Raw genomic sequence first — 57,671 nt, 5'->3', positions numbered from 1 at the left:
AACATCGAACTCAAATCCCGCCAAATATTAAAATGGTGGAAAAAGAATGGATTTTTTATGGTTTAAATGGATTAGGTTATTATGTGAAACAAAAAGCAATTAATGATGCCAAAATTGCTAAAATGAAACAAGAACGTGATGAAGAAAAAATTATATTATTAAACGATCACAAACATAAAGTTGAATTGGAACAAATCGGAGTAGAAACTTATGGCAAGGATTTTTATCAGCAAATTGATGATAAATATATTACTAATCACAAAACAGAAGCAGATATTCAAAAACTAAAGGGGATCAAATCAATCCAAGAACGTTTACAAACTCAAAAAGAGCCCAAAGATTTATTAATGGGAGAAATGGATGATGTGTTTTTGGATACTCCTTTTTCAGAATGGAAAGGTTACTTTGGACGATCAGGGTTTTATCCAGCCGATGGTAGTTTATTAATGGCTGATTACCCTGAAATGGATAGGGCGTGTGCTCTTGAAATAGAACATCCCGAAGACCCCAATATTGTCAAAATAAGTTATAAAGGACCTAAATATTTACTTGATTTAGATAAAGATTATTTTATTGGTGAAACTATTTTACACACTAATCAATTTTATTATGATCGTGGTGTAAAAATGCCTGTAAGCAAAAAATATCATCTCCATTTTAACCCAGTCCGCAATATAATAAGTGTCTTTACTGAAAAATTTAATACTGGTAGAACTGATTTATAAAAGAAAGGAAAAAGAAAATGGGAGCAAAAACATTGAAGAAAATTGGTTTAATTTTAAAAATATCATTTATAATTAAAAATGGTTAAAAAATAAACAGGAATGAGTTTTTAATTGTTAAAGAAATTAAACTTTTACTCCCTAAAAATTAAACTTAAAGCCATTTTTATGAAAGAAAGTGGAAAATCAAACCAAGAAATTCAAAAAGAATTAAAAATTAAAAATCGCAGTCAAATTTATATTTGGGTTAGATTGTATGAAAAAGAAGGGGCGAGTCGATTAGAACAAACAGTTGGTAGGAAGAAACAATTACACACAACACCCAATGAAGATGTTTTAATTAAAACTAAAATTAAAAAGAAACTCGCCACTACATTTAGAAAAAACAGAAAATTATATTTAGATATTATTAACCAATATAAACAAGATATTTCACTTAATCAATTAATAAAATGGCTTAATATTTCCAAAAATAGTTATTATCGGTGGCTCGAACAAAGTATTAATCCTAGGCCACATAATGACTTGGAAAAAACATTGTTTCAAATATGCAAACAAAACTCATATATTACAACAGATGGAAGAAGAAAAAGACGTTTGGGATATCGGGTGGTTCATCAAAAATTAAAAGATGTTGATTTTAAGATCAATCCTAAAACAGTATTAAAATTGATGCGTAAATTTGGTCTATTATCTGAAAGAATCAAACATAAACCTCAATATTATTATGATTTGGCCATTAAAAGAGAAAATAACTTAAAAAATTTTCTTCAAAATAATTATGAAGCGAAATATTCATTAGAAAAATTATGTACTGATATCACTTATATTCCTTTTGGGGTTGATAATAAAAAATTATTTGTGTCAGCTGTTATGGATTTACACAACCGCGAGATTATTAGTTATAATATATCTAAGACGGCAGATATTAATTTCGTCTTAGATATTTTAAAAAATATTCCTAAATTAAAAAAACCTTGTATTATCCATTCTGATAGAGGTAGTGTTTATACATCTAAAAGATATCAAATTTATTTAAAAGAAAATAAATTAATTGCAAGTTATTCAACAATAGGTACGCCAACTGATAATGCATGTATGGAATCATTTTGGGCAAATATGAAGTGTGAAACTATCCATTATGAAAAAATGCAAAATCTTAATGAATTTCAAGTTAAAGAAATTATTAATGATTATATCAAGTATTATAATACTTATCGAAAAATAAAAACCTTAAACTATTTATCACCTTTAGAATATAAAAATATTAATAAATAAATGATTAAATTTCATGCCCTCAATTAAGGAGGGCAATTTGTGTTGGTTTTTCATTCTTATGGTTAAAAAATGGTTTACATTCAACAACTATAATACCTCTAAAACACATTATTTTGCCCCTATATGGAGTTTTAAACTAAAATTAGAAGTTTACCACTAACTATAAATATAACCTAATTTAAAAGGCATTATTTTGATTATTTATTTTTTTATTAGTTAACTTATTTTCTTAATTTTTATTTTTTAGATAATTGTGTAAAAAAATAATTTTATTTAAATTTTAATATTGACAAGAATCTAAATATAAGAGTATAATATATTTGAAGTAATATATAAGAAAGAAATAAAAACTATTCAAAAGTTTTTTATTTCTTTCTTATATTATATATATACTTATATTATACTCTTATATTATATATATACTTATATTATACTCTTATTTAGATTATGTCTTTAAATACTATTAAAATAAATTATAAATAATTTTTATGTTGACATAAATCTATTTTAAGTTATAATAAAAGTAATCAATAGACAATTTGTTTTTTTGAGAAAAAATTATATTTTTTTTTCTTAAAAAGTGTTGTTCTTAACTGGTTCCATTTTTTTGGGTCAGTTTGTTAACCACTGAATTTCAACAAAAAGAAACGGAATATCAAACTATCATCACTCAAAAAGAACAAGAAATAACCCAATTAAACCAAATAATCAATAACCAAGCTAATGAAATCAACCGTTTAAGTGATGATACTCTAAAAACAAATTGATAAATGGGTGAAACAAGGTATCAACATCTAATCTTTAGAAGGAACCATCAAAACCTTAGAATCAGCCTCAGGCAAATACCTCCAAGAAAACGCTGAACTCCGACATGAAATTGAAACCCTGAAAGAAAAACTAAAAACCGAAAAAAAACAACACGAAGCAACTAGAATAAAGTTGGAAAAAAATAAGAAAAAATTAATCTCCACAACCGCCAAATACAAGAAAATAAAAAAACAATTATAAAATCAAAAAAACTTGGTCAGGCTCTTTCCAGCCTATCCGCACAAATATTAATAATAAAATTATCGAACCAATAACTTCTTGGCTCAAAAAATGGTTTTAAGGTTAATTAAAAAGTTAAATATGTTAAAATACTTGTATATTGAAAATTCTTCCAAAGGAATTAATAAATATGATCAAAATTAAAAAAATAATCAAATGGTTTTTCTTAATAATTATTTTTATCATTATCGCTTTGATTGTTTTTATCATCTTAAATGAAACAGGGGTTATTCAACTTCCTAAAAATCCTATTCCTAACTTAAATAAAACTGACATTAATAAAATCAGAGAATGGGAAGAAAATGATCATAACGGCCGAACTAATTATATGATCGAATTTTATTATAATAAATTCGATTGCTTAAATGGCATTGGTTATTACCAACAACAACTTAACGATAAAACTAATAAAAGTTCTTTTGAAATAATGACTATCCAAGACCGTCTCCCTGTTCTCTGTACTTTATCCATCTTCATAAACACAATAATGATAAAACTAAAGAAGCCGAAATGAACAAAAAACACCCTAGTGGGTGGTAAAAATAAAAATTAAAGGAGATTTGATTTATGGTTAAATTAAAAAAACAATTTAAAACAATTTATTTTTGTTTTATTAGTTTTATAGCAATATTATTTACAATTAATAATCACCAATTAATGGCAATGGAAAATGATAAAAATAAACAAAAAAATAATTTTGATATTTTTGAAGAAGTTGTAGAACAATTCAGTGAGGGAATTGAATATTTTAATAAAAAAGGAATACAAATTAATTTAAATAAAATAACAAAATTATTATCTCAAAATGAAAAAAGAAAACAAAAAAACGAAGAAAAATCTATAAATTCTAAAAATAATAAAAAAATGACAAAATAATTAAAAATAAAATATTTACCAATCAAAGACTCTTTTTAAGGGTCTTTTTTTATTTCCCAATACTTTTAAAAGAAAGGAACTATTAAATATGTTCATTAAAAAAAAATATTAACATCTTTACCGAATAACATCATCTTTTTCATCATTATCTTTATCTTATTAATCCCCTTAGTTTTTATTAATTATTTAATCAAATTCTGTTTTTTGACTTATCAATTAAACATCCAAAGATTAAAATAAAGAACAGTAGTTCAATTTTATCAATATCTAATCACTAATAAAACTAATAATCATATGGAATCTAATTAATACTTGGTTAACAAAATTAAATAATGGCCTTAATAATGTCAATAATCATTTCTTCACCTATCAAAATCAATGGATTAATTTAGTTTTATTAACAATTCTTTTATTATTTTTACCTCATCTATTATGTTTAATTGATTTTATTTCAAAATCTTTTTATTTTATTCTTAAATTTATTTATTATTTCTTTAAATATATTATCTCATTATTTAAGAAAGGGTAATAACGATGGAAATAAAAAAAAGGAGTACCTATTATTACTGGTTAAAAACAAAAGAAAAATTAAAATTAAAACAAGAAAAATATCTTTTACAACAAAAACGTATTGAATCTTTATGTAAAATTCATGAATATTTATTAGGACATTGAAAAATCACTGATTTATACCAAAAAATATTTAATGAAACTATCACTAAGAAAAAAGTTTATCTTATTATGAAAGAAAAAGGAATTTGTTGTCGTTTAAGAATTAAAAAGAATAAACATCATTATCGTTCTTTAAAAGAAAATTTAAATATAGTCCCTAATTTAATTAAACAAGACTTTAAAACAACCCAAACGATGCAAAAACTCTTTACGGATATTACTTATTTTCAAACAAATGAAGGTTTTTTATATTTTTCATGCATTATTGATTCTTTTAATAATCAAATTATTGCCTCATATATTTCTAATCGTCAAAATAAAGATTTAATTCTAAACACTATCAAAATAATTCCTAAATTAAAAAACCTTGTATTATCCACTCCGATCAAGGTACAGTTTATCAATCTCAAAAAATACAACAAATTTTAGTTAAAAAAGGTTTTCTTATCAGCATGTCAAAAAAAGCCAATCCGAGAGATAATGCAGTAATTGAAAACTTATTTGGCCAAATGAAAAGTATTTTATCGCGATCCTTTTTTATTCCAAAAATCTCCAGCAAAAATAAGCAAAATCATTAACCAATTCCCTTCTTTTTGGAATAAAAAATGGCTCTTAACTAAATTAAATCATCTTTCGACTTTTCAATATCCTCAAAATTTAAGATAAATCATTTTAAAATATTATCTAAAACCAGACCTTTTAAAAAAGGTAACTTTTTTGCTCTTTTTTTGCATAAAATGTTTTTATTAACAATAAAAATCATTTTCTTTTTCATTTTCTTAACACTTTTTTTTAACTTTTTTTACCTAACTATATAATGAAGAGGTAAAATATTTAAAAAAATATCTTTTGAAACTAACAAATTATGAAAAACATTAGACACATTTTAATCTAATCAAAATACTTTGTTAGTTTGAAAAGATATGCAATTATCAACTTAATTTTAAGTCTTAAAGAACAATTTTAAAGACAAAAGTTGTATTAAAAAACGAAATAGCGTACAATTATATTCTACCCTTTAATTTTACTTAAAACTAAAAAGAAAACAATAAAAATACGGAAAAAAGTAATAAAAAAGTATTAACTGCAAATATTATTTTATCAATATGAATAAAGAGGGGAATAAAATACAAGATAATAGAGAAAATAAAACAAAAGAAAAAGCAAAATAAACACAAGAAAATAAAAAGAAAAAGAATAAAGAAACAAAAGAAAAGCACCAAACAAATAATTTAAATAAAAGAGTGTTTAAATTATTTGTTTGGTTTTAATTATATGAATATATAATTATAGTTTGGCTTTTCTTATAATAACTTGTAATAGTTTCATAAAAGAAAGGAGGTCAATATGCATAAGCCATGTTTTGTCTTGTTAAAAAACAAGTGTGATCATTTATCTGCTACTATAAAAGTAGTGTAAAACTGACTTCATTTCATCGTTTTACATGCCCCTACCATTTTTTTGGGTTGTTAGCTTGAGGGGTTTATCACGTTTCACCTAATTATTTCTAATTAACTCGTCTCTGTGACACTTTCAGCTTTTATTTCATAAATATAATTATAAATTAATTTATAATTAATCCTTAGAAATAAAAAACGCCGTTACTTTGCTTTCAAAGTACTCTAAGTTATGAATTCCTTAGACACAAACACTACATGCAATCGCAGCATGTGCCAACATGGACTTTCCTAAATTTAAAAATAATAATATTTTTAAATCTCGATCACCTTCTATTGACCCTTTTTATTTTATCAAATTTGATTAAATTGATCAAATAAAAGAATATTATTTAATGCATTTAGCTATTTTCTTTTTATATATTGATTCATTATTTACTTCGCTCCAATAAAACAGTACTTTTAAAAAAAATTATTGTTATTATATAAAAAAATTATTAATATAAATTGATATAATAATAGTATGAATTCTATAAAAAGGAGAAATTTATGTCTGTAGTTGCACAACAAAAAATTAAAATAGTTTATGATGGCTTATTCAAAGGTCAAGTTTATGAAATGGCTCAAAGTTTAGATGCTAATGTCAAACATGTCAATGATTATAACAAAGATAATAGTTCTTGCGAAAAGCTTTTTTTATTAACTCGTAGTGTTAAATTTGGTGAAGTATCAAAAGACACTAAAAACTTTTTAGATAAAAACATCTCTTTAGTTATTGGAGTGGCAGTTTCTGGAAATAAAAATTGGGGTTCCAATTATGGCAAAGCTGGTGATATTATAGCAACTACTTATAATATTCCTTTAGTTTTAAAATTTGAAGGATCTGGTTTACAAGAAGAAAAATCTTTTTTAAAAAAATGGCTCTTAGCATATAGCAATCAAAAAAAACTACCATCTTTACCCTCCCAAAACACCCATCAGACATCTCCTTTAATAGAAAAGAAAGCAAGTAACTCCCATATTCAAAAAACTTTACCTCCTTGGATTATCCTCAATAATCAAATTATTGACGAAAATGGTTATATTAAAGATTTACAAAAAGATCAAGAAGCCCTAACAAGTTTTATCTTAGAAGAAATAGAACCTAAATTAAAACGTTTCCCTACTTTAAAAGAAAAACTAACTTTTTTGCAAAATAATGAATATTATGAAAGTGATTTTTTAACTAAATACAATGATAGACAAATTAAAACTATTTATCAAATAGCTTATCGTAAAAAATTTCGTTTTCCTACTTTCATGGGAGCTTTTAAATTTTATCATGATTATGCTTTAAAAACAAGAGATAAGCAATATTATTTAGAAACTTATGAAGACCGTTTGGCTATCAATGCTCTTTATCATTCTCAAGGAAATTTTGAAATTGCTCAAAGAATGATTACTTCTTTAATTCACCAAGATTTTACTCCCGCAACCCCTACTTTATTAAATACCGGCAAAAAACATCGTGGCGAATTTGTTTCTTGTTTTTTATTAGAAGCAGGGGATTCTTTAAATGATATCGCCCGCATTAATGAATTTTCTATGCAACTTTCTAAAATTGGCGGCGGTGTCTCTATTAACATCACTAACTTGCGTGCCAAAGGAGAAACAATTAAAGGAATTGAAGGAGTTTGCAAAGGAGTAGTTGGAGTTTGTAAATTATTAGACCATAGTTTCCGTTATGCTGACCAAATGGGACAACGAACAGGAGCAGGAGCAGTTTATTTAAATGTTTTCCACGCCGACATCAAAGACTTTTTAAACACTAAAAAACTAAGTGCTGACGAAGATGTCCGTATTAAAACTTTATCTTTAGGAGTTGTTGTCCCTAATAAAATGATTGAATTAGCCCGTCTTAATCAAACTATGTATACCTTTTATCCCCACACTGTCTTTTTAGAATACGGCCAAAACTTTGCTGATATTGCTGTTAACATGGATCATTGGTACGATATTTTAGTCAATAACCCTAAAGTCCGCAAAAAAGCCATTAACCCCCGTAAATTATTAGAACTAATCGCTCATATGCAAGGAGAATCAGGTTATCCTTATTTAATGTTTTGTGACAACGTTAACCAAAAAAATCCTCTTGATTTACAAGTTAAATTTTCTAACCTTTGTACTGAAATCCTACAACCAACTATTACCTCCCACTATACTTCTTATCACCAAACTTCCCAAGACCAAATTGGTCTTGATATTTCATGTAATTTAGCATCAGGTCATATGGGTAATATGATTAAAAATAATACTATTGCAGAAACTGTCTTTATGGCTATGGAAGTGATGAATACTGTTGCTAATAACACCAATATCAATTATGTACCCGCTGTTGCAAAAGCAAACCGTCTTAATCGTAGTGTTGGTTTTGGTATCATGGGACATCACGGTTTTTTAGCTCAAAATTATATTACTTTTGGAAGCTCTGAAAATAAAGATTTAATTGATGTTTTTTTCAATGCTGTTAATTACTATAGTATCTTACACTCTTGCCAAAAAGCTCGTCAAACAGGACAAAAGTTTTATCGATTCGAAAAATCAAAATATGCCAATGGTTCTTATTTTAACAATCGTGGCGAAATCCTACCAAAAACACCTAAAGTAAAACAAATCTTTTCCAACATCAACCTACCAACCCAAAACGATTGGCAACAGTTAAAGCAAGACGTTCAACAGTTTGGGCTTTACAATTCACATCGTTTAGCTATTGCTCCTAATGGTTCTATCGGTTACATCATGGGTGCTACTCCTTCCCTAACCCCAATCAAACAATTAGTCGAAGAACGTACTTACGGTAATTCTAAAACTTATTGTCCAATGCCTGGTTTAAAAGAAGCTGCTTTTATGTATACAACAGCTTATAAAATGAATAAATATGATTTAATTGATGTCATTGCAAATGCCCAAAAACACATTGATCAAGGTATTTCCTTTGAATTAGGAATTACTTCTGATATCACTACCAGAGAATTACAAAGATATTATCTTTATGCTCACCATAAAGGAATTAAAACCCTTTATTACACTCGTACCCAAAAATTAAAAATTGATGAATGTGAAGCTTGTGGCATTTAATCTCATTAATTTTTCTCTTTAACTCAACAAGGCTATCTTCATTAGATAGTCTCTCTTTTTGTATCACTTTCTTTCTTATTTCTTTTATCATCACTTTTTTTACCAATTACCCATTTATCCTAAATATGAAAAAATATGAAAAAGCAAAAAAAAAAAAAAGAAACAATAACATAACTCTTCTAAAAACAAAAACTAATCTAATAAAATCAAATATCTTTATTATAAAGGAGTTCAAATGCTAAAATTTTTATCAAAAATATACCAAGGAGCTAATTGGAATCAATTAGAAGATCAATACACACATTTTTTTTATGAACAAAATTTAAGCCAATTTTGGCGCCCCGAAGATATTAGTTTACAAGGAGATCTTGCTTGCTGGAACCACCTAACCCCTGAAGAAAAAACTGTATACAATCGTAATCTTTTAGTATTAACTTTTTTAGATACTTACCAAGGAGACTTAGGAATCCCTGTTATTGCTCTTTCTTTGGATGAAAAAGAACATCAAAAAAAAGCTACTCTTAATTTTATGGGAGCCATGGAAAATGCTGTTCATGCTAAAAGTTATTCTAATATTTTTATGAGTTTTTTAAGCAACCAAGAAATTAATCAACTTTTTTCATGGGGGAAACAACAAATTAATTTACAAAATATTATGAAACAAATTATTCAAGTTTATGAAACCCTAGAAGAACATATTTATCTTAAAAAAATAAAAGACCTACAATTTAATCAACTTGAATTCCAAAAAAAACAATGGCAAGCTATGGCAATGTCTGTTTTTTTAGAAACTTGGTTATTTTATAGCGGTTTTTATTATCCTTTATATTTTTATGGCCAAGGACAATTGATGCAAGCAGGAGAAATTATTAATTTAATTATCAGAGATGAAAGCATTCATGGTGTTTATGTCGGACGTTTAGCAATAGAATTATATCGTTTTTTTGATATCCCAACACAACAAGCTTTAAATAAATGGCTTGATAAAATAATGCAAATTTTATATCAAGAACAACTTTTATTAGTTAAAACAATTTATCATCAATTAAACTTAGAAAATGATGTTAATAAATTTGTTCGTTATAACGCTAACAAAGCTTTAATGAACTTAGGTTTTGACCCTTATTTTCCTACTGAAGATGTTAATCCTGTGATTATTAACGGTCTTAATACCGAAACTAAAACAATGGATAATTTTTCCATGAAAGGGAATGGTTATCAAAAAATGCGTTCTGAAACTTTAAAAGATGAAGATTTTTATTTTGATAATTGTTAAAAAAAATAAACAAAATAAATCATCAAGGGATTTTTCATAATAACAATGTCCTATTTTCTTTTAATATTCTTTAATATTCCTAATTTCTAATAAAACATAATTTTTTCATATTAAAAAATGTTATAATAAAGGAGTTAAAATTTATTTTACTCTCAAAAATAATTCCTCAATTGATTAATTTGTCTCATTTACTCTTTAATCATAATTTTATTCATTTATTTCTCTCTTTCACTTTTATTTCTAGTTATAGCGACATCATTTCTCAACTTATATCATATTTTAAAAATATATATTTTTTTATATAAAATATCAAAGGAGTTTTTTTATTATGATCGATACTCATAACTTAGCTGAAAAATCTTTAAAGTTCACCAAGGGTTTTAAAAATTTTATTACTCGCGGTAATGTCATGAATTTAGCCGTTGCTGTTGTCATTGGGCAACTATTTGCTAAAATAGTAAGTTCTTTGGTGGTGGATATCATTATGCCTCCTTTTTCTTTATTATTTGGTTATACCTCTGCTTTAAAAGACTTAAGGTTTAAAATTAAAGGTGATGTCTATCTTAATTATGGCAATTTTTTACAAAATATTTTAGAATTCGTAATGCTTTCATTTGTTATTTATAGTATTTTAACTATTTTTATCCGTACATCCAAAAAAACATCAGATACAAGCAAAAATGAAACAGCCACTATTTTAAAAAGTTTAAAAGAAGAAGTTACTTTATTAAAAGAAATTAAAGAAATATTACAACAGCTCCCCAATAAGAAACAACTAATAAATAACAAAAAAACAAAAAAAGACTAGCAGTCAACAAACATCATCAGAGGGACTATTTAATAAATAGTCTTTTTTTTATTGTAAATTAAAACAATTATTATATCATCTCATATTCGCATTTCATCTTTTTTCAATGAAAATCTTTTTATTTCTTATTTTTGCATAATTTTCCATCTCTTTTTAATAAAAGGTAAAAAGAAAATGCAAACAAAATAAGCAAAAGTAAGAAAAATTAAAAATAAAAATATCTTTTCAAAATTTATCAAACAAAGGAATTATAAATTTAAACTTATGAAAATCATTTGGAAATATTTAATAAAATATAAAGTTTTATTATTTTTAAATTTAATCGCTGTATTATTAGTATGTTGTGGCGAATTAGGGATTCCTTTTATGATTGGTAAATATATTGTGGATTACACTAACAATAAATTAGACCCTTTATATTTATTACTAATTTTAATTTTATTTGCTTGCTGTGGTTTTATTGGTAATTTAATTCTTAACTATTGTTCTTCCCGAGTTTCATCACTCTTATTTCGTGATTTAAGTGGCGATATCTTTAAAAAATTCCAAACCTTTTCTCCTACAGAAGTACAACAATTAGGAATCGCTTCACTCCTTAATCGTACTACTTCTTGTGTTTATCAAATTATGAATTTTATTTCTGTCTTTTATCGTACTGCAGTTGTTTCGCCCATTATGTTAATTATTAGCGTCATTGCTATTTGTTATGTCGCCTCTTTCTTAATTTTAGGAATCCTTTTTATTTTCCCTTTTTTAATTTTAGTACTAATTATCATTATTAAAAAATGCTATCGTCTGTCCCAAGAACAACAAAAAAAATTAGATAATCTAAATGTTATTATCCGTGAAAACTTAATTGGGATTAAATCTATTCGTGCTTTTCGACAAAGCAATTATGAAACTCAACGTTTTGCTAAAATAAATAAAAAATATAGTCTTTTTTCTATTAAATTATTTAGTTTTATGGTATCAATTGACCCTATTTTTTATTTTTTCCTTAATTTATCTATTTTAATTAATTTTGGAATTGGAGCTATTATACTCACTAATTCACATTACCGCAACTTATTTCCTAATTTTACTATCGGTCAATTATTGTCTTGTATTGATTATCAATTACATGTTTTATTTTCTATTTTAGATTTTTTACTTCTTTTTATGATGTTCCCCAAAACTTTAGTTTCTATCAAAAGAATCGAACAACTATTAAGCATTACTCCTACCATCAAAAACACTATTTCTCCTTTACAACCACAAATACCATTTCACAAATTATCTTTTGAAAATGTGACTTTTTCTTATCCCAATACTTCCAAACCAATTTTAACAAATATTAATTTCACCTTGAATCAAGGAGAAGTAATTGCTTTTGTTGGAGCAACAGGAGCAGGAAAATCAACTTTAATCGGTTTAATTCCTCGTTTTTATGATGTTAACCAAGGAGTGATTAAAATTAATAACATTAATATCAAAGAATATGACCTTTCTTATTTAAGAAAAAAAATTAGTTTTATTTCCCAAAAAAATGTTTTATTTAAAGGAACTATTAGGAGCAACTTAGCATTTGGTAAAAATGATCCTCAAAAAAAACAAATGTTAGAGGCTTTAAAGTTAGCCCAAGCCCAAAATATTGTTCAAAATAAAAGCCATAAATTACAAGATAGAGTCAGCGAATTTGGCGCTAATTTTTCTGGCGGACAAAAACAAAGACTTTCTATGGCTCGTGGTTTTATTAAAAAACCAGATATTTATATTTTTGATGATTCTTTCTCAGCCTTAGATTATAAAACAGAATATGAAATTAGAAAGGCTTTTTTAGAAATGAAGCAAAAAGCTTTAGTTTTAATTGTAGCTCAAAGACTTACTTCTGTTTTAACCGCTGATAAAATCGTTGTTTTAAACGAAGGATGCATCGTTGCAATAGGTCCACATGAAGAATTAATTAAAAATTGTCTTTTATATCAAGAAATTGCCAAATCGCAAAATTTAAAGGTGTCCTTATGAAATACATTTTAAAATACCTAAAACCTTTTAAAACCAAAATTATCATCAGTATTTGCCTCATTTTAATAGTTACTGCTGTGAGTTGTTTTATTCCTTTTTTCGAAGGAAAATTTATTACTGATAGCATTAAAAATCAAATACAATCACCTAAAATAACCGATTTTACCAAACATATCCTTCAAGTTTTAATTTTAAATTTATTACTTTATTTATTTATAGTTATCTGTCGTTTGATTTTTAATAAATTATTAATCCAATCTATCCATCAAAGTATGTGTGGGTTAAGACAAGATGTACAAAGAAAAATTCATAATTTACCCATCAAATATTTTGATCAAAATACTTTAGGAAATATTATGAGCCGCATAACTAATGACATTGAAGTTATTTCTAACTGTTTACAACAATCATTTTCAATTATGATTTCTGCTTTTTTATTAATTTTTATGATTATTAGTTTTATGTTTGTCTTACATTGGTTTTTAGCGTGTATAGTTTTTATTATGATTCCTTTATCTTTTTACACCACTTATTGTATTTTTAAAAATTCACAAAAAGTATTTATTCAAAGATTTGAATCAACAGGTAATTATAATGGTTTTTTACAAGAAAAATACACTGGATATAAAGAAATTATCCTTTACAACCAACAAAAAGCAACAATCAAAGAATTCAATGAATATAACACTCATTTACAACAATTAATTTTTAAATCCAATTTTTTATCTGGATTATCAGGTCCTATAGTTAGTTTATTTACTTATTTAACTTTGGTTGTAGTAAGCATTACAGGATATTTTCTAATCCAACCCCAAACACCTAATTTCTTAATGAATTTAGGACTTACAGTAATTAAAATTGGATTATTTAGAACTTTTCTACAATATGTATGGCGCTTAGGAAATCCCATTATTGAATTAGGACATATGTCAGTTCTGATTCAATCTGCTAATGCTGCTTCTAAAAGAGTTTTTTCTTTCTTAAATGAAATCGAAGAAGCCCCTGAAGTAACTAATCCCTTAGTTTTACCTAAACCAGAAGGACAAGTTATTTTTGAAAATGTATCTTTTAGTTACAATAATAAAGATATGCTTTTAAGGAATATAAGTTTTACTGCCGAAAAAGGGCAAACTATTGCTATTGTAGGACCTACTGGCTCTGGGAAATCAACTTTAATCAATCTTTTAATGAGGTTTTATGATGTTAACTTAGGTTCTATTCAAGTTGATGGCATTGATATTCGTAAATTAAAAAAAGATAATTTAAGAAGTATCTTTGGCATGGTCTTACAAGAAACTTGGTTTTTTAAAGATACTATTTGGAAAAACATTAAATACGGAAATCAACAAGCAAACGATGAAGAAGTTTTAAAAGCTGCTGAAAAAGCCCAAGTTAATTATTTTATTAAAAATAAACCTGGCGAATACCAAATGGTAATCAATGAGGAAGCCGATAATTTATCACAAGGAGAAAAACAACTAATTACTATCGCAAGAACTGTTTTAAGCAATCCTAAAATTTTAATTTTAGATGAAGCCACTTCTAATGTTGACACTCGTATTGAAATTTTATTACAAAAAGCTATTAATAAATTAATTCAAAACAAAACATCTTTTGTTATTGCTCATCGCTTATCAACTATTATCAATGCTGATAAAATTTTAGTATTAAACCGTGGTGTTATTATCGAACAAGGCACACACCAACAACTTTTAGCTAATAAAGGTTTTTATTATAAACTTTATCAAAGCCAATTTCAAAACTAAACTATTTTAACAATTCAACCAAGAATCCAAAATATAAAAAGAGAGACCCTTATTAAAAGGGTCTTTTAATTTTATATAAACGTACTAAATAAACAAACGCATATTTATAATTATAAATATTGATGAAATTTATGAATAATATTTCTAAAATTACATTTAGCAATTTTTTTTAAAATATCAGAACCATATTGTTTAACAATCCAAGCAATTTGATGATCAACTTCCTTATTGGCTCCTAATTTTAATGAAGTGGCAACCAACTTCCCTATTTTATCAATAGCTATTAAAAAAAAATAACGAGCAATAATAGATGCAGCAGCAACACTTAAATAATGACTATCAGCTTTTGTTTCAAAATGAATTTTTTGATAAACTGTTGTTTCATCTTTTAAATATTGAAAATAATTTTGAGGATTGCAAAATTGATCTAAAATAACAACTACTTGATGAGGTGTTTTAGCTACAGTTTTTTGAATAGCCTGATTATGCAACAAAGATTTTATTTTGTTAAGATTATATTTATGAATAACCTTATTATAATCTTCAGGCATCATTGTTTCTACCGAAAATAAAAAATTTTTAATCATTAAAGGGGCTATTTGAAGAATTTTTTGATCTGATTGCTTTTTAGATTCCAAAATAGAATCTACTTTTTTCAAAAAAACAATATTTTGGGGAGAAAGATATACACAACAAACAACAATAGGGCCAAAAACATCTCCTGTTCCGACTTCATCAGAACCAATAGATTCCAAATAGTAATTTTTAGATAAATGATTAGCTTGAGTTTTTTTGAAAAAAAAATTATCTAAATGGTGAAAATTATTTGTTTCTTGAAGAGGGATTTGTAATAATTTTTTCAAAAAATTCATTTTAACCAAGGCTTTATTGCCTTGTACAAGCAAAGTATAATTACGATACACAGTTATTTTATCATCAATATCACAAATGACAAAAGCTACATCCTTATTAAGAGTCGTTTGTAATTGCTTATGATAAAATTTTTTTATTTTTAAGAATTGTGATGCATCTAATTTTAAAACATAATTTAACATATATATATATTAATAATTTCCTTTTATTTATGAAACAACGCAATCAAATCAAAATAACTAAATATCATTATTTATTATCAGATAACAAAGGTTTGTAAAAATTCCTTTTTTCTAAAACAAGAATAGATTCTGTAAATGTTTGTACATCTGTTTTTTGTAACATTTCGCTCAAAGATGTTAATTTACAATCAATATTATCTAAATACCATAACAAAAGAACTTCTCCTATTTGAGGTTTTTTCACTGAACCATATTCTAAAAGTCCATGATGAGCAATTAGCATATGTTTTAAAAGTAAAATTTCTTCTTTTTTTTGATAACCTAACAAATTAACTTCTACTTCCACATCACAAGCGATCATCACTAAATGTCCTAATAATTTTCCTTCTTTAGTATATTCTTTTTTGTTAAAATCTATTTCTTGAATTTTGGCCATATCATGCAAAATAATACCTGCATAAAGTAAATCACTATTTAAAAAAGGATATATTTTTAAAAGCGGTTCTGCCATTTTTAACATAGTTAAAGTATGATATCCTAAACCACCATAATAATTATGATGTATTTTCAAAGCTGCTTTAGAAATTAAAAATTTATTTTTATAACGTAAATATAAATTAGTAGTGACTGTTTTTAAAATATGATTTTTAATTTTAGCAAGGTATTTTTCTAAATCAGTTGCAACAACTGCAAAAGAAATAGGGGCACATTTATAAAAACTTTGAAATACTTCATATAAAGTTTGCATATCCAAACTATCTTGTGCTAAACTAAATTTTTGATTCATAAAAATTAATTCTGTATTTTTCACTAAGCAAATAGTTTCAAAGCAATATATCTGTCCTAAAATAGGTTTAGAGGAGGGAATATCTTTATTTAATTTAATATTAACATCACTTTTATCAGTTAATTGAATATTAATATTAGCAAAATGATAACCTTGATTTAAACTAGTTACTTTTCCTATAAAATAATTAATTTTTCCTGGTTCTTTAATTGGTGTAATAATATTTGAATTTACGTTCATAATGTCGTTTTCTCTTTTTTTAATTTTTAAAATTTTTTTGAAACAAATTATATCAACTTATTTTTTAATATAATTTATGATAAAATGCATGAGTGCCTCTTTTTGATTAGGTAATTGTTGGTTTAAAACTTTACCAATTAATTTTTTTTTAAAATTTTTTGGCAATATAAAGGAATTATAACTCATTTGTGCAAAAACTTCTTTCAAGCAAATTTTTAAATCAGTAATTTTTTTTAAAGGAAGATTTTTATAAATGGTTTGAAGCTCTTGTATATACATCAAAAAAGAATGAATCGATGAATAAGAAGAAGGATTTAAAAGATAATTGATTTTAGCAACTAATAAACAATTTGCAAGCCCATATTGAAATAAATTAAAGGTTAATTTGTATTTTGATGTTATTTGGTCTTTTAAATGAAGTAACAATTGAGATTGCTTTTTTTTGGCTTTTGGAATGGAGTAAATAGTAAAAATATTTGAATTAAAAGTTGAAGCTATGCTCCAAAAAATACTTTCTGGCAAACTAGTTTCTATTTGTAGTTCTTTGAGAGTGTCAGAATTTAAAGACGCAAAAAAAGCAATTGTAGGAGTTAAAGAGTTACAAAAGAAGTGAGATTTAGTTTGCATCATATTTTGAAAACTAATGTGCCAATAAGGATAAATTATTATTTTTTGTAAATATTCATAAATTCTTTGATAAGAGATTTTAGTCAGTAAATAAGATTGTTGAAGTAAGGCTTGTTGAGTGTTGGTTTCTATGTGAAAACCTAATTTAGCCTGGAAATAAAAAGTTCTCATAATTCTTAAAGCATCTTCTTTAAAACTGACAAGGGGATTTTTGACAGTGCGCAAAATTTTTTGTTCTAAATCTGTTATACCTGATGCAAAATCAAAAATTTGTCCGTGTTCATCCATAAGTAAAGTATTAACAGTGAAATCGCGTCTTAAAAGGTCTTCTTGAATATTTTTGATAAAAACCAGTTTTTTAGGGTGACGATGATTTTGATATTCATCTTCTTTTCGATAAGTAGTAATTTCAAAGGTGTTATTTCCTATCATAAGTTTCATACTACCATAAGATACAATTAGTTTTTGTTGTGGAAAAAACTGAATTATTTGATATGGTAGAGCATTGGTAGTAAGATCGATATCAGAATTTATAGGAGTGTTTAATAAATAATCTCTGACCACACCACCAACTATAAAAGCTTCGAATCCTTGGTTTTTTAATTTTTTGATAATGTTTTGAGCTATTTTAATTTGTGAAAATTGATTTAATTGTAACATATTTTAATTTATCATTCTTTTAAAATATAGGGAGGGGATGGATGAGAGGAGGGACTTCGAAAAAATGACTTTCTTTTTTATTTTTTTATTTAAATTGTTTATCAAACTGTTATCATTAAAGACAAAAAAACAAATGTAAAATGTAAATTGTGCAAACAAAACAAATAGAGAAAAGATAAAAAACAAAAAGACCATCAAATGATGATCTAGATAGTAATTGTAAATAATTTTTATGTTTTTTGAAAATCATCTTTTTGTCTTAATTTTTGAAAAAAGTGTTTTAAAAGATCTGAGCTTTCTGGAGCCAAAAAACCTGATTTAGCAATAACTTTATAAGAAGAAAAAATACTTAAAGAAGAATTCATATTTTCCATAGAGTAGGTTTTAAAATCACTAGCTCCATAATATAATTTTTTAACTCCTGCTTGGATTAAAGCGCCAGTGCACATTAAGCAAGGTTCTAAAGTAACATAAACTGAAATATTATTTAAACGACGAGTTTTTAATTTTTTATTAGCTTTAATAAGGACTAAAAATTCAGCGTGACCAAAAAAAAAGTTTTTTTGATGACGATTATTGTGAGCACGAGCAATAATTTTATCATTTAAAACTACTACCGCTCCTACAGGAACTTCTTTTTTTAAATAAGCCTTTCGGGCTTCTTTTAAAGCGGCTTTCATAAAGAAAATATTTTTGCTTTGGTTTTCCATAAAGAATTAAAACGCATCCAATTTTTTAAGTTTTTTTATTTTTATAAAGCGATAATGGTTTTATCTATATCCAATAAACTATGATATTTACGAGTGCGAGGTTCGTGGGATTCTCTAGCTCCCACTAAGATAATAGGATCACTGCTTTTAGCCGGTTGGCCATCAATTAATCTTTGAGTTTTGGTAGCTGGTTCTCCGCTAATGGCGCAAACTGCTGTTAATTTAGTAACCTTTTCAGCTAAAGCTAATAAATAAGGCATTGGTCCAAAAGGCTTTCTTCTGAAATCTAAATCTAAACCTGATATAATCACTTGAATATTGCGATTAGCTAAATAATCGACAATAGCAACAATATCATTATCTAAAAATTGAGCTTCATCGACAATAACTACATCAGTTTTTGCATTAATAAAATTAAGAATTTCGCTACTTTTATCAATTAAAATAGCAGGAATAGTGTTAAAGTTATGAGATACTATCTCTTCTTTAATAGAATAACGATTGTCTATACGAGGTTTAAAGGATAAAATATTTTGATTAAGTTGTTGGGCGCGTTGACTACATTTTATAAGTGTTTCTGTTTTTCCTGCAAACATTGGGCCGCAAATAACTTCAATAAACCCTTGTTTTTCTTTAGTCATTATATTTTAATTCCTTTATAAATTTGAAAAGTAACTAGATTAAGATATATTTTCATGTCATTTAATTAATTATGTTTACTTAAAATCCTCATCATTATTATTTACTTTTTTTGATTTTACACCGTAACGTTTGTTGAATTTGTCAATTGGACCTGCTGCTACCACAAAAGTTTGAGCTCCAGTATAAAAAGGATGACAATTAGAACAAGTTTCTATTTTAATACTTGCAACTGTTGTCCCAATAATATGTTTTTTTTGACAAGTGGCGCAAGAAATTTCAACTTTTTGAAATTGAGGATGAATCTTAGCTTTCATATGGTTACAAATGCTCCTTGTTTTTTAATTATAATTTAAAAAAAATATAAAATGATTTAACATCGTTTTAGAAAAGAAAAATCAAGAAATGTTATTAAACTCTTTGTAATTTAAGTTTTTTCAAAGCACGAGCAGAAATTTTTACTTTTTGGACTTTCCCTTTTTCATCAATAATGCGGATATTTTGTAAATTAGATTTCCAAATTCTTTTGGTAGCGTTCATGGCATGACTACGACGATTGCCAAAAAGAGTAGTTTTACCAGTAACATAACATTTACTCATTTGTTTATCTCCTTTTTGTTAATATTTACGTATTTATTTTACATATACTTTAATTATAACATAAATAATAAATCTATAGATAAAAATATATTTTTGTTTTATATTTTTTGGTGTTTTTTTGTTTACATTTTTTTCAATTTTTAATGCTTTTGTTTAATATTTTTGTGATTACTGATTTTTTTAATATTTTTTTAACACACGTCTTTAAAAATTTGATATTTGCTATTGACAAAATAAACAACTACATAAATAAAGATTATATCCCATATCTCACATATCTTACTTTTATTTTTTTTGTTGTAACAGTGCAAAATTAAAATATGTTATAATTAAAAAGAGGTTTTTATTATGATCATTTATTAGTGGTTTATTTGTTGATATCAATATAAATAGTACAAATGCAAATAGTAAATAGAGAAATTCTTTAAAATCATCAATAATGAAAGAATAGCAATAAAATGTTATATCAATTTTATTTGAAATAATTAAAAAAAGAAAAAATTAAAAAAACTAATTATTAAAAAATTTCAAAGAAAGATTAAAACTATGAAACAAAAACAAATGATTAAAAACATTGATGGTCAATTATTTAAAAACATGATTATCAATGGAGCTATCAATTTACAAAATAATTACCATCAAATTGATAATTTAAACGTTTTCCCGGTTCCAGATAGAGATACAGGAACCAACATGAAAATTACTATGATGTCAGGAGTGAAAGCAATTCAAAATTTAACAACTAATTCCATAGTAGAAATTTCACAAATCTTATCCAAAGCTTTATTAATGGGAGCTAAGGGCAATTCAGGAGTTATTTTATCACAGTTTTTTGCAGGAATGGCAGCTACTTTTATTCAGTTACAAAAAAAAAATATTAATTTAGTAGAATTTGTACAATCACTTGAAAATGGTTATCAAAAAGCTTATCAAGCTATTATTAAACCTACCGAAGGCACTATTTTAACTGTTTTTCGTGAAGCAATTAAAGAAACAGTTAAACATACCAACCAATTTAAAACTATTACTGACGTAATCGCTAATTTTTTATCAAATGCTCAAAATACATTAATTCAAACAACTGATTTATTACCTGTTTTAAAACAAGCTGGAGTTGTTGACAGCGGTGGTGCTGGTTTTGTTGAAATTTTAAAAGGTATTTTACGCTTTTTGCAAGAAGGAAAAAACATAAAAATACAAGATCATGCGTCCAGTAAGTATGAAACTGCTCATCACATTAAACACTTAGGACAAATTGATATTAAATATACCTATTGCACAGAATATATATTTAAATTAAAAAATAGCGATCAAATAGATATGGAACAATTAAAAACTTATTTTTTAAAAAAAGGTGACTCTTTAGTTTTGGTACAAGATCAAGAAGTTTTAAAAATTCATATTCACACCAATAAACCAGGAGCTATTTTAGAAAAACTTTTAAAATATGGCGATTTACAAATTAGCAAAATTGATAACATGAAAGAACAGCATCATCAAGTCCTTCATGAAAAAAGTAATATATTAAATCAAACCACCATTTCAAAATCAAAAAATGGCATCTTAACACAAGAACAACAAGAAAATAAATACTATTTGATTGCCTTTGTTAAAGATTCCAAAACAAAAAAACTATTAGAAGAATTTAAGGTAAATCAAATTATTAAACAACAAGATTTTTCCAAAACAACTTTAGTTAATTTAATTAACCAAAACAAAGTGCCATATATTGTTGTATTGCCTAATAGTTCTGAAATCTTTACTTCTTTAACACAAAACAAAATCAAGACCTCAAAAGAACAACCACAAATAATTATTTTACCAACTAAAAACATTGCTCAAACTCACAGTGCTCTTTTAGCCTTTGATCAATCATTGACTTGGGATCAAAATTATCAAAATATTAAAGCTACTCTTAAAAATATGAAAACTGGGAAAATTATTGCATCTTACCGTGTGAACAAACAAATTCAAATAAATAATCAAATTAATATCAAAAATATAAATGAAAAAGATTATGTATCTATTTATGAAGATAAAGTTGTATCAACAAATCCAAATAAATACAAAGTTATTAGTGAACTTTTACAAAAAATGATTACACCTGATCATACTTTTTTAACTATTTTTTATAATACTTCTATCACTGATCCTCAAGAATTAGAAAAAATAGAAAAATATTTAAACCAAACATATGATTTTATAGAAGTAGAAACTATCGAAAACGATCATGATAGTGATCCTTATCTTGTATCTTTAGAATAAAGATGATTATATAAATATCATCTTTATCTTTTTTGCTGCGGGTATGACGGAATGGTAGACGTGCATGTTTGAGTAACATGTGAGATATTTCTCGTATGAGTTCAAATCTCATTATCCGCACCATTTTTAATTTCAACAAATTTTAATTTAATAAAACTTAACACTTAAAAAAACAAGAGTAATCTTTTATTATAAAAAAGATTACTCTTGTTTTATATATTTGATAACATTATATTAATTAAAATAAATACATTATCATTTAAAAAAACACGGTAGTACAAAATAAATAGTTTAACAAAAAAATCTCATATCTTTATAAATTGATATAATATTATCAATTTTTTATTTGGAGCGGGTGAGGAGAATCGAACTCCCGTCTCATGCTTGGCAAGCACGTGTAATAACCACTATACAACACCCACATTTTAAATAACTATTGTTTTTGGTGCCCTTAACAAGAATTGAACTTGTATTTCAGCATTACCATTGCTACGTTCTGCCATTAAACTATAAGGACTTAACATTTGTTATTATAACATAATTTTAATTATTATCTCAAATTATCTTTTTTTCATAAAAAAATAATATTATTCATGTTATTTACGATATTTTCGTAAAAATAAACACAATAAGTAAAAAAAGTAAGCAAAAAAAGATTGACTCAGAAAATAAATAAGTTATAATAGATATTAGGTTGTAAAACCGAAATATTTTCAAAAAGGAGTATTAGTAATAATGCAAGAAACAAAACAACAAGGAACATGCAGATGGTTTTCCAAAGATAAAGGTTATGGTTTTATTTGTTCATCTGACGAAAAAGATATTTTTGTGCACTATAGTTCTATTCAAACAGAAGTTTATGGACGTAAAGTATTAAACGAAGGTGATAAAGTTGAATTTAGCGTTAAAGAAGGAAGACAAGGAGGTATTCAAGCAGTAGATGTTATCGTTATTCAAGAATAAGTAATACCATACTCACAAAAAAAAGGATTTAAATCCTTTTTTTGTTATGTCAGTTATATCAAATATACCAAAAACATTGATTTTATTGTTTAAATTTTAACCTATATAACTTTATTAACAACAATTTGTTGATTTCCTACTTGAAATTAGTTAAAATAAAAATATGGGGATGTTTTGGATTTGCCAAAGTCATTAAAATTTATATAGCATATCTTGGTTACGCAAGTAAAAACGTCGAGGTTAAAATAACCGGAAAAAATACAAATACAATTGGTGTAAATTCAAGCACAGAACAAAACATATATAGTTATGTTCCTGCTTCTTACAGCAATTATTCTTCAACTCTTGCTTGTTATTAATTAAATAAAGTAAAACCTAAACTTAAATTAGCTTAAGGTTTAAGTTAGGATAACAAAAGTAAGCTTGCTCAAATGGTTTGTTTTTGGCTTTTTGTTGCAAAATTAACAAAGACTCGTAATTTATATTTTTGTCTATTTTGTAATAAATTATCAAATATTTAAAATAGACTAAATATGTAGAATATATAAATGAAAATGGTTTTGTACATGGGTTCGACTCCCATCATCTCCACCAAAAAATTTCTAAAAATCTAAAAATTCGATTGTTTTTCTTAAAAAGAATTTTTTTAATACAAATTAAGAAGTTTCTTTTTGGGAAAAATCATAAAATCGGGTTAACTCGTTAATTTGAGTAATAATTTTAGCAATTTTAATATAATTATTATCCGTTATATTATTGGATAAATGTTTTTCTAATTGCAAAAAATTATAATTACTACTAATAAAAATAGGTAGTTTATTTTCAGATCGATAATGTAAAAGAGGTAACAATATTTCATCTCGAAACCAAGGATTCATATTTTCAACCCCTAAATCATCTAAAATTAAACAATCAATTTTTTTTAATTGTTGAAATCTAGTTTCTAATGAATTATTATGAAAAAAACTCTTAAATTTACGAGTTAAATTAGGCATAAAAAGAAACATAACAGGAATTTCTTTTTTTAATAATTCATGAGCTAACACTTTTAAAAAAAAGGTTTTTCCAATTTTAAAAGAACCATAAAGATAAAAACCTTTTTCAGCAGTTGCAAAATTTTTAATAATTTTTTGCATAGCTTGTGATACTTTTTTTTTATTTTCGTTATCAACTATTAATTTATTAAATGAATATTGATCTAAATTACATTCACCTTCAAATAAAGCATTTTGACTTTGCCAATATTCTTGAAATTGTATTTTTTTAGATTTTTCAGTAGGAACCCAAACAACTCTTGTAAAAGGAGTTGTTTTTAATTCTTGACGATACCCATATTCATTATCTTTTTTATTGTTTTGCAAATAATAATAATAAGTTAATAAATCTTCATCAGCAATATTTAAATTTTTATTATTTTCATCTTGAGCAAGCATTTTTCTTATTTGTTTTTTGATATCTTCTAAATCCATTATTTATCACTCCTTTTAAATTGATGTTGCTTGTATCCATTTTTAAATTAGATAAAATTAATCATATTATCTTAATTCAATGAATTATTGTTCTTCAAACAAATATCGAACACAACGCAACACAAAACCTACTTTTAACCATTACTACATTAATTCTTGTATTTTGTTTTTTTAAGTTATAACAATAAAAATTAACTAAATTATGATTGCCAATTTTTTTTAATATTATCTATCCACTTAGGTTTATTAGATTTTTTTTTAAGATCAGATTGATTTTGTACTTTACTTTCAACCAAAAAATCATAGGCTGTTTCTGTATCTATAATTCCTTTGTAAGCCCATGATTGTAATGTTTTTTCTAAATAAACCACAGAAGGCAAAATCCCTTCGCGATATCTTAAAATATAAATTAATAAAGCATTAACCAATCCTAATTCTAAATCATTTCTTTCCAATAATTGAAAAACTGTATCACTTGCCATAGATTGAATATTTTTTTGACAATAATCTTTAATAATTCTTTGTGTCGAATTAGCTTTTTTTAAAAAAGAGATCATTTCTTGATCATCATTTCCTATTTTAAGAGAAGACACAATTTTTTGATCAGAATTGTTTTGATGGTTATTTTTTTTCACATTCAAACGTAATTTTAATAAATTAATATCATTTGCATTAAGAAAAGTTTTTTGATATATATCAGCCATTTTTTTAGGAGTTAAGTTATATACTAAACTTAATTTTTGAATAAAATCAATTGTTTTCCATTCAATCAAAAAAGGTTTTTTAAATCGCTCAGGAAGGTGTTTCAAAAAAAGTTCATAATCAAAATTAGTTTTTAACACCATTTTTGTAGAATTACTTATATTTTCATTTTTATTTAACAAAGATTGATTAAAATTAATTTTTTGAAATTGATAAACATCAGAAAAATTTTTACTTATATCTTTAAAACCTTCTAAATTGGTAATTTCGGGTAAAAAATGATTTTGCAATTTAAAATAATGTTTTTCACCAATTTCACTTAATAAAAAATCACTTAAAAGTGGATCTTGTAAGAAATCTTGAAATTTATAAGGAGCAATTAAAAAATAAATTTTGGGTTTTTTAATTTGATTAGCATCAGCACCTTGACTTTGATAAGTAGACAATAAATGCAAAGCTTCCAGTTTTGCTTGTACTTCATAAAAAACATTTTCCGAAATATTTCCAAGATCAAATAAAAACTGATGTTGATATTCATAATTATTTTTTAAAGATAATAAAATATGATAAATCCCTAAAGCTTGAGGTCCTATTAATGGTTGATAAAGCAAATTTAAAGCTCTTTGTTCTTCCAATGATAAAAAGATTTGATTTTGAATTTGAAATAAATGTAAACGACTAGACATAACTACCTCTTTTAAAAAAAATAATAAATGAATTGAATTAGATATCTAATTCTTGTAATAAATATTGAATAAATTGACATTAGCAATTTGGTAGGTTTTATAATAAATCGTTATTTTAAAAATTAAAAAATTAATTAAGTGATTTTTTTTGACACAAAGGACAAAGATAAGTTCCTCTACCACCAATTTTAATTTTAATAATTTTAGTATCACAATGACTACAAAGCTGATCTTTTTTACCATGAACTAAAAGGTAATTTTGAAAATAACCTTGTGACCCTTGTTGTGCTTCAAAAGTACTAATAGTGGTTCCTCCTAATTTAATAGATTTTCTTAAAACTTTTTGAGCAATTATTAAAATATTTTTAGTTTGTTTTAAAGTTAAAGAACTAGCTTTAAATTCAGGATGTAATTTGGCTAAAAATAAGATTTCATTGACATAAATATTACCTAATCCAGAAATTATTTTTTGATTTAGCAAAACTTTTTTTAAAACACTTTTAGTTTTTAAGATTCTTTGATAAAAAGTATGTATATTAATTTCAAAAGGATCTAAAGCTAATTGATGGAGAGTGGTTTGAGTTAAAAAATTATTTTGATGATAAACTTCAAACCTTCCAAATTTACGAAAATCATAATATCTTAAAGACGTGTTATCGTTTAAGATTAAAGCGAAGTGTTCATGTTTGTCATGTTGGGTTTGAATAGGTTGTATAAATAATTTTCCTTCCATTCTCAAATGGCCAATTAAAACCAATTCTTGTGTTAAAAAAAATAATAAGAATTTCCCTTTTCTTTGGATATCTAAAATAATTTGTCCTTCGATTTGTTTAAATGTATTCTTATTTTTAATAATGGGTTCATAAAATACTTTAGTTGCAATGATTTTTTTACCTTGCAACTTATTTTTTAAAATACGAACAATAATTTCAACTTCAGGCAATTCTGGCATAATCATTAATTCCTTTTTTTTGTTTTTCAATATTTATTAGATAAAATTTTTTTAAAATTAAAAACAATATAAAAAAAACAAAAAATAACTAATAAAATTATTAAAAATTTTAACTTTTTTTTAAATTGTTGTTTAAATATAATTTTTAATATCTAAAAAATAGTTATAATATTGAGAAACTAATGGCATATTATTTTGGCAATATTTAAGCAAAAAAGAATAAGTAATTGGGGTATCATCAGAATAATTTAAATTATTTACTTTTATATTGCCCAAACTACTATTATTTTTAGTTAAACAACGAAATGATTGTAATATGATCATTTTATGAACATCTAACATGTTTTCCTGCAAAAAGAAATATAATATTGATAAACCATGATCTTTTGTTGTTAGCAAAAGAGGAGATTTGAAAAAAATTTTTCTTTTTAATAATGTTTCTAAATATCTATTTTGATTAATTTGATCCAATAAACGCTTAATATATGCCAATATTTCGCCATCAACATGTAAATATTGATTTACCAACATTTGAGATTCTGTTTCAGAAATATTTAACTCTTGAGATAAATGAAAAGTGATATCGCAATTATCATGATTGGTTTGATTAATTTTGTTATTCATCAAATCTGAATTATTATTGGGAGTTGAAGTTTCATTAATGCCAAAAAAACGTAATTTATCCTGATTTAATCCTTGAAGATCAACATTATGAAAAAAAGCTTTAATCTTTTGAATATTACCTAAAGTAGCTAATGTTTTTAACAGTATATAAGGCATCAGGAAAAAATATGAAGTTTTTTTTTGTGCTAAATCATTGATAAAACGTGTACCTGATATATAATAATGCTGTTGAAACAAAAAGGATTCTAATAAATCATTTTGTTTTGACTTGGATGTAGATGCAGATGACTTTTTTACATGAGTTGCCATTTTTTTAGGAGTTACTTGTTTTAAAATGTTTTGATATTCTAAATTAGCTAAAAGATTAGATAAAGGCAACTCTATTTCTTGAAATAAAAATAACTGATTTTGCAATTTTAATTGATAATAAACATTTTCTTTAGTTTTTGCTATAACAAAAGCTTTTAAAGATATACTTTCTTCTAATTGAGAAACTTTGTTTGATAATTGCTTATAATAATTAGTATTATTTAAGATATCTATTTGAACAACTATATTAATAAAATCCCGTTTTTCCAAGGGAAAAAGTAGATAAATAGCTGATAATAAATCAAAAATGACACCAGCAACTTGTTGTTGTTGAAAAGATAAAAATAACTGTACTTTATGATAGTTAAAAATATGTTTTAAATGATTTTCATCCTTTAAATAAGCAAGAAAAAGGTGATTGTTTAAAGCTATATTAGGATCTAAGTAAAAATTATTAATGCCATCAGAAAAGCCAATTCCTAAAAGCGAACTTGGAGAAGTTGAATTATCGTTTGTGATAGCATCAAAATCAAAATAACAAGACCAAATTTGTGAAGGGGTAATCCACACTATCAGATTATTTAAACTGATATCATCCTTAATTATCTTATACCTGAAATCATCTTGATTATGATAAGAATTGGAATTGGTTGTAGATGATGGGGGCGTCATCGGATCTTCTTGTTCAAAACGAATATATTTAGTAATAGCTAATCTTCGAAAATCCATTTCTTCATAAAAGTTTTTAAGTTGATTGTAAGACACTGGTTGCATTTGAGTTTCTAAATATGTAAAAGGTAAAGGAACCAAAGTATCAATTGTTGTTAGTTGTTTGCTCAAATTTAAAATAACCATACTATTATTAATTTTAGTTTTTAAAACAGGTTTAATTTGTTCTAAACATTTGATTAAATTATCTAAATTATCATAAGTTTGAAGTAATTTTTGCGCTGTTTTAGGGCCAATTCCTGCCACTCCTTTAATATTATCAGAAACATCTCCTACTAAACTTTTATAATCAATCATTTGATATTCTTTCAGTCCATATTCTTCTAATAAAGTTTGTGGTCGGTAATATTTAATTTCTCTTAATCCTTTTTTAATTAAACAAACAGTAATTTGCGAATCTACTAATTGCAATAAATCCTGATCACTTGAATAAATCAAAACTTTTATGTTATTAAGACTAGCTGATTTGGCTAAAGTACCAATAATATCATCAGCTTCATATTCATCTTGAAAATGATGTTTAACCCCAATTAAAGTTAAATATTGTTTAATTAAAGGAATTTGAATAATTAATTCTACAGGAATAGGAGGCCTTCCTTTTTTATAATCATCATATATTTGATGTCTTTTGGTAGGTTTATGAGTGTCAAAAGCTACTAATATATAACCTTTAGTTTTTTGCAAAATTTTTTCAAACATTTTAATAAAAGCCAAAAGAGCATTAGTATAAACCCCTTTTTTATTTTGTAAAATTTTTTTACCATTATTAGCAGTTGCATGATAAGCTCTAAATATTAACGAATTGCCATCAACTAAAACTAAATGTTTCATATTTATTTCTCCTATTGTAATCATTCCTTAATTATTTTGTGTGGCAACCAAACCAAAAAAATCATTTCTTAATAATTCAAGGATGAAGTTAACATAAAAAAAAGAAAGTTTCAAAAACTTTCTTAAAATACCTTGTTTAAATTTATTATTGTTTTTGTGAAATAATATTTTTTCTTGACACAAGAAAGTTATTATTAAATTAAAAATATTGATATCTATAAATATTTTTTTTAAAAAGATTAATTATAAGCAATTATTATAAATTATTAAAAAAAGATAAAGGGTCATTTTGTAATTTTGACATATCTTTATTATTAAATTTTTTCATTTGTTTAGTCATTTTTTTTTGCTGTTCTAAAATATTAATTAACTGGTTAACATCGCTTAATTTATTGCCAGAACCCGAAGCAATTCTTAATCTTCTTCGACTACTTGAAGTAATTAACTGTGGATTTTTCTTTTCTTCTAAAGTCATACTTTGAATTAAAACTTCAAATTTTTTTAACCCTTCATCATTAAGGTTGGATGAAATATGCTTCATTTTTCCTCCTAATCCAGGAATAAAATTTAAAATTTTACTAAAAGAACCCATTTTTTTTAAAGTTTTTAATTGTTTTTGAAAATCATAATAATTATAGCTATCCTTAAAAAATTTATCTACCATCTTTTTGCCTTGATCAAGATCAATTTTTTCTGTAACTGTTTCAATTAAAGTCAAAATATCTCCCATACCTAAAATTCGAGAAGCCATTCTGTCAGGGTTAAACTGCTCTAAAGAATCGATAGTTTCAGAAGATGAAGTAAATTTTAAAGGAAGTTGTGTCATAGTTCTTACAGATAAAGCAGTTCCTCCTTTAATATCAGCATCCATTTTCGTTAAAATGACCCCTGTAGCACCCACTTGTTGATGGAAAGATTGCGCATTTTCAGCCGATTGTTGTCCTGAAAGAGCATCTATAATTAACAAAACTTCAGAAGGTTGGCATTGAGATTTAATTTGTTGTAACTCTTGCATCATTCTCTCATCTATAGTTAAACGCCCTGCAGTATCAATAATAGCAACATCATGTCTTTGATTTTTGGCATATTGCAAACCTTCTTCAATAATTTTATTCACAGAAACGTTAGTAGTTTCTTTTTTTGAAAAAACATCGATATTAATTTGTTTACCAATGGTTTTTAGTTGTTCTATGGCTCCTGGACGATAAACATCACAAGCAATTAATAAAACTTTTTTATTATTTTTTTTTCTTAACCAAAGAGCCAACTTTCCTGCTGTAGTTGTTTTCCCACTACCTTGTAATCCGATTAACATCATAGTAGTTACGTGGGGTTCAGGCATTAATGATAAATCAGCACGAGTAGCTCCTAAAATTTGTGTTAAAGTTTCATTAATGATTTTAATAATTTGTTCTTTAGGTTTTAAACCTTTTAAAACTTCTTGTTTTAAATTTTTTTGATAAATAATATCATGAAATTTATCAATAACTTTCAAATGTACATCTGCCTCTATTAAAGACAAACGAATATCTTTCATAATGGTTTCAATATCTTTAGGTTCAATTATTTTTTTACCATTAATTTTATTAATGATTTTTTGCAATCCATCTCCTAATATACTCATTTAAAATGTTCAACCTCCTTGTAGGTTTTTAATTATTTCATTTTAAATTTAAAATGAAATAATTAAATAATTTTTTAATATTTTTAATTGTTTCTTGTGTTCTATTGTTGGGCGCAACTGAAAAAGACTCCCAAAATTTTCAAATAATTATTTTGTGAGAACGCTAAATAATTATTTGAAACCCTAAAGTAAATGTGATTTAGGGAAAAAATTTTCAAATAAATGAAAAAGATAATTGTGAATCTCAAAATCAATAAGGTCTTCTAGTTTTTCTCCTAATCCAATATATTTAATGGGCAAATTATATAAATATTTAATTGAAAAAACTATTCCTCCTTTAGAAGTGCCATCTAATTTAGTCAAAATAGCCCCTGTTAAAGGAACTACTTCATTAAAAACAGCTACTTGATTAAGAGCATTTTGCCCTGTATTAGCATCTAAAACTAATAAAGACTGCAAATTTTCTAAAGGCAAATGTTTTAAAACAACTCTATTAATTTTAGCAAGCTCTTGCATTAAATTCATTTTATTTTGTAATCGACCAGCAGTATCACACAAAACTACATCATATTGTTCTTTTTTAGCCAATTGTAATCCTTCAAAAATAACATTTGAAGGACTAGTAACACCATGTTTCGCAAAAACTTTACTTGCAGCACGTTTCCCCCAAATTTGAAGTTGAGTAACTGCCCCTGCACGAAAAGTATCTCCTGCAATCAAAAGCACTTTTTTACCTTTGTTTTTTAACTTAATAGCCATTTTACCAATAGTTGTGGTTTTCCCAACCCCATTAACTCCTATAAATAAATATACTTGAGGAAACATAGGATTTGCCACTTTTGGTTCTAAAGTATTATCAAGATTACAATTTGAAGCGAGTTTGTCAGAGGTAACATCATGACTATTAACACTTTTTACAGATGATAACTTAGATATTGCACAATTCTCATATAAGTGAAGCATTTGTTTTAAAATAATTGATGGTAATTTTAAAGCATCTTTAATATTTGTTTTTTTCAAATAATCTTTAATCGATTGCATCAAAAAAAGAGTAGTTGTAACACCAAAATCACTTTGAATCAAAATATTTTCTAAAGATTGTAACAAAGATTCTTGAATATTTTTAGTTTCTTTTAAAAGTGTTTGAAAATTAGCAAAATTATTTTTTGTGCTTTGAAGACTTAATTGATATTTATCTTTATCTTTATTGGGAAAAAAATTTTTTTTCAACCATTTAAACATTTTAAAATCTCCCTTTTATCTTTATTTTATCTATTTAATCACTAAAATAATATTAAAAAAGGTATTAAAAATAAATACCAAAGGTATATATACTCATGAAAAAATTCTACATCTTTATTATAACTTAAAAAACACTTAGCTTTTAAAATTAATTTTTCATTACTAAAATATGAAGCAAATAATAAATTTCAAACTTAAATATTTTTTTAATCGTCATGTTACCAAATTTTTTCAAAACAGTATAATAAGAAATAACAGTTATTAAATAATATTATGGGATATTTCTTAATTATATATTCTTTTGATCATTTTGTGTATTTGCAACCAAAAAAAACTTACTTTACATTTTTTACAACAACAAAATATTATATATTTTAATCTATATTGATATTAACAACATCAAGGGAAAAATAAACATATTTCAAACAATACTTCTATATAAATTAAAAAAAACTAACTTTGATAAAGTTAGCCTTTGAATTTTTATACTTATGTTATATTGATTAAATAAAATATTACTAAAGTAAATAAATAAGATAATTAAATTATAAATTATATTTTATTTTAACTCTAAATAACGTTTTTCTGAATGATTAATTGTTATTTTAGGAATAATTAATTTTAATAATCCTGCTTCTAAACTTCCTTGAACATCTTCTAAAACAAAATCTTTATCTAAATAGAAACTACGTTTAAAAACCCCTTGAAATCTTTCTTTTATAATGAAATTTAATTCTTTTTTATTATTTTCTTGCGAATTCTTAGCTTCAACAGTTAAATAACCATTTTCTAAAGCCACTTTAACATCTTCTTTTTTAAATCCTGGTAATTCCATAGTTATAAGATATTGTTTATCTTGTTCTTCAATATCTGTTTTCATAATATTACTCATTCTATTAAAAGAATTAATTTTGATATCATCAAATGCATTTTCAAATAAATCTTGATTTTTTTGAATTAAATTAAATAGCATTGTTTATTACTCCTTTTTATTATTTTTTGATATAAAACAAAAACTTAAAAAACAATTTTTTTTAAATTAAACATAAAACTAATAAACTTAAAGGTTTTGTTCTGCAATTCACATGCATAAAATTTACATGCATGAAAAGAGCTTAAATATAAATGCTTAATACTTTGTTTTTTTAAGTTCATTTTTATTCTAACAAAAAAAATTGGCACTGTCAATATATGAGTGCTATTTTTTTTAAGATCGATAAATATCATTTTAAGGTACAATATTATTGTAAAAAATATTAAAATCAAGAAAAACCATCCAAAAACAAAGCAAATATAAATTAATGTTTTAAATCATATAAATTAAATAAATATTTGATAACAAATCAAATTGATCTTAATCTGAATCAAAACTATATAAAAAACTATATAAAAATAAATAAGCGAGTATAAATAAAATTGAAAAAAGTTAATTATTATAAAAAATTTATAATTTTTTTTGGTATATCCATTGTTTTTGGTATAGGATTAATTCAATTAATCATATATCCTAAAAATATCTATTATAAAAATAATTTAATGCCTGCTAATAATCAATGGCAATCACTAAATAAAAACGATAGAAAACAAATAACCAAAGAAATAAATATCAAAAGTAAACAATTAGAAATATTAAAAAATAAATTAAAAAGCGATTTACAAGAAAAAGAAAACATAAAATCAAATCAAATCCGTCAAAATAAAAATAAATTATGTCAAATTAAAACATTAAGTCAAAACCAAACATTAGGAATCATAATATTGACTGATAATAATAAATATTGGATAATTACCCCTAAAAATGAAGAAATACCAAAAAATAAAATTCAAATCCAAGTCAACAATACTTACGAAATAGGACAAAAAGAAACAAGTAAAGATCTGCCACAAGGATTAAACAAATTATCCAAAGATTTTGAAATTATTAGTTTTTCATCTAAAAACAAGTATCCTATAATTGCTTTAGATAGCCAAAAAGGTAATCAAAAATACTATCAAGGACAAATGCTATATTCTTTTGTTATCAGTCCTTCAGGAATAATAGCTTTTCAAGAAAGTTTTATTAGTGAAAATATTAATTTAACAAATCAAAATATATCAACAAATGTGCAAATACCTATTTCCAGTCGTAATGATTCCACTAATCCACAAACTGTTTTTTTCACTGAAAATGGCAATTTATTAGGATTTTTAACCAATGCTAAAAATAAAAATGAAAAAGGGATTAAATATTTAAAAGTTATTTTGCCAACCTCCTTTAACAATGAAATTATTACCAAAAAAACACCACAGGTGGAAACACAAAACCAACAAAAATCATCACACATCGAAACCTTAATTCCTGAATTAAATACCATTACTTTGTTTATTAATACAGGATATAATTTGGGAACTGGTATAATTGTTAAACAAGAAAAAATACTAAATCAAAAAAAAATAAAATATTACGCTTTAACTAATCGCCATGTAATTGAAAGTTTTTACAACGCACAGAATCATCCAAATAAATCAAAATCAATTTATGTCGAAAACGAAATTATAGGAGAAACACCAGCTGAATTATATGCTTTTATTGGAAATAAGCGTGAATATGATGATATAGCTATTATCACTTTTACCCTAAATGAAGGGAAAGAAGTTAAAATAATCAACGAAAATATAAAAAAACATGTTGATTTTGATGAACAAAATCTAAAACAAGAAATTAATATTGAACAAGGAGAAACTATTTATGCATTAGGTTGCCAAAAGGGTTTACAAACACAAATACAACCATTTACTTTCTTAGATTTGTATTTTCAAAACAAACAAAAAGTTCAAATACAATATAAAAAAAATTTATTTAAACAAGGTATTATTTCTTATTTAAACGAAAAAGAAATTAATTTAGATATCACTTTAGATGCTGGAAATAGCGGTGGCCCTCTTTTTAATGCATCAGGGAAACTAATAGGAATTAACAAAAGTTATTATAAATATTTACGAATTTCACAATCAATTAACATTAATCACGTGAAACAGTTATTTTATCATTTGTTAAAATTAAAACAAAACAAGAAAGAAGAAACGAAATTTAAATTATCTGAAAATATTCCACAAAAAATTAAACAATTACAAGAGTTATCTCCTGCAAAAACACAAATTATTTTAAAAGATTTATTTAAATATTTACAAGATCAACACGAACATAAAATTATTTTTGAATCTTCCAATAGAATTAACCAAATTTTAACAATTAATTTACATGGTTCCGAATCGTTACAAATTGTCAATTGTGATTTCAAAACATATCATAAATTAGAATTCACCGTTGAAGAGGATCCTCAATCAGAAACATTCCTTTTAACCTTTCAATTATTTCACAATCAAGAAGAAACAAAGCCAACTTATCAAGAAACAATTTCTATATATCCACAAGATATTGAAAAAATATTTTTAACATTTGAAACTAAAGAACTTTCTTATGAATCGTTTTTAACCAAAGAAAAAACAAATTTAGAAGCGAAAATAGCTTTAATTACTCAAGAAGAAAACGAAAAAGACCCAAGAGAAAAACACCAAGATCAAGAAGAATTTATTAAAAAAGAAATGTTACAAACTGTAGTTTTGTGTCAAAACATTGATAACCAAAAAGATCCTAATTTAGGTATAATCATTAACAAAAAACAATTAGATAACGAAACTCCTAATTTTTTATATACAGTTATTTTCAAACAAAATAATAATCAAATAACAGATGTTATCTATAATACTTTTAACAATAAAGTCAAAATCACTATTCAAACACCTTATGGTTTGCAAGATGAAGAAGGACAATATCAAAATATAGCAATTTTATTTAATCCTTTTGTTTACATAAATTTTACATCTGATAAAGAATATTTGGTTACTAATCTAGCACAAAATAATCCTATATTAGGAGAAACTATTTATTTAATTAGTGATTGCAATGATATTTCTAAAAAAGCTTTAGCCCCACATATTTTTCATAGTCATTTAGCTAATGACATTTATCATCACAGCCAAGAAATTATGGTAGATACTACTTTTTTAACAGGATGTTTGCAAGAAGAAGCATCTTCTACAAATTCTTATTATAACAATTGGTTTCTTTTTGATTCCCAAGGAGATTTAGTAAATATTTGTTCTAAGCAAGATATTATTAATTATTCTATTCCCGAATTTCCTTTTATTATTTTTCCTAAATTAAATATCACTTTTAATAAATTATTACAGATTAATTTCGTTAAAGTTTATATTTTTATTATTTTGTCTTTATTATCTTTTGCTATTTTTCTAATCATTGCTTATTTTAATAACCAAGAAAATAAATATCGCTGTTTACAACAACAATTATCACTTTATAATTAAAAAAAACACCCTTCTTTTTAATAGAAGGGTGTTTTTATTTAAAAGGGTAATAAAATCTCTTAAAACGATATAATAAATAAATACTTAATAATAATAATATAAATCCTAAAAAAAGAGTGCATAAATCTAAAAAACTAAATTTTTTGTAATAATACCAAGTTCTTTTTGGATTTTGTCCAAAACGTCTTAATTGCATAGCATTAGTAATAATATCTATTTTTTCTAAATTCCAAAAAATTAAAGAAATAATAGTAAATGTGATTTTTTGAATCTTATTAATTATTTTAATAATAAAATTCTTCTTAGAAATTCTTTTTAAACCACGCGCTTGTTGCATTAAATTCATATTTTGATAATCTTTTTGAATTCCAGGAATATAGCGAATTGTTAAAGCCAAAGCATAACTAGTTTTATAATTAATACCCCATTGATTTAGACTAGCAGCTAATTCACTAGGATTAGTGGTTAAAACAAATACCAAAAATAAAGGAATAATACAACAATATTTTAAAAATAAATTAAGATGATAAAACAATTGAGCGCGAGTAATAAACCAAAAAAGAGGAGGAGCAGAATCGTGATACACTATAGCCCCATATTTATGAAAAAACAATAAAATCATCAAATTGTTAAGACACAAAAAAAATACAATTCCCTTAACTATTTTTGCTATTTGATACCACTTAATTTGCGAACAAAACAACAAAAACAAAGATAAAATAGCAATTCCTAACAAAAACCAAATATGATAAACAAACATAGAAGCAATCGATATTAAAATAACAAAAAATAATTTAGTAGCTCCTTGGATTTGATAAATAAAATTATTTTGACAACGATATTCTAAAATACGATTTTGATACATTAGTTAACCAATCTCCTTATTTAAAGTAGTTATTTTTTGAAACAAACTCATTTTATCACCAATACTTATCGATAATTTTTGCAAAAAAGTTGTCATAGTCATAGGTTTTATGCCTGCTTTTTTCATTAAAACATTATTATTTAAAATAGATATAGGAGTGTTATTTGCCATAATGGTTCCTTCAGATAAAAGCCATGTTTTGTGAGTATATGTTAACGCCAATGAAAGATCATTTGTAATAATGACAATAGTAGTTCCTGTTTGATTTAGTTTTTCTAAAAATAACATTAATTTGGTATAATGGTAAAAATCTTGACCCATTGTTGGTTCATCTAAAATAATAATTTGCGGCTGCAACGCCAAAATAGCAGAAATAGTTAGTCTTTTTTTTTGTCCAAAACTAAGAGAATTGATCAAAGAATTAGATAAAGAGGTTAAATCACAAATATTTAAAACAAATTGAACTCGCTTTTGAATTTCTTGATGTGTCAATTTTTGGGCAAGCAAACCTAAAGCTACCTCTTCAAAAACAGTTTTTTGTGAAATCATATGATAGGGATTTTGAGAGACAAAACCAATTTTAGTAACTTTTTGATACCACGGTATTTTGCATAAATGTTCACCCTGCCATTTAATTTCTCCTTTTGAAGGGATTAAAAGACCTGCCATAATTTTTGCCAAAATACTTTTACCACAGCCATTTTCTCCAAGAATACTAATCATTTCACCTGCATGTAAAGTTAAAGAAATATCATTTAAAATATTTGATTTTTCCTTTGCTTGTGCTTGTTCATTTTCGTATGAAATATTTACAAGTTGTAACAAAGGTTCTAAACTATAAGGAGTTGAAGGTTGTGATATTGGAACAGATCTTGTTATCTTGTCAAGAAAAATCATAAATTCTTGTGCCAAATCAGCCACTTGCATTTTTTCCAAATTTAGCAAATTATTAATTTTGGTTAAATTAATCTCAGTATACCTTAAAAGATTAAGATAAGTTGGTTCTTGAACACCTTGTTGCAATAAAATTTTAGATTGAATAATTTGATCACTTGACATGTCAGCAATAATTTGACCATCATTAAAAACTATAACACGGTCAAAAGAATCATCTAACACATGTTCTAAGCAATGTTCTACCACCAAAATAGTATTTTGATTTTGATCATGAATTTGCTTAATTAAAGTAGTTATTTTTTTTTGCATCCAAGAATCAAGATTCGATAAAGCTTCATCAAACAATAAAATGGCAGGATTATAAATCAAAACTCCAGCCATAGCCACTAATTGTTTGGTGCCTTCTGATAAATCTTGAGGCTTTTTATCTAAAACATATTTTAAATTTAATTTTTCTGACCATTGATTTACTTGTTGCTGCATTTGAGAAACAGTAACACAGTCATTTTCTAAAGCAAAAGCCATATCTTCTGCCACTGTTAATCCTACAAATTGATTATCAGTATCTTGCATAATAGTTCCTACATCAGAAGATAAATCAAAAATACTAGTTTGAATCAAAGATCTACCTTTAATCATCACACTACCTGTCATTTGACCAGGATAACTATGAGGAATTAACCCATTAATACATTTAAGAAAGGTTGATTTACCACTGCCATTTTTACCAATAATCAAAGTTTTTTCCCCTTGATAAATTATAATATTAAGGTTTTTTAAAGTATTTTTTTTTTGATTATAATATCTGAAACTAAAATCTTTAAAAATAATTAATGGTTTTTTCATAAAATCCTCTTTTAGTAATGGGAGTGGTAATAGTAACGGTTTTTTTAATAGCATTATATTGTTTCATATATTTTTTTTCTTTTCTATAAACTTCAAATAACAATGCGTGTGTAAGAAACTATATGGTTATTGGATTGCAAGAAGTTTACAAAGTAATATGAGTGTGGTGGTGATTGTAACACAGCATCAAAGGAATCCCTATAAAACTACAGGCAATAATATTAATGATAACTATTAAAAAACCTTGAAAAAAAACTAATTGCCAAGGTTGATGATAAATCCATAAATCAGATATAGGAGCAAGAAAACCCCAAACTGAAAAATTTACCAAAACTTGATAAAACCAAAATCCTACTATTTTTTTTTTGTTCAAAGGTTTATATTTAAGATTAATGATTTTTTGTAACAAACCATAAAGAAAACCAATGACACCAGAACAAATAATCCAATTCCAAAACACATTACCAAAAACAATAAAATCTTTAATAGTGTGTCCAATAATTCCTACATAAAAACCCACAAAAGGTCCAAATAATACAGAAACGAAAGCCAAAAAAGGAGAAGCTGTTTCAATATCAACATTAGGAGCAATAGGAATTGAAGCCAAACAACTTAAAATAACAAAAATAGCAGCATTAATGGCAATAGTAACGGTTTTTTTAATAGCATTATCTTGTTTCATATATATTTTTTTTCTTTTCTATAAATTTCAAATAACAATGCGTGCGCCTAAAGAGCAAGATCACAAAGGAATTAAGGTTATGAATGTTTACCATTGTGACTTGCTAATAATTTATCATATTGCATACGATAAGTATGATATTTCTTTTTTTCGATTGCAATTTTTTGAGGAGAAGCTTTGCTCAAAAACAAAGGATTATTTAAAATTTTTTCACTTCTAGCAAGTTCTTCTAAAAGCATCTTTTTTTGTTTTAAAAAATTATTTTGTACTTTAATTTGATTAAAATGTTGAAATACTGCTTGATCAATATAAAGATTAATTTTTTTTTCTAAAAATAAAAGTATTTTATTAAAATCTGCTACTTTTTGAGCAATAGTAAGACTATTAGCGTGTAATAAAGTTTGTAAAGGTTTAGTTAAAGGGGCCAAATCTTGTTGAAGCTCGCTTGTTGTTTCTAAGGTAACATTTAAAAAAATATCATTTTCAATATTATATTCATTTCTAAAATTTCTCATTTTAACAACTAATTGCTTTATATCTTCGAAAGCACTTAAAGCTTGAAGATTATGATATGACATGGGTGATAATAAAGTTTGGGTAATGTTAGTAATAGTATCAAAAAAAGAATAAAGAGCATCGGTTACAAAAGGAATAAAAGGATGTAACAATTGTAAAATATTTTTAATAAGGAAAACTAAAAAATTAGAAGTATTTTGGTTATTAGTGGAATTATGTTCATTTAAATCATGTTTGGCAAAAATTAAATACCAATTAGCAAAATCTTCCCAAATAAAATGATATAAAAGTTTTCCAATTTCTTTTAATTCATATTTTTGATATAATTTAGTAATTGCTTGTGTTATTTCATGCAATTGATGCAAAAGAACTTTTTGAGGCAAAGATAATTGTTTAATATCAAATTTCACATCAATTGTAGTTGTCTTAATATTTAATTTAATAAAACGACAAATATTCCACAATTTATTAATAAAATTCCAAGCGGCTTTAACTTTAATTTCATCATAAAGCAAATCATATCCAGGAGCAACATTAGTAGTTAAAAACCAACGCAAAGCATCGGTACCATATTGATCAATCACATCCAAAGGATCAACACCATTGCCTTTAGATTTAGACATTTTTTGACCTTGACTATCTCTTACTAAACCATGTAACAAAACATCTTTAAAAGGGTCTTTCCCTGTTAATAAGATGCTTTGAAATACCATTTTAGAAACCCAAAACGTTAAAATATCATATCCTGTCACTAAAACATCAACAGGAAAACGTTTTTGAAAAACCAAAGAAGTTTCATCAGGCCATTCTAAAACGTTAAAAGGCCATAAAGAAGATGAAAACCATGTATCTAAAACATCATGATCTAAAGTCCAACCTTTACCAGGAGAATGAAGTTGCACTTTAATTTCTTTCCCCTTATGCCAAGCAGGAATTTGATGACCCCACCATAATTGACGCGAAATACACCAATCTTCAATATTTTCTAACCAACGATTAAAAACATAATTAAAACGTTGAGGATAAAAATTAATTTTATTATCTTTTAAGGTTTGTTTAGCAATATCTTTGGTTTTTAAAAACCACTGTAAAGAAAGTCTTGGTTCAATCACAGCTCCTGAAATACTTGAATATCCTAATTGATGGACATGATTGATAATTTTAGTAATTACTTGTTTTTGTTGTAAATCTTGAATTAATTTTTTACGACAATCAAAACGATTTAAACCTTGATATTGATTGGCTAATTGATTCATTATCCCATCTTCATGCATACATAAAACAGCTTTTAATTTATGTCTTTGCGCTACTTCAAAATCATTAAGATTATGACCTGGAGTAACTTTAACCACTCCTGTTCCAAACTTAGAATCAACATGGTAATCACTGATAACAGGAATTAAAATATTAGTTCCAGGAATAATAACTTGACACCCAATAAAATTTTGATAACGTAAATCATCAGGATGAACCATCAAAGCTTGATCAGCAAACATAGTTTCAGGACGAGTGGTAGCAATTTCTAAAAAAAGATTGTTTTCTTTCAAACAAGGACTATCATTTTTAGAATGACTGACTAAATAATATTTAATATAATATAATTTCCCTTGTGTTTCTTGATAATTAACTTCTACATTAGATAACGCTGTTTTAGTTTCAGGATCCCAATTAATAATTTTATAACCACGATAAATCATTTTTTTTTGATACAAAGTAATAAAAACATTTTGTACTGTTTGACTTAATTTATCATCAAGAGTAAATTGCTCCCAATTATAATCTAAATGTAATCCTAAAGCTTGCCACTGTTTGCGAATATTAGCCGCATATTTATCTTTCCATTGCCAAGCATATTTTAAAAAAGTATCTTTATCCAAAGATAAAGTCAAAAGTCCTTTTTCCTTTAATCGCTCTTTCACCTTGTTTTGAGTAGCAATCCCTGCATGATCCATCCCTGGTAAAAAAAGAACATCAAAACCTTGCATCTTTTTAAAACGAACAATAATATCTTGAATAGTATTATTCCAAGCATGCCCTAAATGCAATTTACCAGTAATATTAGGAGGAGGAATGACCACAGTAAAAGTTTTTTTGACGTTATTACTAGTAATAAAATACCCTTTTTGTAACCAATTTTGGTATCTTTGGTGTTCCACTTCTTTAAAATTATATTTATTTTTCATAAATAATTTTTCCTTTTGTTAATTTATGACTTGTTCTTGTTCTTGCATCTTGGAACAAGATGGCTTTACTTGGACTCTATTAATTGGACTAGTTTTTATTATTTTAAAAACCACTAACTCAAAAACAAATTGCTTTAAAAATAACATTTAGCACGACAAAATTATTGCTGCGTTAAGTGTACTAAAAATTCTTTTAATTCTTCAAATCCTTCTAATTTAGTTGATGAAATCAAAAAAAAATATTGAATATGATTAAAATGATTTATTAATATTTTTAAACGATGTTGTTGTAAGTTTTTTTTAATTTGATCTTTTTTTACAAAGATAATAATTACCTGAAATCCAGCTTGAAGCAAAGCTTGATGAATTTGATCATCTTGCCAAGTAGGACCTATTTTAAAATCAATTAATTGCAAAATAGTTTTTAAATTAATAGTGTTTTTCAAAAAAGATATAATCATAGGCAATAATTCTTGTTTAATTGTTTTATTTTTTTGAGCATAACCATAACCAGGAGTATCTATTAAATAAAAATTATGATTAATCATATAATAATTCAAAGTGATTGTTTTACCTGGAGTACGAGAAGTTTTAGCAAGTTTTTTTCTTTGAGTTAAAGCGTTAATAAAAGTACTTTTACCAACATTACTACGTCCCATTAACATAATTTCAGGATATTTTTCTAAAGGGGCGTCTTTAAAATTAGTAATACTGCGCAAAAAAATAGCATTTTTAATCATATTAATATTTCCTTTGTTACAATTCTTGACAACATATTGTTATTTTATTTTAGGGGGGGGTAATTAAAATCCCAAACTAGCAGTTAAAATCTTTAATTTATTTAATTTAGCAAATATCGTTATAACAAAATTATGCTTCGTGATTAATTTTTTACATTTTTGAAATAATTTATTTTTTGCAATAATCTTCTTTTATAAAACATAATTTTTTTGATAGAATATTAAATAGATCAATTATAAATTCTCAGGATTATCATAAATTTAAAAAATGTAGCATTCTTAAACAAATTGAAAATGAAAAAAACAAAAAAATAAAAGTGAGATCTTGACATGTCAAACAAATACATATATTTAATCATAGGACAACAAAAGTTTTTTCTTGAAAACAAAATGAAAGCATTGATAAACCATTATCAAAAACAATTAAAAGATGTTATTTGTTATCAATCCCAAGACATTTTTCAAGGAGGAGTTTTAGAACAAGAAATAGAAGCCACTTCTTTCATTCAAAATGATTCTCATAAAATCATTATTATTAAGCAAAGTGAAATTTTATTACAAGCCAAAAGAGAAGAAATAGCTTATTTAATATCTTATTTGAAAACACCTCGTCCAAACATTTTTTTATATTTCTTAGCAGAAAAAAAAAAATATAATACAGAAACTTATACAATATTTCAAAAACATTGTTTTTGTGAAACACTTCCCTTTTTAGAAAAAAAAGATTTTTATAATTATGTTAATAATATCTTTGAACAAGATGGTTTTCGAATTGAAGTTCAAGGTATTCAAATGTTATTGCAACAAACCGATTATGATCTTTATTTTTTAGATCAAGAAATTAAGAAATTAAAATTATGTCAATTTGATCAAAAAATCATAACTTGTCAATTAGTCAATCAATTAACTATTTTTCATAAAGAATCCCATGTTTTTAAACTAATTAATCTTTTTATCAATCGTCACACAATAGAAGCTTATCAAATGTATCAAAAATTAAAAAAACAAAAAATTAATCCATTCCAAGTAATTTATCAAATGACCAATAAAATTAAAGATTTATTGTTAATTAAAGAAATTGCTCCTAATTTGCGATATCCTGAAACAATATCGCAAATATTAAAATGTTCTACTAATAAAGTGTTTTTTTTATTAAAAGAAATAAAAACCATTACGAATATGGCACATTTAAAAAATTGTTTATTAGATTTAATCAAATTAGAAGAACAAGTTAAATCAGGATTAATCCATCTTAATACTGGTTTGGAATTATTTTTATTAGGCCAAAACAACATTTTTGAATAAAATATGGATATATGGAAATTATAGTTTCTTTAATATGTGTTTGATGATGGATGAGTCAAGAGCTCCTTCTCTTAAAATAGTGCTTTTAGCATTGGTTAATTTTACAATAGTTGAAGATATTTGCGCCATAGGATAATTATTAGGATAAATAAAAGATACTTTTTGTTGATAAATTTGATATATTTGATGATAATCGTTTAAAGGTGGTTGTTTACTTTCATTGACAGAAGTAGTTTTTAAAGGGCCGTATTTTTTTAAAAGTTGTAAAGCTAAAGGATGATTAGGAACTCTTACTCCTAAACTCATTACTTTAGTTTTTTGAAAATAAGAAGGAGTTGTTTTCATAATCAAAGTTAAAGACCCCGGCCAAAAACGAGCAGCCAATCGTAAACTTACTGATGAAAATTCAACCAAAGATTGAGCTTGTTCTAAAGAAGCACATAATACTAAAATATCTTTATTAATAGGTCTTTTTTTAAGTTGATAAATTTGATCAAGTCCAATTTTGTCATATAATAAAGTTCCCATTCCATAAACTGTATCTGTTGGAAAAATAATAATATTGGGTTTGTTATTGGCATAGGGGAACTGAGAAATTTTATTCATTATTATCCAACTTTTCTTTTTGCATTGTATTGATTAAAGGTTCAATAAGAAAATCTAATTTCCCTTCCATAACGATATCTAGGTTTTTCAAAGTTAATGCAATTCTATGATCTGTCACGCGATTTTGCGGATAATTATAAGTTCTAATTTTTTCACTTCTTTCGCCAGTTCCTACTAAACTTTTACGATGTTGATTTTGCTCTTCTTGTTTAGTGGTTAACATTTGATTATAAATCCTTGTTTTCAGCAAAGTAAAAGCTTTTTCTTTATTTTCATGTTGACTTTTTCCTTCTTGACAAGCAACACTAATTCCTGAAGGAATATGCGACAGTCTAACTGCTGATTTAGTAGTATTTACTGATTGTCCACCAGGACCACTAGAATTAAAAGTGTCTATTCTAATGTCGTCCCAATCTACTTTAACCGCTAATTCTTCTGCTTCAGGAACGACTAAAACAATTGCAGTAGAAGTGTGAATTCGACCTTGTACTTCAGTTGCAGGAACCCGTTGCACCCGATGAACTCCTGATTCATACTTTAAAAAAGAATAAATATTTTGACCTGAAATCAATAATTCTACCGAAGACAAACCCCCTTTAATACTAGGATTTAAATTAAGAATTTCGACTTTCCATTTTTTGCTTTCAGCATATTTCATATAAGTTCTTAATAAATCGGCTGCAAAAAGATTAGCTTCGTTTCCTCCTACAGCTCCTTTAATTTCTAAAATAACATTTTTTTTATCATGAGGATCTTGAGGCAATAACAAAATTCGCAATTGTGATAAAATATTTTCTTTTTGTTCCATAAGATCATTTTTTTCTTGTTGTGCTAATAATAATAAATCTTGATCTTGATTTGTTTGCAAAAGAATGCCTATTTGACCTAATTGTTCTTCCAAAGCTAAATATTTTTGATAAAGTTCTACTGTTGGAGTTATTTTACTTAAATTTTTTAAAATTTCAATTTTATCAGATATATTTTGTGATTGCAGCAAAAGTTTTTGCCAATCTTCATATTTTTGATACATTATTTTTAATCTTGAAAGCATATGTACCTCTTTTTGTTTTTTCAAAATTTCATTATTTAATTTAAATAGGAATGATAAGATAAATTAAAAGATAAATTAATTTTCACTAATATAAGGTTCTATTTCAGAAAAAAACATAAAATCAAAGTTAAGATTAAATTCACGAATACCGATAGCACCTTGACGATTTTTAGCCACAATAATTTGTGTTTTACCAGGACTTGTTTTTTTATCTTTTTGATAATAATCTTCTCGATATAAAAACATCACAATATCAGCATCTTGTTCAATCGATCCTGAATCTCTTAAATCAGCTAAAATAGGTCTTTTATCTTCTCTTTTTTCAACATCTCGCGATAATTGAGATAAGGCAATCACAGGAATTTTTAATTCACGCGCCATTTGTTTTAAGTTTTGTGAAATTTCAGCTACTTCTTCTTGACGATTATTTTTTTTAGTTTTACGGATTAATTGTAAATAATCAATCATAACAACATCAAGTTTATTTTGACTTTTCAATTTACGACATTTAGCTTTAATATCTAAAATATTAACTGTTGCTGAATCATCAAAATAAATATTTAATTTATTCATAGTATAAATAGCTATCTCTAAAAGTCGTTTTTCATTAGAATTAACACTGCTTAATTGAATTTTTTTATGTTCAATTTTAGCAACAGAACTAAGCATTCTCATAGCTAATTGTTCATTCGACATTTCTAAACTAAATATAGCAATGTGTGGGCTTTGTTGATTATGTTTGATGTTGGCAATATTAAGAGCCAAATTAATCATAAAAGTACTTTTTCCCATCGAAGGTCGTGCTGCTACAATAATAAATTCTTCTGGTTTAAATCCTAAAGTAATATTATTCAAATTTTCAAAACCTGTTGAAAACCCTATTAAATTTTTTTTTTGTTGAGTTTGAATGTTTTTAGTTTTAATTTCTTGTAATAAATTTTTTAGTTCTAATAACTCATTAGTTTTTTTTCTTTGAGTTAAATTAAAGATTTTTTCTTCTGCTTCATCTAAATAAGTTTGAACATCAATATCTTCATATCCTTTATTAGCTAAATAAGAAGCTGTATCTATAATTTCTCTTTTAAGAGCTGTTTCTTTAATTAACTCAATATAAGTATCTAAATATTGTGTTGAAGGGGTCATTTCCACTAATTCAATTAAATAATCAATGCCACCAATTTTTTGTAATAATTTTTCATTATCTAAAGTGCTACTTACTGACACATAATCAATCTTTTGTTCTTCTTGATATAATTTTTTCATTGCTTTAAAAATATCTTGATGTTTAGTATCATAAAAAACATTTTCATTAATCATATCAACAGCAAAAGCTATTTTTTCAGGATTTAAAAGCAATACTCCTAATAAAGCACGTTCGGCCTCAGGACTAAAAGGGATATTTTTATAATATTGATTCATTTATTTTTTTCTTTCAATGATATTTAAAAAGAAAGTAGCTTTAATTTCATCTGTTAAAATAACATCAACAGAATAAATACCAGTAGAAACAATCTCATTTTCTAGGGTGATTTTTTGACGATCAATATAAATATTGTAAATTTTATGAAATTGATCAGCTATTTGTTTTAAAGTAATTTTACCATAAATTTTTCCTTTTGGTCCTAATTGAATATGTAGGGTAATTTTTTTATCATCAATTTCTTGTTTCAATTTATGCATTAAAATTTCATGTTGTTGTTGTTGTTGTTTTTCTAAAAGTTTATTTTTTTGAATTTGAGATAAGTTATTTTTATCAGCTAAAAGAGCTTTTTGATGTTTAATTAAAAAATTACCATAACCATTATTAACTTTAATAATATCATGTTTTTTGCCTTTATTAGGAATATCGGCTAATAAAATAATTTCCATATTCTTTTCACCTCTTTCATATTCTAATTTTAAAAAATGTTTTAAATTGTCAACTATTGTTTGAATATTATTCCCTTCAATTTGAGTAGCAGCACTATTAAGATGTCCTCCACCTTCCATTTGTTCCATAATAGTTTGCACATTAACTTGATTGTAAGAACGAGCACTAATAGCTATTTTATTTTCAGATATTTTAGCTATCATAAAGGCAGCATCAATGTCATTAATATTTAAAACATTTTCAGCTACTTGTGCTAAAAAGGAACGATTATCATAAACTTTATTACTGCAAATAATAGCAAAATGATCCATAAAAATTTCCATTTTAGAAATCAATTCGTTAATTTCTAAAACATTAGCAAAATTTTTACGCAACCAACTTTTAACTTCGATAGCATCAGCTCCCCAATCTTTTAATTTAGAAGCTACTTCAAAAGTTCTTGAACTAGTACGATAGATAAAAGTATTAGTATCAATTAAAATACCTGCATACATGATGCTTGCTTCAAAGGAAGTTATTTTCACTTCTTGTTCCAAGAAATCAATAATTTCAACTAACAATTCTACTGTTGAAGAAGCAGAAGATTCCACATAAGAAAAAATAGATGGAATAATTTCTTCAGTAGCACGATGGTGATCAATAATCACAATGTTACTAGTTAAAGTAAGTAATTCTGGACTATTTACCATATCTTTTGTTTGGGTATCAACGATGACCATTAAATCTTGGAAATTAATTATTTTTAAAGCTTTTTGAGTGTTAATGATGTTAATGGTAGGTGTTGTTTCTTGTTGAAGAAAACACTGATAAACAGGGATTAAACTTTTATCTAATTTTTCTTCATCAATCACAATATAATGATTAGCTTCAGGTTTAAGAGCTAAAGCTATTTTATAAAAAGCAATCATTGATCCTAAAGAATCAAGATCGCTGTAATTATGACCCATAATAAAACAATGAGGATGATTTTTGATAATATCAAATAGATTTTGAGCATTAACACGAGCACGAACTTTGGATTGTTTACTTAAAGAAGCAATTTTGGCTCCAAAATATTTAATTTTTTCATTCTCAATATTAACAACTACTTGATCACCGCCTCTTTTTTGTGCTAATTCAATCGCATTTTGACTATAAATCGATAATTTATCATAAGATAAATTCCAGCAAGCAACCCCCATGGAAAGAGTAACTTTTAATTGATATTTATGAGAAATAGTTCGCACAGTATCTAAAATACTAAATTTGTTTTCCATCATTTTATCAAGATTTTGACGATTTAAAAGCAACAAAAAACGATTATCAACTAATTGCTTTAAATAACCTTCATAAGGTTCAATAAAATCAGAGAGAGCACTTAAATATTCCCCTTGAATTTGGCTTTGATCCGAAAGATCATAACGAATCAAAGATTCTTCTAAGTTATCAAAAGCAATCATGGATAAAGCTAAGGTTTTTTCTAAAAATAATTGTTTAATTTTTTCTTTTTCAGTTGCATCAAACAAATAAAAAACACTTAATTCTTTTTTATAAAAACACTCAAATTTTTGTTTTTCTAAAGTAATAATAGTTTTAGTGTCATCATTGTTAACTAAAAGCGCCATTGCTTCATTAATTTGCTTTAAAGGAGTGTTGATTTCAGGATGCTTTAAAAGTGAATTAGCATAAGGATTAAGCCAATTAATTTCTTGACTATTAACATCGATTAACACAATTCCAATTGGCAATTCATTTAAAACCTCTTCCCCAATTTGACTCACATGAAAAGATAATTTAGACCATAAAGATAATTTAGATTTTAAATGTTTAATTTGATGATGTTTTTTAATATGTAATAAAACACTAATAATACAAGCACCTAAAGTAATTTTTCCAAAAAACTTAAAAATAAACAAGATAATTTTTTTATCAAGTCCCTTAGGTTCCAAATATTGTGTTGATTTTGGAGTTGCATTTAAGTTTTTAATAGTATCAAAAATTTCTTTGATATTTTTATAATCATAAACAAAACCTATGACAAATAAAACAATAATTAAACCAATTATAATAAATTTAATATTGTGTTTGTTTTTAGGAAACATAAAGAATCTCGCCTTCATTCGTTTATTTGAAAACAATTAATAATTTGTAAAAGATAATTGGTTAATGAATAAAATCTTTTAAATAATAACCAAAAATGAATGGGTGTAATAATTAAAAAAAAGGAATTCATTAATCATAATTTTTTATAAAAATTAATATTTAAAAATATGAGTGTTAATTTGTAAAAAGTTAAAAAGATTCAACATTAATAAAAAAAACAGGATCATACCTGTTTTTATTGTTGGACAAAAGGGATCAAAGCCATATGACGCGCTCTTTTAATAGCAATTGCTAAATGACGTTGCCATTTCGCCGAAGTATTAGTAATTCTTCGAGACATAATTCTACCGCGGTCAGTTAGAAATCGTTGTAAAAGTTCTATGTCTTTAAAATCAATTTTAGTAAAATTATTTTCCGTAAAATAACAAACTTTACGACGTTTTTTGAAAGTATTTTTTTTAATATGTTTCATATTTAAATTTTTATTCCTTTCTTAAATGTTAAAAAGGAGAACCGTCATCTATTGGTTGATCTTGTTGTGTGTTTTCGTGATATGATATTTCATGAGAATCATATTCATTTTCAAATCTTTTCTTAGGTTCTAAAAAGTGAACATTGCTACAACTAACTTCAGTTGACCAATTAGTACGACCGTCTTTTTCCCATTTTTCTACTCTAATACTACCTTCAATTCCTAATAAAATTCCTTTGGAAACATATCTACTTAAATTTTCAGCTTGCTTACGCCAAACTATGCAATTAATAAAATCTGTCTTTCTCTCTTCATCAGAAGTACCAAAGTTTCTATTAACTGCTAAAGTAAATTTAACATAACTAATATCACTATTATGAAACTTTAATTCAGGATTTTTAGTAATTCTACCTACCAAAACAACTTTGTTAATCATATTAAAATCACTCCTTGATTGGTTTTTTTAAAAAGATGAAAAAAGATAATGACATCAAAACAACTAACTATTATTTGATAATGATAAAACGAATAATTTCTTCAGTAATTTTAACAATACGATTAAATTCTAAAACAGCTTCATTATCTGCCTTGACCGTAAACCAACCATAATAACCTTTTTTATGATTATGAATAGCATAAGTTAAATCTTTTAAAACTGTTTCTTTTTGTTCTAAAACTTGATTAGGGTTTTTAGCAAAAACATTTAATAAAATATTGTTAATTCTTTGAACTTCCTTATTCTCTAAATTAGGACGTAAAATATACATAATTTCATATTTTTTCATTTTTTTGCTCCTTGCGGTCTGTGCGGTCTTTAAATATAATAAAGACAAGGGATAAGCATCTATCTAGTACCTATTTATAAGACATTAATATTATAACAAATTTTTTAGTTTTTATATTTTTTTATTTATTTTTTTTATTGATCACCATTTAGCACTTGTTGATAAACATTTAATACTTTTTGACCAAAAACCTCTTGATTATATTGTTTTATTGATTCTAACGCTTTAGCAGATAAACTTTGGCATTGCGCTTTATTGTAAGATAATTGAGTTAATTTATTAATTAATTCATTCTTTTGGTAATAAAAAAAACCATTTTGACCATCTTTAATAATGTCTGATAAAACCTGATCATAACGTACTATCAAAGGCAATGAAGCAGCTAAAGCCTCAATATAAGTTAATCCTTGAGTTTCAAACAAAGAAGCGTTGATAAAAACATCTCCTAATTGATAATATACTCCTAATTGCTCATAAGGAATGAAACCTAAAAAAATAACTTTATCACTAATACCTAATTTTTTAGCTTGTTTGATTAAATTTTTCTTTTCAGGACCATCGCCAATAATAAGAAATTTGGTTTGAGAATTGGCACGATTAAGTGCCGCAAAAGCATCAATTAAATAATTAATTTCTTTCTCAGACGAAAGTCTGCCAACATAAAGGCAAACGAAGAAATCTTGCAAATTTAATTTATCTTTTAAAGCGTTAACGTGATTTGGTTCTAAATTATCTTTATAAAAATTAGTTAAATTTAATCCTGTAGGAATGATTGAAGCAACAGAAGAAATAGAAGCATGATAATTAGCATCCATATGAAAACATTTAACAGTAAAATCTAATACTTTTTGAGTAGGAAAAATAATGGCATTAGCATTTACCAAAGATCTTCGTACAATTTTATTAGCATAATTTAACATTGTTTGACGAAACATTTTAATCAAAAAAGAATTATTAATTTCAAAAAAAGAAACATAGAGCGTATGCATAGTATAAACTAAAGGTAATTTTAACTTTTGCTTAGTATAAATTCCAAATAAACCTAATCCAAATTCTGTATGAATATGAATAACATCTAAATTTAAAGCTTTAATTTTAGGCAAATGATGTTTATATTTTAAAACCCAACGATAATTTTTAAAAATTTTAAAAGGCAAAGGGATCCCTTTAATTCTAATCACATAAGGATCAACCTCTTTTTTGACATGAGGAGAATTAGTAGTCACAATATAAACTTGATGCCCTAAATTTTCTAAAGATTTCTTTAAAGTTTTAATTGAAACAACTACCCCACTAATTAAAGGATCATAAGCATCTGTAAAAATTCCTATTTTCAAAAAAATACCCTCCGTATTTTAAATAACAACTAATCAAACCATGTTATAAGAAGAATTTAAGATAACAAGATAGTCATACAAGTACGCAATTATTAACAAAAAAAATTAATCAAAAATTAAAAAAATAAATAATATTAATGGCCAAAATAAAACACATATAATAACGATATCTTAAATATTTTATAAAGATAAAAAGATGTCTAATCCTAAAGATATTATAACAAAATAGATAAGTTTATAATGAATAAAATAATTAATTACTTAATCCCCTTAACATTTTTTTAAATCCATGTTTTCTCTTACTGCAATTAAACAATATCGCATTACAACAATAACTATTAACACTTTTTTATTAATAAATGAATTCTCATAATTCTTAAATATCTAAAATAAAAATATAAAAAAATGATATACTGTTAAATAGTATTATAATAATTAAAATATTAAAACTAAAAAGTATAAATTATATTTAATATAAATTTAAGATAATAAAATAGTTATTTTTAATTTTCTAATAATTTTAAAATTATATTTTTGTTATTCTAATTTTTGTTATTCTAAGAAATTAAACAAAGAAAACTTGTTGAAACGAGAAAAAAAATGAAAAAAAAATCTTCAAGAATAATATTAACAAAAACCAATACTAAAAAAATAAAGATATTATTATATTTAATATTATGTGCGTCTTTTGTAATTATTCATATATTATCATATTATTTAATCACAGAGACAACCATTAAAATACTTCACAATAATCCCCAAAAAGTAGCTATATATAATAACAAAACAAACGAAAAGATATTAAATTTAGGAATAAATATTTTAAATAACCCAGACATCAAGCATTCTTTTCTTGTTATTATTTTAATTATTATGAGTCTAATTTATTTAGGTGCTGGTTTTTGGTGGATAATCTTTACTCCTTATTTAGTTTATAAACATTTAAATAAAGATAGAATCTATCAAATATTTATTTCTTTATTTGTGGTTTTATTAATTACTTTAATCATATTTTTTATTTTTCCAGTCCAAATAACAGATAATTATCAATGGAACTATCAGCAACTAAAGGATACAAATAGTAATTTAAAACAGTTATTGTATCATTTATTAAAATTAATTTATGAACACGACTCTAATCGTAATAATTTATTACCTAGTTTACATGTATCTAATAGTTGGTTTTGTTATATTGTGTTCCGTAATAACAAACATATTTCCAAAAAAATTATTTATAGTCAATTAATTATAGCTCTTTTAGTTTTTGTTTCTACTTTTGTTATTAAACAACATTATATCATGGATGGAATATTTGCTATTATTTTAGTAGAAATAGTGGTTTTATGTGTTAGTAAACAAATAAAAAGTCAACAAATAAAAAGTCAACAAATCAAAAATAAATTAAAAAAGCGTTAAATCGATAAATTAAAATTTGTTTATACTAAAAATATTGGATTTAAATTAAATTTTCAATAAAACCATTATTTTTGATGGCTTTTTTTATAACTAAATTCATTAAAACAAAACCAAGAAACTTTTGTAAGTATTTTTTTTGTTTTATATATGTTAATAATTTAAACTAATTTTTCAATTTCTTCTTTAGTAATGGTTTTTTTCATTAATAAATTGGCTCTAGAACAACTAATACAAATAATTTTTTGTTACTTATTCAAAAGGGAATATAAGTAATATCAGTACATAATTTTTCTAATGAATGCTTTTCTTCATAATTATTTTGAAGAAGGTTTTTTAAGTTATTTTCTTTTTTAATAACCAAAACATAATAATATCTTGGTTTTCGTTTGATTCTTTCAGATAATAAAACAAATTTATGCATTAATTTCAACACTGTTTTAGCATTGATCTTAAAACCAATCCCCTTTAATTCTTGATGAAACACCCGATATCCCAAACGTTTTTTTCTAATTACCGTAGTTGTAATATATGATTTTTGTTTTCATATTTGAAACAATGCTTTTTTCAAGTCATTATGTGGCCTAGGATGCATACTTTGTTCTAACCACCGATAATAACTATTTTTAGAAATATTAAGCCATTTTGTTAATTGATTAATTGAAACCTCTTATTTATATTCGTCAATAATATCTAAATATAATTTTCTGTTTTTCCTAAATACATTACTAAGTTTCTTTTTAATTGTAGTTTTAATTAAATCATCTTCACTTGGTGTTTTATGTACTTTCTTCTTCCTACCAACTGTTCTTTCTAATCGGCTCGCTCCTTCTTTTTCATACAACCCAACCCAAGTATAAATTTGACTGTGATTTTTAATTTTTAATTCTTTTTGAATTTCTTGGTTAGATTTTCCGCTTTCTTTCATAAAAATGGCTTTAAGTTTAATTTTTAGGGAGTAAAAATTTAATTTCTTTAACAATTAAAAACTCATTCCTGTTTATTTTTTAACCGTTTTTAATTATAAATGATATTTTTAAAATTAAACCAATTTTCTTCAATATTTTTGATCCCATTTTCTCCTCTTTAATTTATTTTTTTCATTCTTTTTTAACTATTTTTACTCCTATTTTTAAACTTTTATTTAACTTTTTAATAATTATTTAAATTTGTTTTTTGTATTTTAGAAACTTTCTCTTTTAGTTTATCTTTAAGTATAGCGTCTGTTTTATTTAATGTCACGATTTTTTTTTGTAAGATATAATGTTGTAATTTCATTGTTTTATTTATTTCTTCTATTTTGATATTAACTTTTTGAAACCGATTTAAAATATAAAAATTAATAACAAAAATATAAGTGATAAGAAATAAATTATAAAATAAAAAAAAATTAATTTTGGGTATTTTCATATATTAACCTTTTTTTCTACCACCTTCAATTCGATCACTTTTTTTATTGTTTTCATTAAGAATATTATCATAAGTTTTTTTTAGTTCTTTCGTAGGAGAATATTCAAAAATGTTTAAAATTTTTCCATCAACCGAATATTCAGTTGCTTTGATAATTTTGCCAGTATGTTTGTCATATTCTTCAATGTATTTAATAGTTTTTCCATCATCTTGATAATAAGTTAATTTAATTAAATTTTCAGTATCTTTATCATATTCGTTAATATATTCAATTGTTTTTTCATCATCTTGATATCTAGTGGATTTGATTAAATTTTCAGTATCTTTATCATATTCGTTAATATATTCAATTGTTTTTCCATCATCTTGATAAATTATTTCTTTAAATTTATCACCTTGGGAATTTAAGAATTCTATTTTTCTTATTATTTTAGTACCTGGTTGAAAAATAACATTTTTAGTTGTAGTTAATACATCAATTTCTTTATCAGCTTTGGCCATGATAGCATTATATGTTTTTTCTTGTTCCTCTGGAGATGGAATATTAGATTGATTTTCAACAGTTTCTTGTTCTTGTTGTTTTGGGTTTTCAATTTTAGTTTGATTTTTATTAATAGCTAATAAAAGAATAATTAATAAAAAAAGAATAGTTGCAGTAATAAATAAACCCCAAATGATAAAAATAATACGTTTTGATTTGTTTTTATTATTATTTTCCAATTTTACTTACCTCTTTGATTATAATTTTGATTATTTAACAGTTTAATAACATTATTTCTTTTTTGTAAATTAAGTTTTTATATTCTAACTTAGATATCTTTCTTTGTAATTTAATTAAATCGTATTTATTAAATTCATTAGGTTTAATTGATTGATTATCAGATAATTTAAGTTTAATAAATAATTTAATTAATTTAATAATTCCTTTAAATGATAATTTTATTATTTTAATAATATTAAAAATAGGAAAAATTATAAAAACTAACACAGTGATAAAACATAAAATATAAAATAAAGATATAAAAAATTTACTAAGTATATCTGTACTATTTAAAATATTGTCTAAATTAAAATTAACATCTTTAATGTCAATTATATTGTTGAAAGTGTTTTTTAATGAATGATATAATAATAGCATAGTCATTTATTTTAACAATAAATTATTCTATGTTTAAATTGAATATTTGCATTTAATATGCATTTTTTCTATGGTAGTTATATAAATCTTTTGCTTTTCCTGGGCTTTGATTTATATAACTATTTTTTTTTTTTTTTGTAGAACAATTTAAGAAAAAAATGATAAGCTCCACGAAAATGGAACTAGTTAAGAACAACACTTTTTAAGAAAAAAATATAATTTTTTCTCAAAACACAAATTGTCTATTAATTACTTATACAATTATCTATATTATACTCTTATATTTAGATTCTTGTCAATACTAAAATTTAAATAAAATAATTTTTTTACGTAATTATCTAAAAAAAACATTTAAGAAAATTAACTAACTACTAAAAAAATAAATAATTAAAATATTATTTCTTAAATTGGTTTATATTTATAGTTAG

At 24.9% G+C, this 57,671-nt stretch carries 47 protein-coding genes, 3 tRNA genes, 2 other RNA genes and 1 pseudogene (1 of these 53 running past the window's edge); 18 read left to right on the top strand and 35 right to left on the bottom strand.

The genetic code is table 11. The annotated features are described in order from the left end of the window. The 6 genes and pseudogenes from J8J04_RS00265 to J8J04_RS00240 all read left to right on the top strand — a co-directional run. A protein-coding gene (locus J8J04_RS00265) for a hypothetical protein (RefSeq protein ID WP_212330702.1) crosses the window boundary here: on the top strand, positions 1-725 show its 3' portion. Its footprint begins 178 nt before the window's first position; the window shows 725 of its 903 coding nt (coding positions 179-903); its start codon lies beyond the left edge, outside the window; the stop codon is at positions 723-725. 111 nt (positions 726-836) lie between these two features. Continuing rightward, positions 837-2,000, top strand: a complete 1,164-nt coding sequence (locus J8J04_RS00260; RefSeq protein WP_225885787.1) for an IS3 family transposase — start codon at positions 837-839, stop codon at positions 1,998-2,000. Between the two features lie 617 nt (positions 2,001-2,617). Next, positions 2,618-2,767 carry a hypothetical protein gene (locus J8J04_RS00255; RefSeq protein WP_212330699.1) on the top strand — a complete coding sequence of 50 codons (150 nt, stop codon included), beginning with the start codon at positions 2,618-2,620 and terminating at the stop codon, positions 2,765-2,767. Positions 2,768-3,177: 410 nt separating this feature from the next. Next, positions 3,178-3,561 (top strand): hypothetical protein, encoded by a 384-nt coding sequence (locus J8J04_RS00250; RefSeq protein WP_212330696.1) that lies wholly within the window; start codon positions 3,178-3,180, stop codon positions 3,559-3,561. Positions 3,562-3,614: 53 nt separating this feature from the next. After that, a complete protein-coding gene (locus J8J04_RS00245; protein WP_212330693.1) occupies positions 3,615-3,923 on the top strand; it encodes an SVM family protein in 309 nt (102 codons plus the stop codon). Between the two features lie 549 nt (positions 3,924-4,472). After that, positions 4,473-5,261: pseudogene (locus tag J8J04_RS00240) on the top strand (IS3 family transposase); the annotation flags it as partial. A gap of 681 nt (positions 5,262-5,942) precedes the next feature. Here J8J04_RS00240 and rnpB read toward each other — a convergent pair. After that, an RNA gene (gene rnpB / locus J8J04_RS00235) (RNase P RNA component class B) lies at positions 5,943-6,330 on the bottom strand. A 211-nt stretch (positions 6,331-6,541) separates the two neighbouring features. Here rnpB and nrdE point away from each other — a divergent pair. From nrdE to J8J04_RS00210, 5 genes are all read left to right on the top strand, one after another. After that, positions 6,542-9,109 (top strand): class 1b ribonucleoside-diphosphate reductase subunit alpha, encoded by a 2,568-nt coding sequence (nrdE, locus tag J8J04_RS00230; protein ID WP_212330691.1) that lies wholly within the window; start codon positions 6,542-6,544, stop codon positions 9,107-9,109. 235 nt (positions 9,110-9,344) lie between these two features. Beyond that, a complete protein-coding gene (nrdF, locus tag J8J04_RS00225) occupies positions 9,345-10,385 on the top strand; it encodes a class 1b ribonucleoside-diphosphate reductase subunit beta (RefSeq protein ID WP_212330689.1) in 1,041 nt (346 codons plus the stop codon). A 328-nt stretch (positions 10,386-10,713) separates the two neighbouring features. Next, complete coding sequence (mscL, locus tag J8J04_RS00220) at positions 10,714-11,193, top strand: large conductance mechanosensitive channel protein MscL (protein ID WP_212330687.1); 480 nt, start codon at positions 10,714-10,716, stop codon at positions 11,191-11,193. A gap of 264 nt (positions 11,194-11,457) precedes the next feature. Then, positions 11,458-13,197, top strand: a complete 1,740-nt coding sequence (locus tag J8J04_RS00215) for an ABC transporter ATP-binding protein (RefSeq protein WP_212330685.1) — start codon at positions 11,458-11,460, stop codon at positions 13,195-13,197. Beyond that, entirely contained in the window at positions 13,194-14,963 is a 1,770-nt protein-coding gene (locus J8J04_RS00210; protein WP_212330683.1) for an ABC transporter ATP-binding protein, read from the top strand. The genes J8J04_RS00215 and J8J04_RS00210 overlap by 4 nt, the downstream gene beginning before the upstream one ends. A 110-nt stretch (positions 14,964-15,073) precedes the next feature. Here the strand turns inward: J8J04_RS00210 and rnhC are convergent, their stop codons facing one another. The 7 genes from rnhC to rpmB all read right to left on the bottom strand — a co-directional run bounded on the left by rnhC (position 15,074) and on the right by rpmB (position 20,281). After that, positions 15,074-16,018 carry a ribonuclease HIII gene (gene rnhC / locus J8J04_RS00205; RefSeq protein WP_212330679.1) on the bottom strand — a complete coding sequence of 315 codons (945 nt, stop codon included), beginning with the start codon at positions 16,016-16,018 and terminating at the stop codon, positions 15,074-15,076. A 67-nt stretch (positions 16,019-16,085) separates the two neighbouring features. Further along, the gene (locus J8J04_RS00200) at positions 16,086-17,045 is read right to left on the bottom strand and encodes an HD domain-containing protein (protein ID WP_212330676.1); all 960 of its coding nucleotides are present in this window, start codon (positions 17,043-17,045) and stop codon (positions 16,086-16,088) included. A 57-nt stretch (positions 17,046-17,102) separates the two neighbouring features. Beyond that, positions 17,103-18,332 carry a poly(A) polymerase gene (locus tag J8J04_RS00195; RefSeq protein ID WP_212330673.1) on the bottom strand — a complete coding sequence of 410 codons (1,230 nt, stop codon included), beginning with the start codon at positions 18,330-18,332 and terminating at the stop codon, positions 17,103-17,105. A gap of 230 nt (positions 18,333-18,562) precedes the next feature. Beyond that, a complete protein-coding gene (locus tag J8J04_RS00190; RefSeq protein WP_212330670.1) occupies positions 18,563-19,042 on the bottom strand; it encodes a nucleoside deaminase in 480 nt (159 codons plus the stop codon). 41 nt (positions 19,043-19,083) lie between these two features. Continuing rightward, a complete protein-coding gene (locus J8J04_RS00185; RefSeq protein WP_212330667.1) occupies positions 19,084-19,683 on the bottom strand; it encodes a thymidine kinase in 600 nt (199 codons plus the stop codon). Positions 19,684-19,758: 75 nt separating this feature from the next. After that, the gene (gene rpmE / locus J8J04_RS00180) at positions 19,759-19,998 is read right to left on the bottom strand and encodes a 50S ribosomal protein L31 (RefSeq protein ID WP_212330664.1); all 240 of its coding nucleotides are present in this window, start codon (positions 19,996-19,998) and stop codon (positions 19,759-19,761) included. A gap of 94 nt (positions 19,999-20,092) precedes the next feature. Next, positions 20,093-20,281 carry a 50S ribosomal protein L28 gene (gene rpmB / locus J8J04_RS00175; protein ID WP_212330661.1) on the bottom strand — a complete coding sequence of 63 codons (189 nt, stop codon included), beginning with the start codon at positions 20,279-20,281 and terminating at the stop codon, positions 20,093-20,095. Between the two features lie 546 nt (positions 20,282-20,827). Here rpmB and J8J04_RS00170 point away from each other — a divergent pair. Together J8J04_RS00170 and J8J04_RS00165 are read left to right on the top strand one after the other, a co-directional pair. Then, complete coding sequence (locus J8J04_RS00170) at positions 20,828-22,546, top strand: DAK2 domain-containing protein (RefSeq protein ID WP_212330658.1); 1,719 nt, start codon at positions 20,828-20,830, stop codon at positions 22,544-22,546. Between the two features lie 37 nt (positions 22,547-22,583). Further along, positions 22,584-22,669, top strand: a tRNA-Leu gene (locus J8J04_RS00165). 224 nt (positions 22,670-22,893) lie between these two features. Here the strand turns inward: J8J04_RS00165 and J8J04_RS00160 are convergent. Next, positions 22,894-22,968, bottom strand: a tRNA-Gly gene (locus tag J8J04_RS00160). Positions 22,969-22,989: 21 nt separating this feature from the next. Then, positions 22,990-23,063, bottom strand: a tRNA-Thr gene (locus J8J04_RS00155). A 218-nt stretch (positions 23,064-23,281) separates the two neighbouring features. Here J8J04_RS00155 and J8J04_RS00150 point away from each other — a divergent pair. Both J8J04_RS00150 and ssrA read left to right on the top strand, forming a co-directional pair. Continuing rightward, complete coding sequence (locus tag J8J04_RS00150; RefSeq protein WP_212330655.1) at positions 23,282-23,509, top strand: cold-shock protein; 228 nt, start codon at positions 23,282-23,284, stop codon at positions 23,507-23,509. Between the two features lie 165 nt (positions 23,510-23,674). Then, positions 23,675-24,103: a transfer-messenger RNA gene (gene ssrA, locus J8J04_RS00145) on the top strand. A gap of 62 nt (positions 24,104-24,165) precedes the next feature. Here ssrA and J8J04_RS00140 read toward each other — a convergent pair. The 7 genes from J8J04_RS00140 to J8J04_RS00110 form a co-directional block, all read right to left on the bottom strand. Next, complete coding sequence (locus J8J04_RS00140) at positions 24,166-24,978, bottom strand: ATP-binding protein (RefSeq protein ID WP_212330652.1); 813 nt, start codon at positions 24,976-24,978, stop codon at positions 24,166-24,168. Positions 24,979-25,178: 200 nt separating this feature from the next. After that, positions 25,179-26,366 carry a replication initiation protein gene (locus tag J8J04_RS00135; RefSeq protein ID WP_212330649.1) on the bottom strand — a complete coding sequence of 396 codons (1,188 nt, stop codon included), beginning with the start codon at positions 26,364-26,366 and terminating at the stop codon, positions 25,179-25,181. Positions 26,367-26,496: 130 nt separating this feature from the next. Further along, entirely contained in the window at positions 26,497-27,324 is an 828-nt protein-coding gene (gene mutM, locus J8J04_RS00130) for a DNA-formamidopyrimidine glycosylase (RefSeq protein ID WP_225885786.1), read from the bottom strand. Between the two features lie 126 nt (positions 27,325-27,450). Beyond that, on the bottom strand, positions 27,451-29,811 hold the full coding sequence (locus J8J04_RS00125) for a 5'-3' exonuclease H3TH domain-containing protein (protein ID WP_212330645.1): 2,361 nt from the start codon (positions 29,809-29,811) through the stop codon (positions 27,451-27,453). Positions 29,812-30,067: 256 nt separating this feature from the next. Then, positions 30,068-31,435 carry a signal recognition particle protein gene (ffh, locus tag J8J04_RS00120; RefSeq protein ID WP_212330642.1) on the bottom strand — a complete coding sequence of 456 codons (1,368 nt, stop codon included), beginning with the start codon at positions 31,433-31,435 and terminating at the stop codon, positions 30,068-30,070. Between the two features lie 183 nt (positions 31,436-31,618). After that, entirely contained in the window at positions 31,619-32,677 is a 1,059-nt protein-coding gene (gene ftsY, locus J8J04_RS00115) for a signal recognition particle-docking protein FtsY (RefSeq protein WP_212330638.1), read from the bottom strand. Between the two features lie 559 nt (positions 32,678-33,236). Beyond that, positions 33,237-33,650 carry an Hsp20/alpha crystallin family protein gene (locus J8J04_RS00110; RefSeq protein ID WP_212330635.1) on the bottom strand — a complete coding sequence of 138 codons (414 nt, stop codon included), beginning with the start codon at positions 33,648-33,650 and terminating at the stop codon, positions 33,237-33,239. A 443-nt stretch (positions 33,651-34,093) separates the two neighbouring features. Between J8J04_RS00110 and J8J04_RS00105 the strand changes: the two genes are divergently transcribed. Continuing rightward, positions 34,094-37,045 carry a S1 family peptidase gene (locus J8J04_RS00105; protein WP_212330632.1) on the top strand — a complete coding sequence of 984 codons (2,952 nt, stop codon included), beginning with the start codon at positions 34,094-34,096 and terminating at the stop codon, positions 37,043-37,045. 34 nt (positions 37,046-37,079) lie between these two features. On the opposite strand, the gene J8J04_RS00100 is transcribed toward J8J04_RS00105, so the two are convergent. The 5 genes from J8J04_RS00100 to yihA form a co-directional block, all read right to left on the bottom strand. Beyond that, a complete protein-coding gene (locus J8J04_RS00100; RefSeq protein WP_212330629.1) occupies positions 37,080-37,910 on the bottom strand; it encodes an energy-coupling factor transporter transmembrane component T family protein in 831 nt (276 codons plus the stop codon). Between the two features lie 3 nt (positions 37,911-37,913). Beyond that, positions 37,914-39,653 carry a DUF3744 domain-containing protein gene (locus J8J04_RS00095; protein ID WP_212330626.1) on the bottom strand — a complete coding sequence of 580 codons (1,740 nt, stop codon included), beginning with the start codon at positions 39,651-39,653 and terminating at the stop codon, positions 37,914-37,916. A 145-nt stretch (positions 39,654-39,798) separates the two neighbouring features. Then, positions 39,799-40,335 (bottom strand): ECF-type riboflavin transporter substrate-binding protein, encoded by a 537-nt coding sequence (locus tag J8J04_RS00090; RefSeq protein ID WP_212330623.1) that lies wholly within the window; start codon positions 40,333-40,335, stop codon positions 39,799-39,801. A gap of 77 nt (positions 40,336-40,412) precedes the next feature. After that, positions 40,413-43,034 carry a valine--tRNA ligase gene (locus tag J8J04_RS00085; RefSeq protein ID WP_212330620.1) on the bottom strand — a complete coding sequence of 874 codons (2,622 nt, stop codon included), beginning with the start codon at positions 43,032-43,034 and terminating at the stop codon, positions 40,413-40,415. A 161-nt stretch (positions 43,035-43,195) separates the two neighbouring features. Continuing rightward, positions 43,196-43,774 (bottom strand): ribosome biogenesis GTP-binding protein YihA/YsxC, encoded by a 579-nt coding sequence (yihA, locus tag J8J04_RS00080; RefSeq protein ID WP_212330617.1) that lies wholly within the window; start codon positions 43,772-43,774, stop codon positions 43,196-43,198. Between the two features lie 330 nt (positions 43,775-44,104). Here yihA and holA point away from each other — a divergent pair, with 330 nt between their 5' ends. Beyond that, positions 44,105-45,079 (top strand): DNA polymerase III subunit delta, encoded by a 975-nt coding sequence (gene holA, locus J8J04_RS00075; RefSeq protein WP_212330614.1) that lies wholly within the window; start codon positions 44,105-44,107, stop codon positions 45,077-45,079. An 18-nt stretch (positions 45,080-45,097) separates the two neighbouring features. On the opposite strand, the gene J8J04_RS00070 is transcribed toward holA, so the two are convergent. The 8 genes from J8J04_RS00070 to J8J04_RS00035 all read right to left on the bottom strand — a co-directional run bounded on the left by J8J04_RS00070 (position 45,098) and on the right by J8J04_RS00035 (position 53,282). Beyond that, complete coding sequence (locus J8J04_RS00070) at positions 45,098-45,685, bottom strand: L-threonylcarbamoyladenylate synthase (RefSeq protein WP_212330611.1); 588 nt, start codon at positions 45,683-45,685, stop codon at positions 45,098-45,100. Then, positions 45,678-46,736, bottom strand: coding sequence for a peptide chain release factor 1 (prfA, locus tag J8J04_RS00065; protein ID WP_212330608.1), 1,059 nt, complete (start codon positions 46,734-46,736; stop codon positions 45,678-45,680). Before prfA ends, J8J04_RS00070 begins: the two co-directional genes overlap by 8 nt. Positions 46,737-46,811: 75 nt before the next feature. Continuing rightward, positions 46,812-48,155, bottom strand: coding sequence for a replicative DNA helicase (dnaB, locus tag J8J04_RS00060; RefSeq protein WP_212330605.1), 1,344 nt, complete (start codon positions 48,153-48,155; stop codon positions 46,812-46,814). Next, positions 48,156-50,687 carry a 50S ribosomal protein L9 gene (rplI, locus tag J8J04_RS00055; RefSeq protein ID WP_212330602.1) on the bottom strand — a complete coding sequence of 844 codons (2,532 nt, stop codon included), beginning with the start codon at positions 50,685-50,687 and terminating at the stop codon, positions 48,156-48,158. Between the two features lie 236 nt (positions 50,688-50,923). After that, a complete protein-coding gene (rpsR, locus tag J8J04_RS00050) occupies positions 50,924-51,160 on the bottom strand; it encodes a 30S ribosomal protein S18 (protein WP_212330600.1) in 237 nt (78 codons plus the stop codon). A 28-nt stretch (positions 51,161-51,188) separates the two neighbouring features. Next, on the bottom strand, positions 51,189-51,596 hold the full coding sequence (locus J8J04_RS00045) for a single-stranded DNA-binding protein (protein WP_212330598.1): 408 nt from the start codon (positions 51,594-51,596) through the stop codon (positions 51,189-51,191). A gap of 70 nt (positions 51,597-51,666) precedes the next feature. Then, positions 51,667-51,945 (bottom strand): 30S ribosomal protein S6, encoded by a 279-nt coding sequence (gene rpsF / locus J8J04_RS00040; protein ID WP_212330596.1) that lies wholly within the window; start codon positions 51,943-51,945, stop codon positions 51,667-51,669. Between the two features lie 134 nt (positions 51,946-52,079). Beyond that, a complete protein-coding gene (locus J8J04_RS00035) occupies positions 52,080-53,282 on the bottom strand; it encodes a glycosyltransferase (RefSeq protein WP_212330594.1) in 1,203 nt (400 codons plus the stop codon). Between the two features lie 600 nt (positions 53,283-53,882). On the opposite strand from J8J04_RS00035, the gene J8J04_RS00030 reads away from it, so the two are divergent. Further along, the gene (locus tag J8J04_RS00030; RefSeq protein ID WP_212330592.1) at positions 53,883-54,698 is read left to right on the top strand and encodes a phosphatase PAP2 family protein; all 816 of its coding nucleotides are present in this window, start codon (positions 53,883-53,885) and stop codon (positions 54,696-54,698) included. Between the two features lie 253 nt (positions 54,699-54,951). Here J8J04_RS00030 and J8J04_RS00025 read toward each other — a convergent pair whose 3' ends face one another. From J8J04_RS00025 to J8J04_RS00005, 5 genes are all read right to left on the bottom strand, one after another. Further along, positions 54,952-55,182 carry a hypothetical protein gene (locus J8J04_RS00025; RefSeq protein ID WP_212330590.1) on the bottom strand — a complete coding sequence of 77 codons (231 nt, stop codon included), beginning with the start codon at positions 55,180-55,182 and terminating at the stop codon, positions 54,952-54,954. Positions 55,183-55,365: 183 nt separating this feature from the next. Next, positions 55,366-55,677 (bottom strand): helix-turn-helix domain-containing protein, encoded by a 312-nt coding sequence (locus J8J04_RS00020; protein ID WP_212330587.1) that lies wholly within the window; start codon positions 55,675-55,677, stop codon positions 55,366-55,368. A gap of 170 nt (positions 55,678-55,847) precedes the next feature. Then, positions 55,848-56,105 carry a hypothetical protein gene (locus J8J04_RS00015; RefSeq protein ID WP_212330585.1) on the bottom strand — a complete coding sequence of 86 codons (258 nt, stop codon included), beginning with the start codon at positions 56,103-56,105 and terminating at the stop codon, positions 55,848-55,850. Between the two features lie 3 nt (positions 56,106-56,108). Continuing rightward, positions 56,109-56,825, bottom strand: a complete 717-nt coding sequence (locus tag J8J04_RS00010) for a DUF2963 domain-containing protein (RefSeq protein WP_225885785.1) — start codon at positions 56,823-56,825, stop codon at positions 56,109-56,111. 34 nt (positions 56,826-56,859) lie between these two features. Further along, on the bottom strand, positions 56,860-57,243 hold the full coding sequence (locus J8J04_RS00005; RefSeq protein WP_225885784.1) for a hypothetical protein: 384 nt from the start codon (positions 57,241-57,243) through the stop codon (positions 56,860-56,862). Between the last annotated feature and the right edge of the window lie 428 nt (positions 57,244-57,671).

Source organism: 'Fragaria x ananassa' phyllody phytoplasma (assembly GCF_018274325.1).
GTDB lineage: Bacteria > Bacillota_I > Bacilli_A > Acholeplasmatales > Acholeplasmataceae > Phytoplasma.
This window is presented reverse-complemented; position numbering and strand designations above follow the sequence as displayed.

Excerpts from the sequence above, each read along its gene's own strand:
- J8J04_RS00250 (WP_212330696.1), top strand. The coding sequence starts at position 3,178 with ATGATCAAAATTAAAAAAATAATCAAATGGTTTTTCTTAATAATTATT.
- J8J04_RS00245 (WP_212330693.1), top strand. The coding sequence starts at position 3,615 with ATGGTTAAATTAAAAAAACAATTTAAAACAATTTATTTTTGTTTTATT.
- nrdE (WP_212330691.1), top strand. The coding sequence starts at position 6,542 with ATGTCTGTAGTTGCACAACAAAAAATTAAAATAGTTTATGATGGCTTA.
- nrdF (WP_212330689.1), top strand. The coding sequence starts at position 9,345 with ATGCTAAAATTTTTATCAAAAATATACCAAGGAGCTAATTGGAATCAA.
- mscL (WP_212330687.1), top strand. The coding sequence starts at position 10,714 with ATGATCGATACTCATAACTTAGCTGAAAAATCTTTAAAGTTCACCAAG.
- J8J04_RS00215 (WP_212330685.1), top strand. The coding sequence starts at position 11,458 with ATGAAAATCATTTGGAAATATTTAATAAAATATAAAGTTTTATTATTT.
- J8J04_RS00210 (WP_212330683.1), top strand. The coding sequence starts at position 13,194 with ATGAAATACATTTTAAAATACCTAAAACCTTTTAAAACCAAAATTATC.
- rnhC (WP_212330679.1), bottom strand. The coding sequence starts at position 16,018 with ATGTTAAATTATGTTTTAAAATTAGATGCATCACAATTCTTAAAAATA.
- J8J04_RS00200 (WP_212330676.1), bottom strand. The coding sequence starts at position 17,045 with ATGAACGTAAATTCAAATATTATTACACCAATTAAAGAACCAGGAAAA.
- J8J04_RS00195 (WP_212330673.1), bottom strand. The coding sequence starts at position 18,332 with ATGTTACAATTAAATCAATTTTCACAAATTAAAATAGCTCAAAACATT.
- J8J04_RS00190 (WP_212330670.1), bottom strand. The coding sequence starts at position 19,042 with ATGGAAAACCAAAGCAAAAATATTTTCTTTATGAAAGCCGCTTTAAAA.
- J8J04_RS00185 (WP_212330667.1), bottom strand. The coding sequence starts at position 19,683 with ATGACTAAAGAAAAACAAGGGTTTATTGAAGTTATTTGCGGCCCAATG.
- rpmE (WP_212330664.1), bottom strand. The coding sequence starts at position 19,998 with ATGAAAGCTAAGATTCATCCTCAATTTCAAAAAGTTGAAATTTCTTGC.
- rpmB (WP_212330661.1), bottom strand. The coding sequence starts at position 20,281 with ATGAGTAAATGTTATGTTACTGGTAAAACTACTCTTTTTGGCAATCGT.
- J8J04_RS00170 (WP_212330658.1), top strand. The coding sequence starts at position 20,828 with ATGAAACAAAAACAAATGATTAAAAACATTGATGGTCAATTATTTAAA.
- J8J04_RS00150 (WP_212330655.1), top strand. The coding sequence starts at position 23,282 with ATGCAAGAAACAAAACAACAAGGAACATGCAGATGGTTTTCCAAAGAT.
- J8J04_RS00140 (WP_212330652.1), bottom strand. The coding sequence starts at position 24,978 with ATGGATTTAGAAGATATCAAAAAACAAATAAGAAAAATGCTTGCTCAA.
- J8J04_RS00135 (WP_212330649.1), bottom strand. The coding sequence starts at position 26,366 with ATGTCTAGTCGTTTACATTTATTTCAAATTCAAAATCAAATCTTTTTA.
- mutM (WP_225885786.1), bottom strand. The coding sequence starts at position 27,324 with ATGATTATGCCAGAATTGCCTGAAGTTGAAATTATTGTTCGTATTTTA.
- J8J04_RS00125 (WP_212330645.1), bottom strand. The coding sequence starts at position 29,811 with ATGAAACATTTAGTTTTAGTTGATGGCAATTCGTTAATATTTAGAGCT.
- ffh (WP_212330642.1), bottom strand. The coding sequence starts at position 31,435 with ATGAGTATATTAGGAGATGGATTGCAAAAAATCATTAATAAAATTAAT.
- ftsY (WP_212330638.1), bottom strand. The coding sequence starts at position 32,677 with ATGTTTAAATGGTTGAAAAAAAATTTTTTTCCCAATAAAGATAAAGAT.
- J8J04_RS00110 (WP_212330635.1), bottom strand. The coding sequence starts at position 33,650 with ATGCTATTTAATTTAATTCAAAAAAATCAAGATTTATTTGAAAATGCA.
- J8J04_RS00100 (WP_212330629.1), bottom strand. The coding sequence starts at position 37,910 with ATGTATCAAAATCGTATTTTAGAATATCGTTGTCAAAATAATTTTATT.
- J8J04_RS00095 (WP_212330626.1), bottom strand. The coding sequence starts at position 39,653 with ATGAAAAAACCATTAATTATTTTTAAAGATTTTAGTTTCAGATATTAT.
- J8J04_RS00090 (WP_212330623.1), bottom strand. The coding sequence starts at position 40,335 with ATGAAACAAGATAATGCTATTAAAAAAACCGTTACTATTGCCATTAAT.
- J8J04_RS00085 (WP_212330620.1), bottom strand. The coding sequence starts at position 43,034 with ATGAAAAATAAATATAATTTTAAAGAAGTGGAACACCAAAGATACCAA.
- yihA (WP_212330617.1), bottom strand. The coding sequence starts at position 43,774 with ATGATTAAAAATGCTATTTTTTTGCGCAGTATTACTAATTTTAAAGAC.
- holA (WP_212330614.1), top strand. The coding sequence starts at position 44,105 with ATGTCAAACAAATACATATATTTAATCATAGGACAACAAAAGTTTTTT.
- J8J04_RS00070 (WP_212330611.1), bottom strand. The coding sequence starts at position 45,685 with ATGAATAAAATTTCTCAGTTCCCCTATGCCAATAACAAACCCAATATT.
- prfA (WP_212330608.1), bottom strand. The coding sequence starts at position 46,736 with ATGCTTTCAAGATTAAAAATAATGTATCAAAAATATGAAGATTGGCAA.
- dnaB (WP_212330605.1), bottom strand. The coding sequence starts at position 48,155 with ATGAATCAATATTATAAAAATATCCCTTTTAGTCCTGAGGCCGAACGT.
- rplI (WP_212330602.1), bottom strand. The coding sequence starts at position 50,687 with ATGTTTCCTAAAAACAAACACAATATTAAATTTATTATAATTGGTTTA.
- rpsR (WP_212330600.1), bottom strand. The coding sequence starts at position 51,160 with ATGAAACATATTAAAAAAAATACTTTCAAAAAACGTCGTAAAGTTTGT.
- J8J04_RS00045 (WP_212330598.1), bottom strand. The coding sequence starts at position 51,596 with ATGATTAACAAAGTTGTTTTGGTAGGTAGAATTACTAAAAATCCTGAA.
- rpsF (WP_212330596.1), bottom strand. The coding sequence starts at position 51,945 with ATGAAAAAATATGAAATTATGTATATTTTACGTCCTAATTTAGAGAAT.
- J8J04_RS00030 (WP_212330592.1), top strand. The coding sequence starts at position 53,883 with ATGAAAAAAAAATCTTCAAGAATAATATTAACAAAAACCAATACTAAA.
- J8J04_RS00015 (WP_212330585.1), bottom strand. The coding sequence starts at position 56,105 with ATGAAAATACCCAAAATTAATTTTTTTTTATTTTATAATTTATTTCTT.
- J8J04_RS00005 (WP_225885784.1), bottom strand. The coding sequence starts at position 57,243 with ATGCTATTATTATATCATTCATTAAAAAACACTTTCAACAATATAATT.